We start from the raw sequence: 57,671 nt of genomic DNA on the forward strand, positions 1-57,671 counted from the left end.
AGTTTTTTGTTTCTTTCCATTGCGTGCATTTTCTACATCAGTACGCTCATATGGAGAATACCCTAAATGGTTATCCATCTCAGCTGCAAGCATGCTTTCAATAGTACCTCCAAGAAGGTCTTTTAATGCGTCTTGAATGTCCTCAGCAGATTGAATGTCATACTCCCTAATTAAATCAGCAATAATATTCTTTTTTCCCTCTGTTAATCTTTCTTTTCTCTTACCCATAACAAAACAGCCTCCTATGATATTTATATTTTATCATAGAAAGCTGCTATATTTTGTAATTTACAGACTTTTTTTCACAGACTCAAATTTATTTTGTAACCATATTATTTTTTATTTTCTCTGCTTAAATTAAAACTTGTTCTGCTTCCCCATACTTTTCTTCCATAATTAATCTATCTGACTCTAAAAGAAAGTTACTAAATTTTTTTTGGTTATTATATTTAACTCCAGCCATAATACCTAATATTAATATAGAATCATTTAATTAATAAGTTTTATTGGTGGTACACCAGCACTAGTTTCATAAACCTTACCACTATTTATATCCACAAAATACCATGCTAATGTTGCTATGTGTGTCTTCATATCAACAAGTAGTTGTATATGATATCCATACATACCTTCAAAATTCTCCAATAATAATTCTTCATCACTCCGAGTACACAATGTTCTTTTAAATTGGCATCTTCTTTTAAATTGGGATTTTTTTTAAAATAAACATCTATTGCAAGATTTCGTGCTTGTTCTACAGCAAGCGGCTTTTTAACCTTTTCTTCTTGAATTCTCTTTTGTTCTTTTCCATAATTAATTTTTGAATTATCTATTTTAGCCTTTAACTCTACTGCTTGTTTATTACTACTATCAATTGTATTTATTTCATTTAATGCTTTATAGGCATCATTAAATTTATTTTCACTTAAATACTTTTCTAATACAGCAATTTTACTTTTTATCATTTCATTTTTACAAAATGTTATTTTTTCACTAGCCCTTTTCTTTATCTTTTCTGCTTTTGCATCTACTTTATTTAATTCCTTAATTGCCTTATCATACTCCTTTTTCTCAATTAATTTATTAGCATTCTCATAAATTTCATTTTGTGTCTTATATAAATTTAATAATTCTAGCTTTTTTGTTAGTTCCTCATTATTTTTTATTTTCTCTGCTTGAATTAAAACTTGTTCTGCTTCCCCATACTTTTCTTCCATAATTAATCTATCCGACTCTAAAAGAAAGTTACTAAATTTTTTTGGTTATTATATTTAACTCCAGCTATAATACCTAATATTACTATGACTATAATACCACTTGTGATAATTATTCTTTTCTTGTTCAACTTTAAACAGCTCCTTCTACACCTAATGTAGATTACATATCATGTGATGGATAATAAATTGAAAATATCTTTAATTTATTATCTTCTATCTTAAATTTAACTTCATTTCTTAAATATTCACCATCTATTGGCCATTGCAAATCAAAAATAATCTTTAATACTCCATTTTCTTCTTTTCTTTCAACAACTTTTATGTATTTATTCAGTCTTGAGGGATTTAATTGAGCATATATACTAACATACTGTTTTCCATTTATTTCAGTATATTTTTCTTCATTACATGTTGAAAATAATGTGGTTGCAACTAACGCCCCAGTTGCCATCAACACTTTAAGTCTCTCAATTTTCATGTTATTACCTGCATTTTAAATATTTGAGATTTAAGTTAATCATATCATGTTCTAATATTTTTTTGAATATGATATGATAATTATTGCAAACTCCCATAAAAATTCCAGAAAAAAACTTTACTTTCAATCAATTTAGCTATTAGATTTCCAAGTTATCTAAATTAATAACAATCTCGATCCCACAATAGCTCAGTCCCAACCAAACTATGCACACAATTGTTAATTAAAATAATATCATGCTACTTTATCTATCGTTTTTATATATGCAATATACCACCAGGTAACCAGCCCGTATAATTAAACTTTGATTATACTTTTATGAAATCTCTCTGCTACATTTTTTTCTAATAAACACAATAACTTATAATGAAGTTACTACAGAATATCCATTATGCAGTAGGCTTACTTTTTACTTCTTTTACCACAGAAATCTTTTTAGTAACATTAATTCCCCATAGGTATGTATCATTTTTATAATGAAATATTACTGTATCTTTATTCTGGGCTTTACTAAATTTAGTTCCCAATGCAAAAATAAATGCTCCTGATGCAGCGACGCAAATCTTAATCCGTGTTATGTTGAGATTCTTTTGAATTTCAGCTATATCAGATAAAGTTTTATTTGTATAATCATTATCCTCAAGAACGTTCTGTGAGTCAGCTTCTTTAATGGGCTGCGTTAGCTGTATCAATAAAAGTATTTTTCCACTCTTCGTTGAATCATTTTTTTCTTCATGTGATATAAATGTTAACTGGCTTGGCTCATTTTTTAACAAATGAAAATCATCATCAACAGGATTATCACGTCTTTTATGGAAAAACAATTCAAAATCCGTCGGTGGCAACATCGTGCGGGTTCAGGTCCCGCCTTCGGCACCATTTATATATCTATGTTTAAAGCACTTAGAATTAATTTTCCTAAATGCTTTTTTCTTGGTTTTGTCCTCCAAAAAAACAAAATATATTAGGACTTTTAAGGATATATTAAACTATAAGCTTTAAAAATTTATATAATAATGTTTTACAAAAATAAAACTTCTTAAGTTTTTAATTCTTAAGAAGTTTTTTACTAATATATCACTTTATCAATTTCTACAATTTTAAACCACTTGCAAAAATATTGGACTAATCTCATTAGGGTTACTACGGTACATAGAGAGGTTGTGTTTTTTTAGTTCTGATATTACGTTCATGAATGATTTTAACTAAATTACCTACTATTTTGTCCTTAAATTCTGTTGAATTATTTCCTAAACTTGATGACACATTTATAATTTTAACTGCACACGTTTCTAAATCATTTAGTGAATTTAAGGGTATTATGATTCCATCTTCTTTATGCATAGTACTTCCTATAGGTATCTTTGATATCTTTATATTATCTATTGAAACATACTCACTTTTAAGCAGATCTATTTCCTTTAAAATCTCAATGGCTTCTCCTAATATCTTTCTTTGTTCTTCATTTAGATCTTCTTTGCTCAAAAGCTCTTCTTCTATAATAACTGAATCCTCCATAAATAAATTATCTTCAGCTATATACTTTCTATATTTCTCTATATCTTTTTTAATTCTCTGAGATACATTAATTATTTCTGTATCTTTGCTTTTACAAAGTACGTCATATAATTCTTTATTATTTTGAATGTCTTCATTACCTATAAACCTTACATTTTTATGTTTATATTTATTTATAATATAATTACTGACTTTGACTAGTACAGTATTCCATTTTATCTCCGAATAACTATTATCATTATAAGTTCTTCTAAGTTGCTTTTCAAATGTTTCTAATACCTCTTTTTCTCTACTAATTTCAATAATCTTTTTTATATCTTCTCTGTAAGCATCTCTACTCACATACGCTCTTTCTCTATTAAGACCTTTTTTTAATTTAGAAGATATGTTTTTTATGTTATATGAAAATACTAAATTTCTATCCTCACTTATTTTCATTCCATTTATATAAATGTCAGCATTACTACTTTCTTTTTTTAAAATGTCACCATACTGAGTTTTCTCAATAATATTGCCTCTTTTACCATTATAAATTAAAAATTCTTTCTTAGCCTGCTCTATATATTCCTTTTTACATTTTTTAAGAGTAACCTCTGTGCCTTTAAAACATTTCTCATTATTTTCATATACATATACGTGTAATGTTTTAACATCTATTTTGTTACTCTTCTCTTGCATATGAAATTCAAATAAATATTTAGCTGTCCTAATGCTAACTTGAATACCATTATTATTAAGTACACTTAATGCATCTTTTAATCCTACGCCAAATTTTCCTATTACATTATTTTTAGTGTCCTTATTACCTCCCATCATAATAAAATTTTTCATTTCTAATCCTTTTCCAAAGTCTCTAATTATATATTCATCATCACTTTTATCTATTATTTCAATTTTACCATCATTTTGTTCATCTAATGCATTTGCAATTATTTCTCTTATGGCATAATAAATGTCCCAATCATTTAAATAATTTTCACCAATATTTAGATCAATAATATCTACTTGCTGTTTGTCCACATATATACCTCAAAAAATGCTTTCTAATACAATTATATTTCCTGTTACGCTAAATATTCTCTTACCTTAAAGTTTGCCTATATAGACTATATTTCATCTTTATTTAAATTAATTAAAGGACTTTTGTTCTTAATTAAACAAAAGCCCTTGTTTAAATTCTTATCCTAATTTATCATATATCTCGTAATCACTATAATATTCTGGATTGTTATAGATTTTTTCAAAACTATTTTTATACATTTTTGCTACAGTTCTGCTTTTAATTACAATCACATGCTCTAAATTATACTTTGCATTTTTACTCCAATTGTATGATCCATCTATAACTTTTTTATTATCTATAATACAGTATTTATTGTGCATTAAATTACTATAACTTTTATTTCCTCTTTTTGGTATAACTACTGTTTTCAGTTTATTGCACACATCTATTAATTTATAAATGCTTTTATTATTTTCCTTTGCTTCACTAATTATTACTTTAATATTTATTCCTCTTCTCTTAAGATCTCTTAATTCATCCATTAAAATTTCCGATGTAAACCACGCAACCGCTATGCAAATTTCTTCTTTTGTTTCCCGTATATTTTTTATTATTATTTCTTCTATATTTTCATCAAAAAATGTTACAATTATCTTTTCATTATTTTTTTCAGGAAGTACTATAATTTTTTCTTTTAATGCTACATTCTCTTCTTTTAACTTCTCAATTTCTTTTCTTAATAATTGTATGGTACTTTCTTCACTACTATTTTTTCTTAATGATAATTTAGACCTTAGCCAAGTTACTAGTCCCATTATCCACCTTCAAATTTAATGATATATTATATTTTATTTAGTGGACCAAATTTTATAACTTAAAGATATTTAAAAAAGCCATAGATTTAGGTTCGCTGGTTGTTGTCTTCTTTGTCACTCAACTTCCTAATAAATTCATCTCAGTCCTCATCATCAGCCACATCTTTTGCTTTCCTTAATACTACTCTAACTATTGGTGATACCATAATGTATTCTGTAAGATCAAGTGATATTGTATTTTTACCTTCTCCTGCTAAATCAAACATTTTATGTTTTTCATCCATTATCTACACCTTCTTACACAACATTATTTTCATATATACAATAACATAATTGTATATAAGTCAATTTCCTGTATCAAAAATGTATAATCGAAATACACCTTTTAAAGCTCCCAAAAACAAAATCTACCGTTGCTCTGCACCATATATGCTACAGAGCAACGGTAGATTCCATTAAAATAACTTTATGAGAATTTAACTTCTATAACTCCATCTCATTAAGCACATCTCTAAGCTTCTTCAATTCCTCTACAGTAAGTGTTACCCCTTTCCCCATCTTCTTATGTTCTACATCCCAATCTCTTAAATCATACTTTGGTTCTTTATCATTCCAACTAATTAAATTAAGCTCCTTCTTCCAGCCTTTTGATGATTCTGAAAGAACACCGCTTGTTTCTTTAATTTCAAATTTTATATCTGCCATAAATTTTCTTCCTCTCTTTATACATTTTCAATGAAGTTTTCAAAACTATCAGTTTCTCTAAAGATAGTATCATTCCCTAGAGCCTCAAAATGTTTATATCCACATTGAATCTTTCTATACTCTCTTTCTCTTAACTCTTCTGCTAAAATATTACCTTTAGTTTCTACTACGAAGTATAACTTCTCAATATTATCTTTTTCTATTAATACAGCCCAGTCTGGATTATAACTTCCTAGTGGAGTTTCTACTTTAAACCAATCTGGTAACTTTACATACATTTTTACACTATCATTATTTTCGAACTTTTTAGCAAACTCAGCCTCTACATCAGAATCATAAATTATATAGTCATAAACAGATTTTTTACTACCAATCATATTCTTTGATAAGTATCCACTTAGCTCTTGAGTTTCAAATAACTCTTGAGCATAAAACTCATCATCACCTATTTTTTCATACTTAATACCATCAACTATCATTAACCTCATTTTTCTTTTTATTATACTTGCTACTTCATCCATAAACTTCTGAGGATTCTTCTTAAAATCATCTAACCTTCCTGATTTCTTAAGCATCTCTACTAATGTTCTTCTAGTTAGGTTTGTTTGATTTTGTAAGAAAGTAATTATGTCAGGTAATACAAAATTAGGCTCTTCTATATCAATACTATATCTATTATTTTCTTCTGTTAGCATTCCAGCTTTAGTTATATCTACTCCTGCTTTTGAATAAACTAACTTAGCCTTACTAATATTAAGAGTGTTTTTTATTTCTTCTAAACACTTTGTTATAAGCTCATTAGAATCAAAATGTACTGAATATGTTGTCTTATATTTTATTCTGTCCCATAATTCCTTAAATTCTGGACTTAAATATCTCATTTTATTTAAGTTTGCAGGCTTCTTATCTTCTGCATTCTTTACATTTAAATTACCCGCTAACTTTTTAAGGTTAGCAACTATTTGAGTTTCTATTACTTTAAATTCTTCTGGTATATCTACCTTTTGCTCTTTTAGTGCTGTCCTTAGTGTATCTGTTATTTTACCTTTATCATCTATATATTTATATTCTTTTAAATGATTAAATATCTTTTCTGAACCATCTTGCTCCAAATAAGCAGACTCTCCATTTTGGATAATAATAATATTAGCAAAACTATGCTTTTCAACAATACCAAATCTAATGCCTTCATCTTCTTCATATTCATTTTGCAGCTTTCTAGCAAAATCCTCATAACTTTCATTAGCCATTACAGTTAAAGTATTTACACCAAAACCATATACTCTTTCGCCATCTTGATTAACTGCTAGCCTAAGCCCTCTACCTATTTCTTGTCTCTTTTTTGATTCTGATTTAGTCTCATTTAAAGTGCATATTTGAAATACATTTGGGTTATCCCACCCCTCTTTTAAAGCTGAGTGAGAGAATATAAACTTTAATTTTGTATCAAAACTTAATAACTTTTCTTTATCTTTCATTATTAAGCTATATGCATCCTCATCAGCAGCTGTTGCCCCATTAGTATCTTTTAATGCTCCTTTTTTATCCTGAGCAAAATATCCATTATGAACTAGTTCAGCATCTGTTTCTACATCCACATCATTAAATAATGTTTTATACTTAGGATTTACTATAGCTTTTTTATATTCTTCTTCAAACCAAATTGCATACTTTCCTTTTTGTGGATTACCATCTTTATCTATAAATCTATAATTTGCAACTTTATCTATAAAAAATAGACTAAGTACCTTAATTCCTTGTTTTTTTAATCTAAGCTCTTTATTTAAATGCTCTTCAATAGTTTTTCTAATTTGAGTTCTCTTGATTATATCATCATCAATTTCACCACGAATTTCCCCTAATCTTATAGGCTCATGGCCTACAAAAGAAACATATTCATCTCCTTCTTTAGCATTTATCTCTGTAATTTGATAACCTTGATATACATCTCTTCTTCCTGATAATTCGTATAAATCATCTTCTACCTTATATTCTTTTGCAACTCTAACTATTGTTCCTTTTTTAGCATCCCATTTATCAATTTCAATTTTTGCTTTAATTGGAGACTTTTTATTATTTACACTTATAAGCTTTATATATGCTGCATTATTATGGTCTTTTGAAATAACACTAGCAACTTCTATTTGCTTTACTAATTGTCTTTCGTAAGCATCAACAGCATCAAGTCTAAACATTAAATTATGTTTATCTTTATGTGTAGCAGAGTATCCAATAGTGCATAAAGGATTTAATGAATTGATAGCCTCCATAGATTTTTCAGTACTTGCCGCACTTTGAGGCTCATCAATTATAACTATTGGATTAGTTTCTTTTATAAATTCCAACGGCTTAACTCCATTGGTTTTTTCATGATCCATATTTATAATATTAGTATCCTTATTAAAGGATTGAATTGTCATTACCATTATTCTTATATTATCACTTGTAGCAAAATCTCTAATAATATCTAACTTTTTAGATTGATATTCATAAGCTTTGAATATTACATTATCATAAAGACCTTTAAAATGCTCTGTCATAATATCTATAGATTTAACAACACCTTCCTTAATAGCAACAGATGGAACTACAATTATAAACTTTGTAAATCCATACTTTGCATTAAGTTCAAATATTGTTCTTAAATATACATAAGTCTTACCTGTACCTGTTTCCATTTCTATAGTAAATTTGTAATCATTTTTACCTAAATCAGCTAACGTTGAAGGTATTAATCCATTTTTAAGCTGAATTTCTCTTACATTTTTTAAGATATCCTCTTCATCCAGCTCTAATTTATTACCTATACCTAAATCAGTTATAAGCTTACCTTCAGTACCAGCTTTATCAGTTAAAGCCGATACTGTAAAGTTTGACTGTGCTGGAGTTTGTCCATTAAAAATATTTACTATGGAAGAGATACTTTCTTTCTGATAGTCTAAATCTGAATTGAATTTTAACTTCATTAAGTTCCCCTCCTATATGCTCATTATTTCACTTATATTATTTCTCTTTAATATTTCAATAGTATTTGTTTTTACTGAATCAGTTTTAAATCCATTATCTTTAAATACTACTCTAGTTGTTTCAGGATTTAATTCATTCTTTAAATCCACAATACCATTAACAACATCTAAAGTAATTTCATCATCTAAACAAATAATTAAAGCTCCAAATCCAATACTAAATACTTTCTTTCCACTAACTTCTCTCACTTCAATAGGATATGTTAAATCAATACCATACTTTAGCATAATTTCATAAACTACATCTTCTTCTGTTCTTCCTGGAACAAAGTTATCCACTATATCCTCTAAAGTCATTTCAACATTATCATATTGAGGATTCCATGGTTTAATATTAGAAGAATCTAACTTAAGAACCTTAAAACCAATATCTAAATCCTCAATGCCTTCTTTATCCTTGTTTTCTGAAACTATCTTATCTCCTGATCTTTTAATACGTTCCTTTCCAATTTCGCATATGTTTTTATATCCATCACTATATGCTACTGATTTTTCATTTGTTTTTTCTGGAATCTGAACCATTATAAATTTGTTTAATTTCTTATTATCCATATTAAACTGCATAATAGCTTGTGCTGTTGTAGCCGACCCTGAAAAGAAATCTAAAATAATAGAATTATCATCTGAATATAATTCTATTATTCTTTTTATTAAATCCACTGATTTTGGATAATCAAAATATGCTTTGTTATCAAAAAGTTCTTTTAATTTTTGTTTTGCATCTTGTGAATGCCCAACTTCGGAATATTTCCATATGGTCATTGGAGTAACACTATCTTTAACCTCAGATAAAAACCTTTTTAATCTCGGAACATTATTTCCATCTTCTCCAAACCAAATTCTATTATCTTTTAAGAATTCTTCATATCTCTCTCTTGTAAGCAACCAGCAACGTCCATCTGGTGGCATTATTCTTCTTCCCCCTGGAGTTACAATCTCATAAACTTTTTCTTGTATTGCAGGTCCAACTGAAAAATTATCTGATTGCCAAGGTCCTCGAACATCGTTATCTGGATTTTTATATCTTGCTAATCCCTCATTCCCTCGTGGTAACCCATTGCTAACTAAGGCACTTAGATTCTTTGCATAAGCTATAATAAAATCATGATTCTCTGAAAAATGTTTCTTTAAATTAACAGGTGCAAAAGCCCTTTCCCATATTACATTAGCTACAAAGTTTTCTTCTCCATAAATTTCATGACATATTTTTTTTAAATTATCAACTTCACAGTCATCTATACTTATAAATATAGCACCATCTTCTCTTAATAGATTTTTTGCCAACCTCAATCTAGGATACATCATATTTAACCAATTAGTATGATACCTTCCGCCAGCCTCTGAATTGGTGGATGTTTTATTTCCCTCTTCATCAACTTGTCCTGTTATAGCTAAATAATTTGAAAGATTATCTTTATAATCATCTTTATATACAAAATCATTCCCTGTGTTATATGGAGGGTCTATATATATCATTTTTATTTTATTTTGATAACTCTTTTGAAGTAATTTTAGAACTTCTAAGTTATCCCCTTCAATATATAGATTTTCTGTTGTATCCCAATTTTTACTCTCTTCTTTACATGGTCTTAGTGTTCCCCTAGATGGAGTTTGCGCCATTCTTATAGCCTGTGATTTCCCATGCCATTCAAATCTATATTTTTCTTCTTTATTCTCAATGTAATTACCTAAAACCTCCTGTAATCTTTCAAAATCTACTTTATCCTCACAGAACACCTCTGGGAATATTTCTTTTAGTTTTGATACATTTTCTTTAACTATATCTAAACTGTATGCATTTATTTTTTCCATTATGTTTTCCTCCTAACATTATGAGTAGAGTCTTATTTATGCTTTTAATTTTTCAATTAAATTATTTCTTTTTGATTCTATTCTCTTTATCTTTATATTTATATCTACTCTTTTATTAAAATGCTGCTCTTTTTTTAACTCTGCCCTTAACTTTTCAATCTGACTATTTAAACTTTCTATTTCAGTATTTAAAACATTTACTTCTTCTATATCTTTATTTTTTAAATTATCAAAATCACCTGTAATAGATGATACATTAAAAATTTTAACTTTCTCTACAAAGCTATAATAAAATTTATATATGTTTATAAAAGAAAAATCTCTTATGTTTAATGAATCTAAGAATTTTTCTTCATTTTCATTTAAGTTTGAAAAATTTATCCATGAACTATAGATATAATCTTCAACCATATTCTTGCTAATATCAACTTTATTAATCCTTTTACTAGCTGCATTTAGAAGTATACTCTCATCTTTAGCAAATATTAAAACCAAAGGATATGGTATGGTGTTCTGTATAATTTCCGCTATTCTCTTATACTTTTTATCCTCATTTAATAATACCTCAATAACAGCTATTTCTTCATAATCTAACTCATCTGTTTTGTACCCTTTTATATTTAAGTTTTCTTCTTTAAATGAATATTTCCAAACTATCTTCTTAATGTGATTGGTAAATATCTCCTTATCAGAACTATTCATGTTGGCATTTTCATAAAACAACTTTTTAAATATAGTATTACCAACCTCACAAGCTGCTGGTATATTCATTTTTTCATATAGTTTACTTACCATAGTCCCCCCTATTTAATAATTAAAAATGATACTAACTCAAAATCTTCAATACCTTTAAATAAGCTCTTCTGTATAGTTGTTCCACCTTTACTAAATAAAGAGGCAACTCCTTTTTCTTCTTTCTTTCCAATTATATTATCAATAGCATCTTCTAAAAGACTAGAATATTTCTTCATATCTCTTCCATCATTAGTTTCACTATTAAAAGCTTTAACTATTTGTGTTAATACTTCTTTTTTACCTAAACATAATTTTCTATAAAAATCAAGTATCTTCTTTGTATGAATGTAATTATATCTAACAGTTCCATCCTCATAAACATAAACCATATAATAAGGATATAAAGAATTATTCTCCTCTGGCTTTGCATTATGATTCACTTGTTTTAATGTAAATATAACCCCTGGTTTTATTTGCTCTTTTAATTCTTCCTCATTAATAGTAGAAATTGCATACATACCTAATGGAGCTTTTTCTAACTCTACTTCATGAGCCTTCATATATTCCATTAAGTCCATTTTAAAATCATTCATTGTAAGGTCTGTAATAGAGATTCCCCCTGAAATATCCTCTAAATCTACAACCTCATCTTGTAGCTGCTTTAATTGTTTCTTTCTATACTCTAAGTCATTCATTTTAGTTTTTCCACTATTATCAATAATATTTTCTTCTCCTGTGGCTGAAATATCTAAAAGCATCATCCTACCTGTAACTCTAGCCTCAAGGTTTATATATTCATCTAGTTCCATATTAGGCCAAAAGTTAACTAGTTGTATAACGTCATTTCTTGAACCTAATCTATCTATTCTACCAAATCTCTGTATTATTCTAACTGGATTCCAGTGTATATCATAATTTATTAAGTAATCACAATCCTGTAAATTCTGTCCTTCTGATATACAATCTGTGGCTATTAATACATCTATTTCTTCTTTCATATCTGGAAAAATCTTTTCTCTTTCCTTTGATTTAGGTGAGAAATTTGTGAGTACTGCATTTAAATCCTTTTTATTTACTCCTAAAAGAGTACATTTATTATCACCAGCACCTGTAACTAAAGCTGTATCCAACTTAAACTCATCTTTAATCCATGGAGCTAAACTTTCATAAAGATAATTTGCTGTATCTGCAAAAGCTGAGAATATAATCATCTTTTTATTTCCTTCATTTAAAGGATTATTAATCTTATTTATTATCATTTCTTTTAAACTATTTAATTTAGCATCCCTATTTTTAACTACCTTGGCCGCCTCTAGAATAAGTTCTTCTAACTTCTTTTTATCATCTTCTAAATCCTGTTTCCATTTAATTAAATCCATATCTTGAATAAGAACTTTAACTTTATTTCCTATTAATGAATCCTCTAATCTATCATCATCAATTTCAATATCAGCTATATTTAATGATATATCAAAATCCATTTGTTTTCTTTGGATTTTTTCTAAAGTATAATCTATTTGCTTTAAAAGTTTAGCTATAGTAATACCAAAAGAGTTAATTGAACTCTCCATTCTTTTTAATATATTTACCCTCATTAAGCTAATCAAACTTTGTTCTCTATCCACCTGTCTAAATACAGATTGTCCACCTTTTACAGAAGTATCGTATTTTCTATCATATTCAGCTCTTTTTTCTGGCAATACATATTTTAATGGAGCATATGTACTTAGATTAAGATTTCTAATAACTTTATTTATATGCTCTAAACTAGGGAACTCATTCATTTCATCAATATTTGATTTAATATTAATAGGTTTTAATCTTTTGGGGAATTTTCCAATTTCAGCTACATCATAATACTTTTCAATGTGTTTTCTTGACCTTGCTATTGTTACTGTATCAAGCAGCTTAAAATAATCCATATTCATCATTTCCATAAAAGTATCTAATGTTCTTTCATTTTCTTCCAACTCTGTCCATTTATTAAATACAAGCTGTGCTTTTCTTAGGGTTAACTCAACATTAGTTATTCCCTCTGATTCAAATGCATTATCTCTTCCCTCTGTAATAAAGTTGATTTGATTCTTAAGATCATTCATCCTATTATTTACTGGTGTAGCTGATAGCATCAATATTTTTGTTTCAGCTCCACTTTTAATAACATCATTTAATAACTTAGAATATCTTGTCACCTTTTCATTTCTAGCATTATTATTTCTAAAGTTATGTGATTCATCTATAACTACTAAATCATAATTACTCCAATTTATAGTCTCTAAGTTAATCTCACCTGAATAACCTGATTCTCTACTTAAATCAGTATGATTTAATACATCATAATTAAATCTATCCTTTAATAAGATATTTCTTTTATCATTTAAAGTATAGATTGTCCAGTTTTCTCTTAATTTTTTAGGTGCTAATACTAGTACTCTATAATTTCTAAGCTCATAATATTTTATAACTGCTAATGCTGAAAATGTTTTTCCAAGTCCTACAGAATCAGCAATTATACATCCACTATGTTTTTCAATCTTATCTATGGCTCCTATAACTCCATCCTTTTGGAACTTATATAACTTATTCCAAACCTCAGTTTCTTTAAATCCTATTTTAGTTTTAACTATATTCTCTTCTGTTATCTCACCTAAATAGTCTTTAAATATATTATATAAAGTTACAAAGTATATAAACTCAGGGGTATTTTCTTTATATATAAGTTGCATCTTCTCTAAAACCTTTGTTTTTACATCTTCAACTAAACTATCATCTTCCCATATATTATTGAACATTGTAAGGAATTGACTAGTATACTCTTTTCCATACATACATGTATTCATGTCCATTCTATTAGATGGCGAAAAACCTAAGCCATCTGTTGTAAAATCAACTGTTCCATTTATCGATATATTGTCATCTTTGTTTTCTATATATATAAGTCTTTGTTGTGCTGGATTTGGCTTTTTAAGTGATTTCAATTCAACCTTATTCTTAATCCATTCAGCACATTCTTTTGCTACACTAGCTTGATTCATCTCATTTCTCATTTTAATTTCAAATTCATTACCTGATATCTTATTTTCAGATGTTCTGTCAATAAAATATTCCCTAACTAATTCTTTATCTTTCTTTACAAATGTTGGTTCAGTAAATAAAAACCTTAGCTTGTCAATCTTATTTAGTTCTCTACTCAATTCCTTGTAGGAAAAAATTGTAAAATAGGCTGATATTATTGATAATTTTGAATGAGTTTTTATACTTTTTTTAAGTTCTTCTCCTACTTTGCCAAATTGTTTATTATCCAATATTTTAGGTTGCTGCATCCTAGATCACCTCGTGTGTAAGTTTATCATCGAAAACATTTACAATCTAATGTTTTTTATTGCCAAAAATAGCAATGCACTATAATTATAATACTAATTATTACTATTTTCCATTAGATTAGACAAAATAATTATTTGTTGATCATATCTTGCAGAACATATAAAACATAGGAAGGACATACTATTTCCAAAGCAGCCTTTTCCTTCTGTTCGTATCTCCTTCCTAAGGAGCATTAGGTTCCTTACTTTTCTGTGGCCGTACTCTTTGGTAGGCGTAAAGAACCTTCCTAGTATTCCTCTAGGGTCCATCCAACTTCGCCAAACACGCCGTTTCAAAAAACTTAAACAAGCCATTAAGGCTGGTCTAAATTCTAGAAACTTATCCGATGACTATCATCCGTAATACTTTCTTTTTGTATAAGTAGAATACACTGTAATTATATAGATTCACCAATTTAACTGTGCATAACGGCTGCTATGTCCCTGGATAAGTTCTTCTAATCTTCAGCTGGAAAAAGTATTCCTTAAAAGCAAATTCCATCTGAAGACAAGAATCACTTGATGTTTAGCTAAATTGGATTAGAATAATCCTAAATGGAGGCTCCCTCCAAACCTCCCATAAGTATTCCTTTCCTGTCATTGTAAAAAGGTACAAACCCAACAGGCATTTTATATCCTTAACGCCTGCTGGTTTTGTACCTTTTTCTATTACCGTAAGTTTTCTAAATACCAAGTGCTAGTACAAGCCATTACAAGCTTTCTTGAATCCTAAAAGCTAGCGAGGCTTGTACTAGCACCATATGTTCCAACTACCATTATTAATATTTCAGTTATAGCTAACACTAAATAATGCTATTAAAAATTATTATCATATTTTGTATATGTTACTACTACTGCTATTACTATATATCCTATTTCTTCATTTCATATTCCTTATGCATTCCTCTGTGGCCACACTTTTAGCTTACTTTAAGCCCGGTCGCTTGCCCTGGTATTCCTCTTAAGAATAAAATACACTCCCTATCCTCTTTTTCTAATCTAAAAAAGTTCCTTATTTACAGGCTCCTATCTGAAATTAATATTGACTAGCTTCTATAAACTCCAACTACCACCACCGTCTACACAAGCTGTTCCCTATTAATTTGGATACCAGCTTGTCCATGCGATAAATTCTACTAGAAATTTCAATGTTTATTGAAACTGTAGATAAATATTTAATTTTTCTATATATAAAAGATGAATTAGGCCTACCTCATTTTGGTTACCTGGTAATAATATTTATTCTACTTTATCAAATAATATAGGCTAGATTAATAAATCATGATACTATACATATTCAATACAGATAATGTCTCAAGGATTTTTATTATTGCCTGTAATAAATATCCACCAGCTTAGCTCAACATCATAAACTTAAGAACATTTCAAGTATTACTACCAATAGTTTTTATTGAATAAAACATAACTAATTATTTGAAAACCAAAAAAGAGCATAAAAATCCTATTTTAATTTAAGAAGATTTTTTTGCTCTTTTAGAGACTATTTTTTTGGTTGTTCTGATATTTGTTAGAAAAATTATGTTTTCTGTCTTGGCTTTTAAGATTTCTTATAGGAACAATATATTTTTCTATTGCTCTCTGTAACTGGATAAGTTTTTTCTCTCTAAGCTTATCATTTGGTTCAATTAACAGTTTTATAAATTTTTCTTTAAACAGTCCTATGGCTATATTTTCATTGACCCTAATAGGATACTTATGCTTATTTATTTCTTTTTCTATATTTTTATTTGACGAATGTAAAACATCCTGTATCATATTATAAACAACTATTTGTGACCAAAAGTCTTGATATACATATAATGTTGCCTTCCCTGTAACACTTTCTAACTTCATTTTATTTTTTAAAGTATGATATTTTTTTTCAATTTCCCATCTCTTAAAATATAGATTCTCTATTTCTTTTCCTCTGAATTCAATTGGTAGATTTGTCATTAATGCAAGTTCACTTCCAGAGGGCAATTTTGATAAAATAATTCTTGTGGAAGTATACTTCTTTGCTCTTAATTCTTCTACAATTTCTGGATGATTCTTTTTTATTTTTGTTAGTCTGGGATTTGTATGAACAAGCCTCACAGTTTCATCTTCTGTAATCATAAGTTTTCGTTCGTTTTTATAATCATTACTAGATAATCTAAATAAATATTGAACTCCATTTTCCTCTAAAAAGTGAATCAGTTCTATTGATGGATATCCACGGTCAAATATAACAATAAAGTTGGTGTCCGGTATTATCTTTCTTATGGCATAAATATTTTTCTTTGCCAGTTCGCTTTCACTAGTTTTAATAGAATCTATTTGCAAGTCTAAAAAGAAATGATTGAATACATCAAAAATACTACTTACTAAAGCTCTTACTTCACCCTTGTTATGATTATTACCGCATTCACCAAAAAACACTCTGTTTTCATCAGAGTTTGGAACTTCTGCTTTACTTCCATCAATGGCAAATACTAGATACTTGTTCCATAGTATTGGTTCAGTGGAGTAATAAAAATTCTGAAGATATTCTTTGTTCAAAAACGAAAAAACTTCGTAATTTAGTTTTTTACGTTGCTGTAAATATCCTTGTTTTGAAATACTCATATGATATTCTCCTTTTTGAGTAAAATATTGATGAAGTTCCATTGATGTGGTTAAGCCTTTTTTAGAAAGTGTACATAAGATAATATCTGCAAGTGGCATCTTTCTTTTTCTAGTAAAACTGTTTTGCTTATCTAGATGAGCATATGTTTTCATAGTATCTGAATTAATAGAGTTAAACATTTTCTTAAATCTACTAACATAGCTATTAGACATACAAGCACCCCTAATTTTATTTTAATACATATATATAAACAAGAAAACCTGTTAAATAAAAATATTAAATCAAGTTTCCTTAAGTTTATGATGTTAAGCTTAGCTGGTGGTTTTTCTTAAGCCCTATAAGGGCACTTTACCAGCATTGTGCCTTAAGGCACCTATAAAAATCTCGCCAGCCGCAATTTAACTGTTACCTGCCACCCTTAAAAGGGTCAACATATTCTTTAATACTTATTTGGTCGGCGATCATGTCTTCATTTTGCTGATTTTTTATATATTCTTCTATTGCATTCTTATTTTTTCCTACTGTATCCACATAGAAGCCTCTACACCAAAAATGTCTATTTCCATACTTATACTTTAAATTTGCAAATTTCTCAAATATCATTAGGCTACTTTTTCCTTTTAAAAAACCTACAAATCCTGACACACTCATTTTAGGTGGTATTGATACTAGCATATGTATATGATCTTTACATGCATTGGCTTCTATTATTTCTACTCCCTTCCATTCACATAACGTTCTCAGTATTTTTCCTATTTCTTTTTTCTTTTCTCCATATATTTCTTTTCTTCTATATTTAGGTGCAAATACTATATGATATTTACATCTCCACCTGGTATGTGCTAAACTATTATTGTCCATTTTGGGCAATACCTCCTTTGATTTTAGATTGGCTGACGAAACCATATCTATTCTATCAAGGCGAGGTATTTTTTTTCAACGCTTAAGCTTTTCTGAACACACCTGCATAGCAGGTGGTTTTATTTATAGACAACAAAAATATCTATTTATTCTATAATAAATAGCAATATTCCTCACTTATCAATTAAGACTAACTATTTTCTAATATCCTAAATTCAGTTCATTATCAAGTAGTTTAATTTTACATTTTATAACAATTCATTCTATCCCATGCTATATTCACAATTTGAAATTGGTACCCCTAAATGGTCTTTTGCTACACATATTCCATCTTTTACAATGTAACATTCAACGTAATGTTCCCCTTTAAAATCGCTTGTTTCTTTTTGGGTAGAATTATTTGTCTTTAAAATCTGCCCCCTTATGCAATCTTTTTCTATAGCTATTTCACCTTCATTTTTTACTTTCCAATATATATCGTAAGACTCATTAGCTAATTTTTTATCTATTCTGTCTATAAAAAATTCAAGTTTCTTCTTTATACCTAAATACTTGTTATTATTAAGTATTAAACTCAAAAATGTTGGCCTAAATCCATTTTGAGTAACTTTGCAATCAATCTTTAAACTATATCGTATATCCTCTTGGAATAAATCTTCTATGAACTCCTCAGTATGCCTATAGCTCTTTTCAAAATATGAAGAAAAAGCATTTCTACTTTCATTTGTTTGTATTTGTTTTTTCGGAAATTGTACGCCAAATACTTCTATAAGTTTTTTATTAACATTAGTTGATTCTTCTGTTAAGTCTTTAATTTTTTTATAAGCTTTATCAGCTTTAGTAATAAATTTACCATTCTCACAATTATCAACATGTTGATTACTTCCTAAAGCAAACCAATATGATTGTTCTTTATTTAAACCCTTAAGATAGCTAAATAGTTCTTTAGTCATTTCCAAATAATCATCAAATTCTATATTTTTATATTCAGTTTTTTCATTAAGAAAATTATAAGTTAATGTATCTATTAATAATCCACCAAATTTAAAACCTTGTTTATTCTTCCAGCTCCTTAACATGTTTGCTATATATTTGAAATTATTATCCGTATCCTCTGCTGCCTTTTTGCTTTCAGCTATTTCGGGTAATGGGTCAGTGTATCTCCAACTTCCCCCATCGTGTGTATCTGGATATTTAAATCTGTCATCAGATTGCTTAAATCCTGGTACTAATTCTACTGTATAGGCATTAAAATTAATCACAACAACCTGACCATCTCCACTTATATCTGTCTTAGGATATCTAACTTTAAGTACTTCTTTCACGTCTTGAAGTAAGGCTGTTTGTCCATTATTTTTATAAGAATTAAATCTTTTATACACTTCATTAGGTAAATCAAAAATGATATCTAAGTCACTAACCTCTTTTATTGATGTTCCTCTTCCTACCGAGCCTACAATATACATATGTGATATAGTGTCACCTTCTAAACCATAATAATAATTGTTTAACTTTTTAGCTATTTCTGCTACTGTAGTTTCCATTTCACTTATATTATTAGTTTCTAAATTATTGATAAATGTTTGAAAATCATCCTTTAATCCCATGGCTTCTCCTTTTCCACTATTTACTTTTCCTTGGCAATTTAGGTAAATAACTATCTATTTCATCATCAGAGTAAGTATTATCTTGACGTTTTTTTAAATCATCACTTGCTTCTTCAACAGCCTTTTCAACCGGATCTAAAGTACATTTTGCTATTTTAATTTTTCTTTTAATTATTTCATCTCTTTTTTCACTCAACTCATCTTCATTATACTTATCAACCTTAATATCACACAATACAGATACTAAGTCTTCCCTGAGTTCTAATAATTCAACAGCAGATTTTTTATGTTGTTTTTGCAATGATTTCAAATCATAACTTTTATAATAAGTTGTAATAAATAATGAAATTCCTGAGATTATAGCTGTAATTATTTTTAACCATTTGTTATCTACAAAAATTACTGCAAATATTCCTGATGATGTAATCGCTGATAAAGTTATTCTAATAAACTCTAAAAATTTGTATTTTCTTAAATATATATCAGCTTGCTTTTCTTGAATTTTATGTGTCCATACTACACTTGCGAAGACTTGTCTTAATTGGCTCTCTAAAACCTCTATATTATTTATTTTAATTACCTCCTTTGCTTAATTAAAATTTAGATAGTTTTTTATTACATTTATTAAATTTGAATTTTTAAATAATATACTAAAATATTATCTTTAATCATTATGATTATTCAAGGAATTTGAATCATACCTATATTCTATTCCCTATATAAGCTTATAGACTTTTTTGCTACATTAATAATTTAAACTTCATATTATAAACATAACCTGTCCAATTATAGACATTATTTACCCTATTAATAAACATTTATTACATCATAATTTTACATTATAATTATAACATACCACAATTATACATATAAGTAACATATATTATAAAATTCAATAATTTTTTCATCCGTACTTGTACTTGCCTTAATGGCATGTTCAAAGTGGACCAGCCGTGGCTAGTCCAAGGGCTTGATACACTAGCAAGGGTGGACCTGCCTTGTGGCCTTGACTTTAAGGACATGTCATTAATAATGCTTATACTTGCAGCAAAATGCTAGAAGCATGTCCACCCTTGCGGTGAGCGGATATTCTTTAACAAGAAATAAAATAATCCCTGGCGTAACAAAAGACCCCAGAGGAATACCTAAAACGCTTGTCTGTTTTGCTAAACAATAAAGTGAAACTTAGTTCAAGTGACGAACTCCTCAATTGAACTTTAGTTGAACGAATCCAGGAGCTTAGCGCCACTTACTTACACATAAGTGTGTGAGTTTAGTGGCGGTTAGCTATCGGACAAATTTGACGCCTGTACATGTCCTTTTAAAGCTTGTACTTGCGTTAAATTTCCCTTGTTTAGCGAAGTAGGCAAGCGAACTGTCTCTTACAATTATAAATAACCCTTAACATATTTATATACAATAGCAATTATACCTTCTTCCCGCACTACTGCGGGTACCTTAACAAAGGGCTAGTTAAAACCGTGCAGCTCTTAAACTTAAAAAGGCTTGGAAATAAGGGAAAGACTTCTTAAATCTTAGAGCTGCTAGGGAGGGACCTGTCCTTTTTAGGGTGCAGGTTAAAGTGCCCAAAGTATATATAACAGTAATATAACTATATACTTAATACTTTATCCATTACTATTAGGCTTATAATAAATACTATTTAATTGCATTAATTCTTACAGGTGCAGCGGTATAAAATAAACTTACTATAGTATAACCCCCTTCTTATCATTTTCGTTGAACTAGCTTATTTCTGCTGCTGCAGAGGAATACTTAAAATTAGCAGATATAAGCTTGTACAAGGCTACCTATTTGGTACCTTACCTAAAAAGGAGGGGATTGTTATTTTATTTATTTCTACAGATATATACTAATCTGTTTCTGTTAAACCTTCCCCTCGTTTTTAGGTATTACGCCCTAGCGGATTAGGGGCTTTGGACTAGTTTACTGACTGCCTGTGATTGGATAACTAGCAGTGAGTAAGGTTGTCCAAAGCTTCATTTATCCTAGAGTTAGCACTAAATAATATAGTGTTGAAAATATAGACTGGTACCTTTGATAATATGGACGTATCATGGTAAATATGGTATAATTTCCATAAAATAATTAATTAGATTTGAATAGCCTAGTATTATTTTTATTTATTAATATAAATTCTAAATGTAAAGGAGATATTTCATGAAACCTTCATTATTTGAGTGTACTAGAAAAAATGAACTTGTTGATGTATGGAATGATTTTTGCAATGAGTTAATGCATACAAATAGATTTTTTACAAATTTTCAGTCTAAAAATATTCAGACAACCATTTGTTTTAATTTAATACTTAGTGCTATTGATTACATGGTTAATAATTGCGAATATTATGTAGATAGAAAAAATATTCTACATAGAGCTAGACTATTTAACTATGGCAAAGAATATTCTACAAATGAAGTAGCCATCAATATGAGTAATGGAATCATAGGATTTCATCCAAATGATATGAAGTCCCCTCCTTATGATAAGACAAAACAAGGTAGAATTAATCCTGAAGGAATATCATATCTTTATACATGTGATTGCGTTGAAACATGTATTGCTGAATTAAAACCATATATTAATTCTTATATTAGTATTATTGATATTAAGCCTAAAAAACGTCTAAAAGTATTTAGCGTTGATTCTATAGACTATAAAAAAGCTGGCCTTGAAGGCAATATATTTATAGATTTTCTAAAAACTAAATTTATACAACCATATAAAACAGAAGAAGGTCTAGAGTACATTCCTACTCAGTTTATTGCTGAATATATTAAAAATAAAGAATGTGATGGAATAAAACATCCAAGTTCTGTATCACATATTGGAAATAATGTGATAATATTTGATGAAAATAAAGTAGAGTTTGGAAAAACTACAGACTTATATCATATTAATGAAATAACATATAAAAAAACTGAAGTTAAATCTAATATATCTATAAATAAAGGTATATGAAAACTAATTTTAATAAGAACACCGTAAAATTCACTGAATAATATGATGTTTTTATGTCATAATCCAAAAGAAGAAATACTCCCACAATTATCCTTTATCTCCTATTAACTATAATCTTTTTAAGTTAAATCTTCATATCTTTTTTAGGTATTACACCATAGCGTATAGTTAGAGACTTTGGACTAGTTTACTGACTGCCTACGAGCTATGACTTTCTGTATTGAATATATAAAGTTGCCAAAAGCTTCATTTATCATAAAGTTAACAATACTCTTTCTCATAATAAATTTATATAATAAAATTGTTAGTTCATAATTAAGAATATTGTGACGTAACTATTCAAATTGAAAATGCGCATAATGTTCTTTGATAATTAACTCAAATCGTAAAAAAATGATAAGAAATTGTTTTGATACATTATAGTATTAAACTTACAACATTTTCTCATAGTATACATATGTAAGGAGGAAATATATCATGGAATTTATTGCTTTGGATTCACAATACGTATTAAGTGAATTACCTTTGTTTAGAAATAATACTTTACCTGATAAGTTGTATCATTATACTTCTATATATGCGCTAAAAAATATTTTAGAAACAAATAGTTTATGGGTAACTAATAGTAAATTTTTGAATGATTCAACAGAGATTAAATATGGATATAATTTGATTTGTAAAATTGCAGAAGAATTAAAAAAAGAGAAAAAATTATCAGATGATTTTTATATGTTAATTATAGATAATTTAAACTATTTGATTGATAGTAAGTTAAATGGTATTTATGTATTTTCTTTAGCTAAAGAAAAAGATTCTCTTTTATTATGGTCTAATTATTCAAATTTTGAAGGGTATAATTTAGGAATTAATGTTAAAGACTTTTTGCAACAAGTAGAAAAATATGGAGAAATATCAGGAGCCAAAAAAAGTTTTAACGTATCTATGGATACTGAAATATATATGCGTACAGTTACATTAAAAGAAGATTTGATACAAACAGATAAATATTTTAATGATAAAAATGAATTTTTCATGTCATATAATGAGGTTATATATGATAAAGAAAAGCAAATTGAATATATAAAGTATATATTAACTAATGTTAATACTTATTATATGAAACATTACGATGAAAAATATTTAAAAAAACTACAAAGGTTTACTGGTAGTTTATTAATGGAATTATATAATGTACTGCTTTTTTTTAAAGAACCTGCCTTTAAACAAGAAGAAGAATATAGGATTATATTTATAAAAAATAATTCTAGTAAAGAATTTAAAAATCATAGAATTTTAAATGGTTCATTTATACCATATATAGAATTGAGATTTAAAGAATCAAATTTCCCTTTAGATAGTTTAAGTATAGGGCCTAGAAATAATTCTGATATTGCACTTATAGGCCTAAAATCATTTTTGCACAAAAACAATTTTAATATTAATAAAATTAATCTTTATAATTCAAAAATTCCATTAAGGTACTAGTTAATTTAAATATAAACTTTTTACAAAAACATATATTTAATATTTTTCATCCAAATTAAGGATGTAACAGTATAATTAAGTAAATATTTACGCCATGATGGTTTTTAAATATGTTATATTTAATTATAAGGTGGTATAAAAATGGTAGAAATTGATTTTCAAAGAAAAAAAACGACTGTCCCAATTAATATAGTATTGTCGGGAATCAATGAGTTTTATAATGATTTAAAATCAGATGAAAATGCTCGTTATCTGTCTTGGGAGCATTGCTATAAAGCTTTTCAAGAAGCTTATAATAGGGCTGCATTAACTGTTAATGATATGGACTACCTTTCCTTACATTTAGCCTTTTATCTTGCTTCATGGGGGATGTTAAGAGGTTCAAGTTTCTTACTTCAAAAGGATTATAGAGTTCATTTAGATATAATCAAAGAATTGTACAAACCTTGTTATAACAATCTTTGGGGTATTGACTGCATTGAACTACAGAAACAACAAAATCTTCAAATATTAATGAAGTTAATAGAAAATCTTAAAAATATTTATAATCAAAAGCGAAGTAATATTAAAGAAGTTCATACAAGTATTTCAAATATACTGGTAACGAAAGTGTTGTTAGGCACTTTAGGATGTGTTCCAGCATATGATCAATACTTTAAAAATGGGATAGGAAAGTACAATATAACAGTACAATTATTTGGCGAAACTTCCATAATAGGTTTGGCAAAGTATTATGAAGAGAACAAAACTGAACTTGAAAATATAAGAAAAATTATATCAAAATCTCGACAGATAGGATATCCTCAAATGAAGATACTTGATATGGCCTTTTGGAAGTTGGGTTTTGAAAAAAATAATTGATTTTTTTAAATAAAAAATTATATTTTGTAGAATCTGAAGTATTATGATAACAATTAAGTAACTTTATAATTTAAATCGTGACTCAATCTTCATATTAGATGACACAATCATAAAATTGAATAATTTTTTAAAGCACCATATTATTCAATGAACTGACCCCTGTCAAGTAGACAGTGGAAATAATTAAAAATTTGATATTCAAAAGTGTCAATCATTCGATTGGCACTTTTTTATGCAGCACCACTAGAAAGATATGTCCTGTACTCAAACGGAGACATACAGTGTAGCCGTTTCTGATACCGTTTTGTATTGTAATAATCTATGTAATCCTCAATTGCTGTTTTTAGTTCTTCGTAAGTTTCAAATTTATGGAGATAGTACATCTCCGATTTGAAGATTCCCCAGAATCCTTCCATTTGTCCATTATCTATACATCGAGATACTCTAAACATACTCTATGTCATGACTGTTTTATCCAGTTTTGGTTGTATATTAGAAATAGCCATCACTATGGAATATGGGTTTTGCATTAGGATGCGCCTTGATAGCAAGGTCAAATGTCTCAAATATTAGGGCATTGTTATTGGAATATCCAAGAGCAAACGAAACAATGCTCCTGTCTCCAAGGTCGAGGATTGCGCTAAGATAATCCTTATCACCATTTCCATACTTTAATTCTGTTACATCTGTAAGCTATTTTTCTTCTGTATATTCAGCCTTAAAATCACGGTTCAGAATATTCTCAGCAGTAATCTCGGGAGTCGATTTAATGTAGTTGTATTTCTTTTTACGACATACCGATTCAAGGCGTTTGTTTTTAGCTTCTAAAAGCTTGTATTGAGCTTTCAGAAGCTAAAGCTCGGTCAGTTGATCTTGGAGTTTGTGCTTTCCACGGTTATCTGCAAGTGAATCAACTTCGGATTCCTCGTACTTTACAGTCCAACTACGCACTTGCTGGTATGATACCTGACATTTTTCAGCAGTTTCATTATAGTTTTTTTATGTTCAATGCAATATTTAACGATTTCTATTCTTTCATTAAAAGTGGTTGATCGTCCCTTTGTCATGATGGATTCTCCTCCTGTTCTGGAAGATTTAATCTTCTGATGACTATTATACTTTAAAATCCAATTCCGCAAAATTACTCTTGGACGTATTGCGTATTTTTTACAGATCGCTTCTTGTGACCCTTTACTAGATAAATAATTTTGAATAGCAGATAGTTTTAATTCTTCCGAATAAGAAGAATTACTGCTTACAGTTATCAATCCATCAATACCCATCGATTGATAATTATGGATTAAGCCACGTACTGATGTTAGAGCAACCTGGTATTTCCTTGGCAATTCACTTACACTTTTTTTGTGGCTCAAATAATCTTCAATAGCTTTGTATTTTTCTTCAAATGATATTTTCGCTTTTCTACCCATAAAATATACTCCTCCTCGTGATAAACAGTTTTTATTATTTAAACTGTCTATCACAAGTGGAGCATATCCCAAACCTGAATTCTACGGTTTTTTGTGTCGCACTTCAAAGATATTACAAAAAGGAAGGTGGGGGTTGATACCCATTTGCATATCATTATCCTCTCCACTAAACCTATTATTTCTATGAAACCTCCTAGCAGCTTTAAAATCACAAACTTTAAAAGCCTACTAAATTTTCCTTTAATAATTATGTTATAATTGATTCACAATAGGAAATAAATACAAATTAAGCCATAAATGTTCGGAGGTGTTATCTTGAACAAAGTATTTGAAATAAAATACTTTATTTTTGAAGACGATAAAGAAGATTTCAGTATCATGAGTCTTGAAGAATTTGAAAGAGAATTTACAAATATATACGGGATGTTCACTGTAATATTTGATGGAAATAAATTCATTTCATATTTAGATGAAGAAAATGAATGCCCATTAGAGGCTCGAAGAGTGTTTTCAGAATTAATAAATGCATACTTTGATGGTCTTATTTATATTGTTAGCCATTTAGAAGAATATTCTTTCTTTTATCTTAAATATATTGAAAACAGTACAACTTGGCTAAAATTTTCAGTTAAAGAAACAGAAATCTTGGTAAGCGAAATAGAGATAAACTGGAATCAAGAAATGAACAATGGATTAAAAAATATTGTAACAACCCATTCAGAGTTATTCAATACTCCCATACAGGAAACTTGGGGAGATGTAAGGTTAAAAAAAGAAATATTTAAGGCTGAGGTTACTGATAAATTATTTTCATTTATTAGCGAGATTAAGTCTACAAATCAAAATATATTAAAAAGTAAAATTTTTAGTGAACAGATTAGATACTTATATAACAGCGGGTTAGATATTATATCTAACTGATATTGCACAATATTCTCATATTACAAAAGAAAGGAATGTTCTCAACACTCCTTTCCATCCCGTTCCCTATTGCATTATCTTCCTCCAAGTCCTCTCCCCTACAATTCCATCCATCACAAGTCCCTTATCCCTCTGAAACCTTTTAACCGCTTCTAAAGTACCGTATCCAAAATATCCATCCGCTCCACAACTTCCAACACTATAACCTTTTTCTATAAGCTTCTTTTGAATAAGTCTTACATTATTATCCTTTACACTAGGATTCATTATAAGTAAATACCCAGGATAACTTGTACAATCTTTTGGTGCAGCTCCTGATCTTACTTCTCTTCTTATTCTATCCAAAGGAAAATTCTTACCAGGACAATCTGTGGCATTAAGCTCTCTGTGACCATAGATTTCAGTTATATTGTATTTATTACATATGCAGCGAATTAATTCTATAAGTGCATTATACTGAATATCTGGCATAGTTTCAAAGTTATAACTTCCTTCTACACAAATACCTATAGATATTGCATTATAATTTATACAATGAGCATCTAAAGCCTTTTCACCCCTTCCTTTATAGATAACTCCATTTTTTCGTACTAAGTAATGATACCCACAGCCGGACCAACCATTATTTAAATGCCAGTTATGAATATCTTCTATGCTGCAGCTTACTGCTTCTGCATGATGAAGAATAACCTTTCTAGGAGAGTTACAATAAGTCAAACCATTAAATTTTAAATCTGTGTTTATAATATTCATATTTCTTCCCCTCGATATTTAAAAAGCTCCCACTGCCTTCCTGCTTATTTTAAATATTGACTTGTTTTTAGTTTGTTTTCATCTAAACGTAATACTGTGCCTGAGCCATATACATACTTTCGTATTGGCTTCCCTTCTCTTTTATTAATTCATCGTGAGTTCCATATTGAATAATCTCACCATTATGGAATATGGCTATTTTATCGCATAACTTACAGCTTGATAATCTATGTGATATATATATAGCTGTTTTTTTCCCTATTAAATCCCTAAATCTACTATATATCTCAAACTCAGCAATAGGATCTAACGCTGCTGTTGGTTCGTCTAAAACTACTATTGGTGCATCCTTATAAATTGCTCTTGAAATAGCTATCTTTTGAGACTGACCTCCTGAGAACTCTATACCATCTTCCTCGAAGGTTTTATATATACTAGTGTTTATTCCTTTTGGTAGATTCAATATATCCTTTTCAAGTCCTGCCTCTCTAAGAGTTCTTTCAATATCCTCATCTTTTGAACTTTCATAATCATTAAGAGCTATATTTTCTTTTATACTAAATGCCATAAGCTTAAAATCTTGAAATACTACAGACAATAGCTTCATATATTCCTTATAATCATACTCTTTTATGTTTACACCATTTAATAAAATTTCCCCTTCTGTAGGTTCATAAAGTCTTGTAAGTAATTTTATAAAAGTAGTTTTTCCTGCTCCGTTTAGTCCTACCACTGATAGTTTTTCTCCGTCTTTAATGGCAATAGATACATTTTTCAGGGTATATTCTTTGTTCCGTGGATATTTAAAGGATATATTTTTGAATTCTATATTAAATTCACTTATATTCCCAGTCTTCTTAGTTCCCTCTATATTTTTAGATTTAATTTGCTCAAATTCCATATATGGCTCTAATAATTTGCACATCTGCCTTAAAGAAATAATGGCAGTACTAAAATCAGATATTGTGATACTAAAATTAATAGCTGAGGATGCATACATTGTAAATGAACCTATGCCTACAGATTTTGTAAACACCTTATAAGTCATATACGCATAAATAACTGCCATCTGAATTTGAAGATTTATCTTATTAAATCCATTATATTTCCATACAATTTTAAACATCTTACTAAATTCATTTAATGAATCCTTATTATATTCTTCATATTTTTTCATAATTAAAGGACTTATATTGTATAATCTTATATCTTTACCACTAGAAAAATCTTTAATTACTTCATCAAAATATTGACCAATTCTATTTAGTGGAATTAATACTTTATATATTCCGAAACGTGCTTCCTGAGATTTTTTATACATAAAAGAATTTGCCACTACTATACAAAGTGTAAATAAAACAATATATAAATTTAAAGTTGCAATTACTGTCATAAGCCCTATTATAGTTATAATATGTGTGAATATTTTCGTTGTTTCACTTATCATTCTCTCTATAACATTTTGATTATTAATAAGATATATAGCTTTTTCCTTCAAATCTAAGACTTCAGGGTCCTCTATTTTTTCAAAGTCCATATTCATTATTTTTTTTCCAGTTAATAAGTTAAACTCATTGGAAATTTCTATATTTTTTATATCTAGTATAGTATCCAACCATCTATTAAATAAATTCAATATGAAATTTCCAACTACAATCATGAATGCCAGTGGTATAATTATCTCTACTCTCTTTTGATTAGTTAATTCATCTATAATAAATTTAGGCATTATTATATTAACAAAAGGGGGTAACGCCTTAAATATGCAGGATATAATTAGGACAGGAATATATGACTTTGAAATTCTGTAAGTTAACTTTAGAAAATGTACAGCAGTACTAAAATCTTTTTTTAATCCTAAAATCTTTTCTTTGTTCATGCTATATCCCCTCTGATGCTAAGTTTACATCTTTATAATAAGATGCTTGTACATTAAACATCTCTGCATATTTTCCATTTTTATTTAAAAGTTCATTATGCGTTCCATATTCCTTTATTTCTCCATCCTCAAAAAAAGCTATAACGTCACAAAACTGTGTACTCGCTAATCTATGAGATATAAAAAGTGCTGTTTTACTACCGATCATGTCATTAAAGCTTTTATAAATATTGTATTCTGCAATAGGATCTAAGGCTGCTGTAGGTTCATCTAAAATTACAATAGGTCCATCTTTGTACAATCCTCTTGCAAGTGCTAGCTTCTGATTTTCTCCTCCTGAAAGTTCTATACCAGTGGAATCTAATATTTTAAGTAAGGATGTATCTATTCCCTTTTCTAAAGAATGGATTTTTTCTTTCATTCCAGCCCTATAAATACTCTCAACTACCTTTTCCCTATCTATTTTATCTGTATCCTTAAGAGCTATATTTTCAGCTATAGAAAAGGCAAACATTTTTATTTCTTGGAATACTACTGAAAATAACTTATAATACTCATCCTTAGAAAACTTTGAAATTTTTATCCCATTTAGTAATATTTCACCCTCTGTAGGCTCATATAATCTAGTTAGCAACTTAACAAAAGTGGTTTTTCCTGCTCCATTAACTCCTACTATAGCTAATCTCTGACCCTTATTTATTTTTAAGGAAAGATTTTTATAAATATATCTTTCACTACTTGGATATTTAAAGGATACATTTTTAAATTCTATTTCGTAATTCTCTTCTTTAGGGATATCCACGTAATTGGAATTTTCTATTTTTAAATCAGTTTCCAAGAAGTTTCTATAGTCGTTTATATATAAATTCTGAGCATTTATATGAGCTATATCCTCCAAGATCTTTTGCATCCAAGCTGCAAATCCCCCAATTATAGCAAAGTACAGGGTGAAATTTCCTATACTCATGTGATCATATAATACCTTGTAAATTAAGTAAGCATATATTCCGCCCTCTCTAATGAGGAGAAGAAAAGCATCCACTAACATTACCTTAAAATCTTTATATTTAATATCCTTCTGAATTTTAACTAGCTCCATGTTAATGTATTGAAATTTGTTAGCTATACGTTTACTTAAATCAAAAATTCTTACATCCTTACCATAAGCAAAATTAGACATAATATCATAAATATAATCGCTTTTTCTTTTTAATTCTGAAATATCATCTTTTTTTCTATACTCATATTTCTTCACTCTAATAGTCAAATAGTAAATAGTAACTACATTAGCTATCAAATATAATAGAATCCATGGACTTAAGTTAACTACAATAGTTATATATCCGAGGAATGTAATGCCTGCACCAAATAATCCAAAAAGCTTACGAAGCACTCCTTCAATACCAACAAGAGTACCACTTACAGCTCTGTATGCAGTTTCTATATCATTTAAGGTTTTAGTGTCTTCAGTATATTTAAAATCCATATTCATACACTTTTCATTCATAAGATTACTAAATCTAAATCCTATATCTGTTAATCTAGGAGCATAAGCCCCCTCTAAATATGCATTAAAATAATTTAATGCAGCAGATATAATAACATAACTTAATAATATAGTAATTAACTGTTCCCCCCTATTAGCTCCCATTAATTCATCCAGTAAAAACTTCAGTGCAAATATATTTATAAATGGAACTATAGCTGTTACTATTGTATACAATTCAAAGTAAAAAAATAATTTTTTGTCCCATTTCCAAACCTTCTTAACTAAAAACTCAATATTAGCCGTAACACTTCTCTTACTATTTTTCATTAATTTTCTTCCTCTCTATATATTTAAAAATATTCTTTTTTCCATAACAAAACAGCCTCCTATGATATTTATATTTTATCATAGAAAGCTGTTATATTTTGTAATTTATATATTTTTTAACAAATAGTACCATTGAATCTGAGAATAGTAAACATCGCATTTACTTATGGTATGGTTCTCCGTATCAGCGGTAAGTGAGGTTTTGAACATATTACCTTCCCTAATTTTATATAACTTTTTCTTCATAAATATAGCCATCCCTTTCTTTGTTTTAACATAATCTTTACGTGTATTTTACTCCTGTGTGATTTTTCCTTCCCATCTGTTGAACCATAGAATTGATAAAATTAGAACAATGGAAGTCAAAATGATCATAGAAATAATCCCAGAAATAATAGATGAACTTGAAAAATTAAAATAGTTTTCTAAAAATCTGACACTGCATTCCCAAGGAATGATTGGCCAAATTTTATCACCAATGGCAGTTTGAAAGTAACCTGCTAGAATTGTACCTGCTATTCCTAGTAACACAGAAACACTAGAACCAAATCGAAAAGCAACTGATAAATGTAATGAGTATAAAAACAAGTTACTGAATAAGAATATTGGAAATATACCAATATATGAATTCAATGGAGCTACATTAGTATCTAAAAATAAATTGACGCCAATATAAAAACATAATTCATACAGTATTAAATTGATAGCTGAAAGAAATAATATAAAAAATAATTTCCCTAGATATATGCTTATTCGAGATTCCACTAGGCCCAAAGTATTTTGCATACCGTTTATGTTTCTATCTAATTGAGTAAAAGCAGATACAACAATACCTACAAAAGTTGGATAACATATTTGTAATATAATGAAAAATACTCTCACGTCAGTAATGATACGGTATCCAGAAATAGTGTAATAATATAAAAATAAAAATGTAATCACTATAGGCAGTAACAAATGCAATAAAAGAAGAGGAGTCCGTTTTAGTTTGATAAAATTAGAGCTGAACTCTCTCAAAATTGTCATTTACGATACACCTGCTTTCTATACCAACCTGAAAACAAGATGGTAAGGGCAACTACAGTAAATAGGGAAATTAACACTAATAATGAACTTTGTCCTAGACTTAAAATACATCTTGAGCCAGATTCAACTAATAATCCATTTGGTAAAACTCCAAATAATGTAATCATAAACCTCCCAGTCCAGCTATATGGGAAAATCCAAAATAAAGGAGTCAATGCAAAGAATAATCCGCCAAATGCACTAGCAAATAAACTTAATATCAGAGAACCAATAAACCCAACTTTTTCATCTAAAAATAAGCATAAAGGGATCTGCCATAATAAAGAAATCCACAATAAAATGTATCCTAAAATATAGTATCCAATATACCCAATTGCTACTGAAAACCCTGACAATATAAATTCAGAGATAATAGTGATAAATGACAGCAACAATGACATTACTAAAAGATTAAGTGCTATCAAAATTGTTTTAGAAATAAATGTTTTCTTTAGATCAATAGGTAAACTATAAAGAGTTCTGTATTTATGTTTTTTTTCTTTGTTATTCACTTGATGACATAAAAACATAATTGACAATGATGCAATAGGCATACTCCAATTACAAACGATGGAACTTGAAAAGCCTCCCAAACCAATACCAACAAACATGAAAACCATAGATACCAAAATTAAGACTAATGGTATCAATATGGTGAGTTTTCTGAATAGTGAGTGCCTAAATTTTAGATTTTCTGCTTTTAAATATGCTTGTAACATCAGGATTCACGCTCCTTTCTGATAATATCCATAAACAATTGCTCCAAATTTTCATTTGCATCAATTTTATCTTGGTGTAGGAGTGTTCCATTGTATATAATTCCAATATCATCAGCAACTTGTTGTACTTCGCTTAAAATATGGCTAGATATAATAACAGAAATTCCTGAGTCTGCTAAAGTTCGAATCATTTTTCTTAATTCTTCAATTCCAAAAGGGTCTAATCCATTTGTAGGCTCATCTAAAACAAGCAGCTTTGGATTATTTAGTAGTGCTAATGCAATCCCCAACCTTTGCTTCATTCCTAACGAGAAATCTGAGGCTTTTTTATTTTTTGCATCCATTAAGTCCATTTTTTGTAAAACTTCACTACATTTTTTCAGTGAAATGCCTAAAAGAGTTGCACGCACTTTTAAATTTTCAAATGCTGTTAAGTTCTCATATAGTGGAGGTGATTCGATCAATGAACCAATATTTAATAAATCTTTTCGCGTCCAATAGTGGTTATTGAATAATATTTCACCTGATGTCGGTCTAATAATTCCAGTAATCATCTTTAATAAGGTAGATTTACCGGCACCATTAGGTCCTAATAGACCATAGACAGAATTTTTTCTTACAGACATAGATAAATCTTTTACTGCATAGGTCTTTTTAAATTTTTTAGAAACACTATGTGTTTTTATGATATACTCCTGCATTATTATTTCCTTCTTTCTTTTTGTATTTAACAGAGGGCATTCCATAGAATACAATTTATGTTAATTATTACACCTACGGTTTTGCCATAATTATGGTAACAACTAATTATAAGGATTTTATAAGGAAACGGAAATATACTATTGGAATTAAAAAAAGTAAGTCACTAGAATACGTTCCAGTGACTTACTTTTTTTTATTGATGCATGCGTAAGTAGTCAATTAGTGCTTATTTAATGTTTGTAATATTAGCTGGTGTCTAGTGAAATTTGATTGTTACCAATGCACCAGAATCATAGTTTTGTAGTTTAATCTGTCCTGCATGTATTTTTACTACTTGCAAAGCAAACCATAGACCAAGGCCATTGTGCTCACTTTTAGCACGAGCTGTATCATCCCTCCAAAGGCGTTCAGTTGCATGTTGTAATGCTGCCTTACTGAAACCAGGACCTTCATCACGCACAATAATTTTCCATCCATCATTTATTATTTTACCTTCTAAATAGACATTTCTCCCTGCCTGGGTATGTTGAATAGCATTTTGTACTATGTTTCCCAAAGCACGAAGCAAACGATCTTTCTGAATATTTGTGATACCTTCTAACTTATTTTGTTTTTGCAAATAAACTTTCTTATTTTCTGCAATAGCAATAGTATTTTGATATAACTCATCAAGTATATCGGATAAGCTGATTTTTTCAAATTCTTCATCCATACCTATAGAAGTTTCCAGCAAACTTGCTACATACTGTTTTGCTCGATTACTGCTTGACATAATTGTTTTCACCATTCTTCGGCTATCATCAGATAGCTCTTCATCTAACAAAAGTTCAGCGTTACCACCTATCAGAGTAAGTGGAGTTTTTAAGTCATGTGCAAGTGCTTCTATTTCTGACTGACGTTCTTGCTTTGCAGCCCACTGTAAAGATAAAGAGTTATACAATGCTTTTCGCATATGTTCCATAGCATCAAGTGCCTGATCATACTCACGTATGCCAGCATAAGGAATTGCAAACTCCAACTCTTGTGCAGCTACTTTTTCACTTACTTCACCAAATAGTTTCAGTTTAGTAGCAAGGCGATGGCGAAGCCACAAAGTATTAAACAGCACGCAAAGAATCCATGCAATACACAGTGTAGCCAACCATAGATATTCAAAAGGAGGCAACATACTTCGCAAAGTAGGATTTACAAACTCTCTCCTGTAATTCCAAGAAATCACTATGGTACTTCCATCTGAGTAAGTATATTGTGAAATATGTATGTCATTTATATTTTTTCTTAAAGAAACAGCCAATGTTTCCAATTCTTTTCCTTCTACATTGCTCTCTAGTATCTCACCACTTTTATCAAACAAAGCGTACTTTGCTAGAAAATTATCATCAGGTGAAACAAAATTTTTGGGTTTTCCAGCTAACATTTTCTCCACTTGTTGGTTAGATACTGATCCATGATAAATAATTCCATTTTTTTGTAGTAGTTGTAGGGTGATAAACCATATTATGCAGCATAACAACATACTTCCCAGCATAACTATAGCAAAACGTAAAAGTACAAATGAAAGACTTATAGAATGTTGTCTTTTCGCCATTTGTAGCCTACCCCCCAAACAGTTTCAATAGGATTAAGATCATAAACCTTTAGTTTAGCACGAATATTTTTTATATGTTCTACAATAGCTGAAGCATCCCCATCGGCATCAAAACCAAAAACAGCCTCATATAATTGTTCTTTGGTAAATACTTGTCCTGTATGCAAAGCCAAGTGTTCACTTATAGCGTATTCACCTTTAGTAAAGAGAAGCGTATCTTCACCTACAATAGCCATTTTTTCTTGCATGTTAAACCTAACACCACCTCTACTAAGTGTGTGTGTAGGCTGACGAACTTCTCGACGTAGGTGAGCATTTACTCGTGCTCGTAATTCTGCAATACTGAAAGGCTTCTTAATATAATCATCAGCGCCTAATCCAAATCCTTGTACAAGAGCTGCATCCTCTGATTTTGCGGTTAAGAAAAGAATTGGGCAATCCGCTTCAGAACGTATACGGCTACAAAGCGAAAAACCATCTTCACCTGGCATCATTACATCTAGTAATAGAAGATCGTATTGTTGACATCTACTAGACTGTATTGTAGTAGCATCTACTTCAGTATCTACTTGATGGCAATCTTTTTCTAAAGCAGTACGTACTAAATCTAGCATATCAAGATCATCATCAATAACTAATAATTTAGCCATACTATATCCTCCTAAGTTAAAAATATATTAATTTGATTGTATTTATTATTAATAGGGAGTTGTTTGTCTTATATTAGCTGCCCTACAAATTCCTATTTACCTTTCACTTTAAATTTATTACTTAACTCATTATAACATAACTTGTAAATATTTCATTGCTTATGGTACGGTTCAATAAGAATTACCCAATGATAAATACTTTTCAGTTAATGTTATAAATCCTTGTTCTTTAAGGTATTTATTAGATAGTGTTCTTGCTAAAATAGGGCTATTAGATATTCTGCAATAGCCTTTTCTTGTATGCCTGAATCTATCTCCTTTATAACCCATCAATCCTTAATCGTTCTACAACACTTTGTCTATCTGTAAAGCGATAGACAAAATAGGGAACCAAAACACCTAGAACAAATAATATCGGGAAGATGATTACCAGTGGCCAGAAATTAAACTTGAAGTTTAAAAACCAAATCTGATCACATAGTGGGCGCACAATAAACAGTGAACTTCCAAGGCTTAGCAAGACAGAAATTACCGCAGTAAATGTCACATAATAGCATCCCTCCAGGCATAGCATTGCCACAAGCTGCCTTCTAGTCATGCCTATACTTTGCAGTATGGCCAGTTCTCTTCGACGAATTAGGATACTGGTTAAAATGGTATTGATAAAATTCAAAATACCAATGATTCCAATAATGAATGCAATTGTTCCACCAATTGATACGATAGTATTCTTAATATCCGTAACACCTGCTAAGGTAGTGAGTTTGGATTTATAACTCATTGTTGGCTCAACACTATTCGTATACTGTTTTAGAAAGTACTCCATGTCAGTTTCTTTATCTTGCGCAGCATCAAAAACATAGCTCATGGCATAGGTATTGCCAGTAAATTTTTTATAAACATCCCCTGGAAGAAAGAAGCAGGAGTCCACCCAGTCATAGGTATTTGCCTCGTTTGCGATGACATGGCCAAGTACAGTTACTTCATGAATATTACCGTTATAATTCAATTTGACTTTATCTCCAATACCATGATTCATACTGTTCATATCCATATGACCGCGGGAATCTACCCAAACACCCTCTAGAATGTACTTCCCTGTTGCAAGTTTCTCTGTATCTATTTCACCATCCACTAATTTCAGACGGGAAAATGGGAATTCATCCATCCCATATATATGTGTAGAAAATGAACCGTCCTGTTTTTGGTTGGCTGTTTGCTTGGTGGTTTTGCTTGTGTATTTGGCTTTACAGCCATATTGGCGACCACCTGTTTTAAATCCATCATGTTTTTCTACAGCGCTAATAAAACTTTCGCTAAGCTCACTTTTTGCATTGACTTGGTACTGAAAAAATAGGTTGGCCTGACCGATGCGAAAATCCGAAGCATTGGCATTTTTAAGAGCATTCTCTGGATCAACGCTCTGTGAGAAATTGAAAACCGTATTGGTCAGTACGATGCTCAGCGAAAGGCTTAGAATCACCAGCACAGTACGTTTCTTATTTCGCCCAAAATTAGCCCATGCCATTCTTTTTTGTGGAGTTCCATTTCGAACTTTTTTCTTTCCTTCCTTACCACCGCTCAAATTGGCATCCGTATAGCGAACTGCTTCAATAGGAGATACTTTTGCCGCCATTTTTGCCGGCTTTCGGGTACTGATAAACACGGTAATTAGTGCGAATATGGCGGCCACTGCAAAGATGAAAGGATTAGGGGATACAATCACCGCCTCCCCCTTAAAGCTGGATTGCGCCATCAACGCCGGCAGCAGTGCCTTACCCACAAAAAAGCCACCACAAAGCCCCAATGGAATGCCAATCAGTGAAAGCATCCATGCCTGTCGCAGGATGATAGCATAAAGTTGCCGTCTTGTGGTGCCGATAGTTTTCAGCAATCCATAAAAGTGCATATCGCGCAAAACGGAAATCTGAAAGATGTTATAGATAATCAGATATCCTGTGAATACAAATAACAGCAAGGCACAGGACAGTGCAGCAGCCGTTCCAACCCCCATTGTTGTACTTTTTGACAAATATCGGGGATTAATTCCTGTATTTATATAGTTCTGTGCATTTGAATCCATAGAAAATCCGCTGTCTGCCACTACCTTCTTCAGGTCTTCTTCAATGTTTTCTGTGCCTGCAAATTTTATAATTCCAGAAATGGTTCCGGTTTCTGCTCGATCCTGGCGGTAGGTGCTTCTCAATTCATCCAAATGAGCATTAACATAAGCTTGAGAGGCGATAATCGTCCCAGTCTGCACACCTGGGTAACTCTTCCACCAACCGGCCAACACGAAATCACGTGCAACTTTTTTATTGTGGGCGGTGAAGTCTAATTTTATATGAGCGCCCAGTTTTTGTGGAACACCAAGCATCTCTAGTGTCGTGGTATCGGTGATTATCTCGTTTTCTGCTTGCGGCTTATGTCCACTGGTCGGCTCAACAAACGCATATTTCAAACCAAGATCATCATAATACCAAAACTCTGTATGCCGCTTGATAAGGGCATCATTATCCACGCTGTCGGCAAGTTTGCGACAATAGGCGATTTCCTTTATCAGAGAATGGTTGCTTATGGTGCGATACTCTGATTCGGTCATATAATTCACACGAGCTTGTCCGTCACCTCCGGACATAATCATATCGGCGAGCTGCATACTTTTCATCATGCCAGATCCCATTGTAAGTAGACTGGTAAATAAAAGTGCGGTCAGTGCAATTGCAAACACAGCGATGATGTTGCGTGTTCTGGCAGCGTGAAAGTTCTTCACTGCCAATTTGCGGATTATCTTTCTGTTTCCTACTCGAATCATCTCGCATCACCACCTGAAATTTTTCCATCCTCAATACGGATAATACGGTCTGCAAGCTGTGCCAGTTCCTCATTATGAGTAATCATGACAATGGTCTGATTGAATTTTTTCCCAGTAACTTTTAAAAGCCCTATCACATCCTGACTGGTCTTGCTATCCAAATTACCGGTGGGCTCATCGGCGAGTACGATAGCCGGTTTTGTGGCCAATGCCCTTGCAATAGCTACCCGTTGCTGCTGTCCACCAGAAAGTTGGTTCGGAAAGTTCTGCAATTTACTTTCAAGTCCCAGGGTCTGAATAATCTGCTTTATATAGCTTTTGTCCGGCTTGTTACCGTCTAACTCTATAGGCAGGACAATGTTTTCATAGATATTCAGCATAGGCACAAGGTTAAAACTCTGGAATATAAAACCAATTTTGCGGCGGCGGAAAATTGTCAGTTCTTCCTCTTTCAGCTTGAAAATTTCCTTACCATCTACCATCACACTTCCACTAGTGGGACAATCAAGTCCGCCTAGCATGTGAAGGAGCGTGGATTTTCCACTGCCCGATGTTCCGATTACTGCAACAAATTCCCCGTTTTCTACTGAAAGATTCACACCATCCAGTGCATGGACAGCCATTTCACCGCTGCCGTAATATTTTTTTAAGTTTGTTGTTTTTAATATGGTCATCATAGCGTCCTCCCAAAAATCTGTATCAAATTCTTTTGCTATACAAACAGAATAACAGAACATTCTTTCCACATTCTTTCTGAAATCTATCAGTTTTGAAAGATCTACCTTTTCTCGGTGGGTAGAAAAATGGAAAAGGTGGAACCTCGTCCCTTTGCTCCAGAGACCTTGATATACCCTCCTCCGCCAGAGATAATTTCCCGTGCCAGAAATAAGCCAAGCCCCACGCCCTCATATCCACTGACCTTAGCAGAACGGTAAAAACGGGTAAATATTTTTTCCTGCTCATCCTCCGCTATGCCAATACCTTGATCTGTGATATCAATCCGAAAAAACAACTCATAGGATATGGCATAAACTTTGATGGTGCTTTGTCTAGGGGAATATTTCACTGCATTATCAAGGACATTATACACCGCTTCAACTGTCCATTTAGGATCGTAATAGGCTGAGCCATCGCTCAATTCAGTATCAATGGTAATCTCTTTTTCTTCTGCTTTGGGCCGGATTTGGGTAATAACAGCATCAAGCAGCTCTCTCATAGTGTTTCTTTGCGGATTGATAGCAATAATCCCGCTTTCCAAACGGGAAGCTTTCACAAGGGCCACCATAAGGAAATCCAGTTTTTCAGCCTGATTAGACAACTCTTTTACACATACGGCACTGTCTGACCTCAGTTTATGCTCCGAAAGAATCTGTGAGTAAAGCAGAATGTTCGCAACAGGCGTTTTGGTTTGATGAGATATGTCTGAGATTAGGCGCTGGATATTTTCCTTTTCTGCAGCCAGATTTTTAGAAGACACAGCACAGGCGGATAAAAAGCGAGCCATTTTCGCTTCCACAGCGGATAGAACAGATTCGTCAAAAGTATTTTCGATAAAATCCCCGTCTATAGCACTATCCAGCATAGCAGTCAAAGAATCCATAAGCCGCCGCATTCTTCTGCGATATAGACAGATGACGGAAATTATGGCGGCCATTGAAGTGACTAAGACAATTCCCATTATTAAAAACCACTTGTCCATTACACCACCGCCCAAGTATAGCCAATGCCGTACACTGTTTTAATATATACAGGCGAAGAGGGGTTGTCTTCCAATTTATCACGCAAACGCTTAACTGTAACCGAAAGGGCATTTTCGTCTACATATACGGCGCCATCAGTCCAGATGGCATCCACCAATTTCGCTCTTGTCAGGGTATGACCCCTATTTTCAACCAAAATACGGAGCAGCTTTTGTTCAGTTTTACTCAATTCAATGGGAATGCTATTTTTAAAAAACTCCATTCTTGCAAAGGAGAATTGAAATCCATTAATCAATATTGGATCGACAATAACAGGTGCAGAGCTTCGAAGCCTGGCACCCACTCTTGCCCTCAGTATCATAAGACTGAAGGGCTTAGTGATATAATCGTCCGCCCCCAGTTCAAGGCCTGTGACCACATCTGTTTCCAGATCATTGGCGGTAAGAATTATCACCGGAACAGCAGAGTGCCTGCGTAACTCTTGCAAGAAATCTAGTCCATTGCCATCCGGTAGATTGATGTCTAGAATGATAAGGTCAAAGGCCGTGTTTTCAATCTCTTGCCCTGCAGAATGCAGATCCTGCGCTTGTACAAAGGTAAATTCATTGTCTTTTAAAGCCAGCGCTATGCCGTTCGCTAAGGACAAATCATCTTCAACAATCAATATTCGTTTCATTTACGGTTGTTCCCCCTTGGCTAATTATCTTTAACTTCTTATTTTAGCCTCTCTCATACTTTGGAGGCAAATTTCTCTTGTGTTTATTATACTCATTCTTCAACTTAATTTTCTTATCTACTTCTTTATCCCCACAGCTGCCATTTTCTATATACTTATTAACTTGCTCATAGGAAAAGCCTAATTTTTCCTCATCGGATTTTCCACTTAGCCCATCACTTGGAGTTTTATGAACCAATTCATAAGGTAAGCCTAAAGAGTCTCCCACTGCTACAACCTCTTCAGTAGTTAAATCTCCTATAGGATTAAAGTCAAAGGCGTTATCACCCCATTTTGTTGTATATCCTACAAAACCTTCTGATTTATTTCCTGTACCACATACCCTATAGCTCATATTAGTGCCAATTGCATACAAAGTAGTCATTCTAATTCTTGGAGGAATATTGATTTTAGCATCAATAGATAAATTTTCATCTCCAATACCATCTAATAATCCATTATAAGCTTTTTCTATATTAACTATCTTATAATTAATTTCTAAAATATCTACAACCCTTAAGCTATCAGCTATATCCTTTTGCTCACCATTTGGCATTAAAACTCCAAATACTCTTTCTTTTCCTAAGGCTTCAGCTAATAACTTAGCTGCTACCAAGCTGTCCTTCCCACCGCTAATTCCAATAATAGCTCCCTTGGCATTAGGCTGAGCTTTAAAATATTCTTTAATCCAATTTATAATATTTTCACATTCCTTTTTTGCATTAAAATCTTTTCTCAATTTTTATACCTCCCGTCAAAATATCCAAATTAATTTCCTGCCTTATTTTAAAATGTTACTAGAAGCTGCCATGCAACCTATTTCTTATTTCTGATAATGAATAGTCTTTTATCAACTTACCATCCTTAAATACAATTTCTAGTAGATTATCCTTATATTCTGCTTGCTCTTTTATAGTTAATTCATCTTTATATAAAATGTCTTGTCCTTCTCTATATACATAACACATTCCCTTTTGTGACTTTTTAAAATTATCTTTATCTGTTTTAGGGGCTTTGAATATAAACTTTTCTTCACCATCTATTACTGCATGAGTAGCTTTTAGGGCAAATCCAAAAGTATCTCTAGTGTTATATTGGTAGGTATATGAGCCTATACCAAACACACAGTTATTTACTGCAAAGCCCTTTTGCTCCAAGCCTCTACAAATCTGTTCACATCTTTCTACAGTTATACTATCTCCATAAATTGTCCCTATTTTACTATTTAGAACCTTATATCCTTTTGAATTGATTTCTCCCCCGAATATATCCCAAAGCAGCTCAACAGTTCCCTTATATTCCTCACTATCTTTTGCTGCATCCTTATCTCCGCAAATTATTTTTACTGGATCTCCACTATCCCCTCTAATAACAATTTTGCCATCTCTATTTAATATATCTTCTTTCAATGTTGGAAGTATATTTGTTATAACATTCCAATAATCATAGGTGTCAGATACTATGCTCAAAACTCCACTTGGAAACACTTCAGTGATTAATCTCTTATAGGCTGAAAGCTCATCTTCGCCGTAACTACACATTACACTGTGTTCTGTAGAAGGTGTTCCTAGTCCAACTATTTCCTCTTCTATATTGCAATTATAATATTTTTCTAAATAGCTAATGGCAGGTATTGTTGCCGTTCCTAAGAATGAAAGTAGGTGTGCTGCACCACTAAGTTCTGCACTTTCCACAGAGCTAAAGCCCCTCATGCTAAAGTCTCCACAAGCTTTTCTTACATCACCATTTTCTACAGTAAGATTAAAATATTTTTCTACTATTTCTCTGTATCTATATGCAATAGTGGCACTTGTCATTGGTTGCCATATATTACAACTCATAAAGGTTTCTAAATAATTCACCAACCAAGCAAAATCAGCATGTGTATTGGTAATCTCAATCATTGGTGTTTTAATATTTACTCTTAAACCTTCTGCTACAGCTTTAATTTGTATTGGCAAATATCCTAAGTCATGCAAAGCTTCAATATGCTTTGTATCTGCTGCAATATTTCCCATAGTTTTAGATATAATTCTTTTATATTCAGAAACTACAGCTTCCTTATCCCTTTGGAAAAAGTTTTCATTAAAGTATTCAATTAAATATTTCTTTATAAAAGGTTGTAGTCCAAACATAACAACTTTATTCATATTTTCTTTTCTAGACATTCTTGGAGTCCAGTAACTTACTAATTTAGTCATTCCCTGTGCATAGCACATATGATGGATTGTTTTATAAAAATCTGTAAGCAATAATGGATTTATCATTATAAGCCCCCCTAAATTTCCTGCACCTTAATTTTTTCATGATCCTTACTTAAAATACTATTGGTTGTATATACCTTAGTTATTAAATCACCGGTTAATAATTCACCTTGAAAAACTGTATTTTCACAATGGGTAACTACTAGGTATATTTCCGCTGCCCCCATTTCCTTTAACTTAGAAGCTGTAAGCATAAAAGTACCACCCTTTGAACATAAATCATCTACTATAATGGCCTTGAAACTTTTACTTTCTATATTCCCATTAATCTCTAGCTTCTTAATAAAACCTGTTTTAAAATCTCGCTCTTTGTTTGCAGTGAGAATCTTTTCATAGTCTATTTGTTTTCCATATCTCTTAGCTGCACCTGCATCGGGATAAACTAAATATATCTCTTTTTCTTCATCAATTAATTCTTTTAAAAGCTTCTCCACTAGCATTTTTGACATATTTACTACCTTAACCCTATCCAATAATGCAGTGCATACATCTGAATGTGGCTCATAAATTGTTACACTTTCAAATTGTAAACTATTAATTAGTTTGCACAGATACTTTAAAGTAAAAACCGCTATTCCCTCAGTTCTGTCCATTCTACTATAAGGCATATATGGAATTATTAAATTACATTTTACTTTTAATTCATCTAAATGACTTTTCAAAAATATTAAGTGAGTTATATCTTCATCGTTATCAAAATAAACTTTAATCTCATTATCATCACTTCTTAACTTTAAATTTTCACTATGAATCAAAGATTCACCATTAGGAAATTTCTTAATCTCAACTCTTTCATTATTAAAATAAATCATTTTGTAGCCTCCTCGCCTTTAAAAATTATGCTCCCAATCTTCATTAAATTTAAATACCTTAGCTGGCCTAAAGGGTTTTCCTTCTATTTTTTCATCAGTTTCTATAATCATTTCTCCCATCTTTCTCCTGAAATTTAAAATTTCTCTTCCCATTATTGCTTCATATACATTCTGCAATTCTTTTACAGTAAATACTCTTGGCAAAAGGTTAAAGGCAATTGGTGTATATTCTACTTTATTTCTTAATCTATCTATGCCATAATCTAATATCTTATAATGATCAAAAGCCAATTCCTCTGTAGAATTATTTAATAATCTATAAGATGTTTCCTTTCTTCTAAAGATGTCTCTTCCAATTTTCTCTGTTACTTCATAATTCATTATTATTTTTTCATCAATAGATTTAAGTGATAAAAGATGTTTGTTTTCTGTATATTGTTCTTTCTTTTCGGAGCTAATAAGAGTCTTATCTATCCAAAACCATCCACTTTCCTTTTGGGAATCTACTTCTTTAAATCTTATTCTGCCCTTTTCTACTAAAGCAATATTCCCTACACTGATAACCCTTGTTCTTTTATCTCTGTAAACATCTCCAAAAGTATAAAGCTGCTCTGTATAAACATTATCTATTCCTGTCTTCTCCTTAAGTTTTCTTATAGCACTAACTTCTAAATCTTCTTCTATATCAACAAACCCGCCTGGTAGTGCCCATTTTCCTATATAAGGGTAATCATCTCTTTTAACTAAAATAACCTGCAATCCTTTTTTTGGCACCTTCCTAAGATTATCTTCTTTTATATCATCAGTTGTAACTATTATAATATCATTTGTAACACTTGGTCTTTTATAATCATTCTCATCATAACTTTTTAAAAACTCTTCTTCCTTATCTATAAAATGCTTATCCATGTTGTTTTTCACCTCAACTTAGTTTCGATTAGATAATATCAAATTGATATTATGTTATTATAATACAACTTATTCCACCATATGTCAATAATATTTTCAAATTCAAGTTTATATTATATTTTTCTATATAAAAAAAGCACTCCATCCCACCAAGAATAGTTGTGCTTTTTCATAATTAAAGTCTTTTAATTAAATTCAATAAATCCACCTAATGATCCTATATGATCTAAATGCATATGAGTTATTAATATATGAACTTGTTTAACTCCAGCCATTAAGCTTTTCTCTAAAATTTTCTTAAATACAGTTTCCCCACAATCAATTAATAATAGTGTTTCATTGTCCTTAATGTATGCTGATGTATTAGCTTCAATAGAATGATATCCTTCAACTATTACCGTATCTTGATTCATTAAACATTCAAGATAATTTATTTTTACATCTTTTATTAATGATATATTATTTTCAGCTATATTAGCTATCAACTCTAACTCTTCCTTATTTGCTTTAAACCCAATACACTCATTATAAGTTGCTAAAGTTGTATGAATATTACCTCCATCATATTTAATACATGCAATTTCTTTATAAATTTTTGAAGTAATATTGCTAATGTTATTAATAATATTGTCGGAATGCTTTAAAGCTATAATATATCCACCTTTATTCTCTTCAATATTAGGTTTTAAACCTTCTACCTTAATCTTTAATGTATCTCTAAATTCGGAATATATTTTATCTTGCTTCTCTAAAAACTCAACATACTTCAATTAATTACTCCTCACTATATAGTCATTTCCTTATTAATATATTTATTCAAACCTTTCATATTCAATACCATATATGTACCTTATCGCCACTTTGTTCAACACCTAAAACTATGAACCTCATTTATTTATGATACAATTCTTTGTATCAACTACAAATGAGGTTTTTACCATTATAGTGTTACTTATAGAAAAAATCTCAAAAAAATAGTAGCCCCAGGTCGAATTGGATAGCTACTAATTTTTTTATTATAAATATTATAGTGGTACCAGTTGCCTAAACAACTAGAATTGTATATAAGTAGAGTGTTGACGCACTCTACTTTTTTTATTTTTGAATTTTTACTTTATTAAATTATAAAATCCAATCGCGTCCTTATAAATTGAAAAGGTTCTAAAATCAGGATTTTTTCAATGTACTATCCACGAAGCCATTTAAATCCTCCTTTTATCAATATATAAAAAATACCTGTTCAATAAATTGGAATTTGCCGTGTTCATAATTATGCTCATAATCTGGATTATCAGTTTGGTACTGATGTGTGTGGATATTGGACTGCAATTCGGTTTTCTGGATTCACATCTACAGTATACAATACAAGTAAAAAAATCCATTCAAGAGGCTTCATAAGAAAGTAAATTGTATCAGCTAAATATCTAGAATGTATATGTTTTGAAATTGGATATCCTGTGCTGTCGTAAATAGCCCTAACTACTTTGTGAAATATAGGAGTTTTCTCTTCTAACACTTGTTCGAAGGCATTAGCGATACAGAGTTGTCTATTTACTACGACACAATGTCCATGACGCATTCCAGTCCTGATCGGTTTTACTACCTTTCTATGGCCACCCGCGGCTACTGTACATAGATAATGCTCATCATATTGTATGTTTTGAGGAGCTATTTTTTGAGACATTGTCCAGTCAGCAGTTTCAGTCCAAGCTTTAATTATGCTATTTGGCTCTTGGCCAAATAACAATAGAATAGCAATTATGATTCCAAGTAGTGGAATTACCAAGATAAGAGCCACCCAAGGAAGATTTGTAGCTTTATTCAGTATACTTGATAGTTTTTTATATTTTGTCGTGGTTATTCCGCTTTGTAAAAGAGTATTTTTCTGATAAACTAATATATAAATGGCTTTAACGAATATGATTATGCAATTTGCAGGTAAAAGAATAAAGAAAAAATCACTAATTGTCTGAATACACCATAACAAACATATTCCTATTCCTAAATATATAGCAGAAATTCCTATAACGGATACTATGGGTGATTGTCTATCTGCTGAAATAAATCTAATTAAAATGTATCCCATAAAAGCAATTAGTAAAATAGTACCTATTGTCAAAAAAGCGTCCGGCGAAATCATGCTATGCCTTTCAGAATTACGTAACTGAACGTCCCAGTTCACAAAAACAACATCACGTAATCCTGCATATAAAAATACATATAGTATGCCTATACACATCGCAATAACTTCTATCACTTTATAAGAATTCTTTTCTTTCTTCATTACTAGATACTGTATTAAAGCGAAAATGTTCCATACCGTCAACACAAACGGAATAGCTATAACAATCAAAGCTATAATTTGTTCCATAATAAATTCACCCGATTTCCATAATATAAATTTCCTGTAGATGTATCAATTCACCTACATATGCGAATGTTCATTGTCCCACTGATAAATTACTATTTATAATGCTTAACCTTAAGTTTAAGCTACCCTATAAAATTATTATCAATCATGACATACCTGACAACCAAAACAAGTCAATAATACATTATGAATTTCACAAACAAGGTATTTGTCTATATCTTTACGCTCTTCTTCAAAGCATTCCATCCATTCTTGGACTGCTTCTTTATCGATATCTTCAACCTGCATTTTCTGCAACAGCTTTCTAAATCCTTCCATACTATTAGCTACCATATCATAATTTGGATTATAACTTAGTTTATTCCATCCATTCTTCAGTAATACATCATCTATCACATGAAACAAAAATTGCTTTTGCTCCTTAAATGCATCTATATCCCATGGCATCTCACATATATCAAATCCAACAGTACCGATTCCTACCGATGCTTGATCTTTTTCTAATAAAAATATAATTAAATTCTTTTCATAATTTTTAACTGCTAACCTGGAACCGCTTAAACCTAATACATTAATAAAAACACTGGTTAACCCATTGCTCATACCTAATACTTCTGGATCTTTTTTATAATAAATTGTATTTGCCAAAGTTTATACCTCCTGCCTATTTTAGAAAAGCTAATTTATCAAAAACTTTCATTACATATGAATTTCCCTCTTTTTGCTTTGGATAAAAAACAAAAGTTTCCCAAAAATCTAAATTTATAATAAACTGATATATTCCAATTGATAAATCCTGTAAATATTCATCTTGCATGGCCAAATTCATATCAATGGATCCTTCTACAACTTTGTTTTTACACAAGAGTCTTAATACTTCTATTAATTTATTTATATCATGATGATTTGCGCCATACTTTACAAGGGAAATTGTATCACTTCCTACAACTTCATGTACTTCCCAACCGTTATTAGCTTTTTTAATTACCTTGTACATGTTTCGTACCTCACCTACAAATTACTACTTTCCTTAATCAATTTAAAAATGATGCGACATAAGTAATTATTCTTTATTTTTTAGTTCTAAAAATATAGGGGCTATATTTAGTAAAATAGATATAATTGTGAGAAACCATAATGCATTTTCCATTGTAGGTATAACATCTAATAAAGCCGACCAATCCTCTCCTTTTACCCACTTGGATACAGCACTGTATTCTGCACAAAGTGTCAATGCTGTAAATGACAATCCAATTGCCATAGCAAGTTTATAGTCTTTTCCTGTTTTATACATATAAAGATTTATAAAAGTTGCTACTATAGCAATAACTCCCAATATTATCCACATAATTATACCTCCATTATTATTTTTTAGTTACACATAATTTTACAATTGCGAATTAACTTAACGATAAATTACTATTTATCAAATTCCAGATTTAATAAAAGATATTAGTTCCTCAACATTATCAAAATCATCATAATCTCCATTTATTCCTTCTCTATGATATACTACCCCTTTTTTTTCATTTCTCTCTAAACAATCAAGAAGATCCTCGATTCCATACCTCTTAATAAATAAAGTAAATCCATAAGGCTTTATTTTGTTTAATAACCCCTTATGACATTCTTCCTTACATAAATAACAAGCAATTATATCTTTTTTAATAGAACATTTACGATTTTCACACCACTCTTTATCTGGACATTCACCTGAATTGCAACCAGAACATTTTGTATTTTCTTTACACAGACAACAAGCAAGTCCACAACGTGCAATTCCTAATTCTCTTTTCATTTTAACACCTCTTAAAATTACTATTTATCTTTCACTAAAAAATTACTTATCTTTTTATTATAAATATTATTGTAAAACTATTAAATTAAAATTTCATATATTTCTTCTTCAAGGATTCTTCCATCTGAAGTTTCAACTTTTTTATACTCTGTTACCAATTTACCTCCATAAAAAAGTGGTATCTTTTTACTTGAAATATTTCTTCTGTCAACAGGATAACATAGTTTTTTAACGCCTAAACTTTGGGCATAATCTATTACTCCGCCAATCGCCTCTCTACCATAATGATTTCCATGATAAGAAATTTTAATCCAGATGCCTAGTTCAGGAGATTCATTTTTCAAGTTATGTAACGAAACAATTCCAATAAATTCACCACTTGATTTGAGAGTAATTGCATAAACATAATCGGTATTGTTTTCTCGACCTTCTATAAATCCTTTCACAATCTTATATATTTCATCGATATTTTTTACCACTTGTGGCTCCATATAGGTAACTATCTGTTCATTAAAATTTTCAAATATTTCTTTTATATGCACCTCTGATACGGGAACTAATATCAAGTTGCTTGTTTCAATATTTATTAATGTATTCATACACTATCTTCTCCTTTTAAATCTGCAATTCAAATTATTACTATTTATCAAACTGTATGTTATGGAGGTTATGGTTTTCTTGCAAGTTGTACGTCTATTGTATCGTATACAGTAATAATACCGCCATTATCATTAATCGCTTCTCTTATTTCATTAAAGAATTTCATTCTTGTTGTTTCTTCCATAGCAATGTGGTCTGAATAGGTACCTAATAATAATGTATATTCATCAGCTGTAAAGGTTCTTGTTCTATGATAAAGCTTATAACTTATATCTATAAATCCATATTTATAAGCTATATCCGCTATATTTTTAGCATTTTCCTCGCTATATTCATCTCTAACTAATGAACCTGGCATATACTTTGCATATATATTTTCAAATGCAATATGTATATTATTATTTTTCTTGTCTTTGTATGGGTGATTCGCAAATCGTGCAAAAACGCCACCGCTTTTTAGCATATCAAATACTTTAGTATATCCTATATCTTCAGGAATCCAATGAAAAGCTGTTGCTGAAAAGATCAGATCAAATGAATTAGGAGGACACTCAAAATCTTGAAATGCCAAATTTTTAACATTAAATTTATCATAATTTTTAAATTTATGTTTTGAAAATTCCGCTAACTGGTCACCTAACTCAATTGCAGTTAAACTACAACCTGTTTCAAGTATTGGCAATGTTGCTTGTCCGGTTCCTATTCCAACCTCAAGCACATTGCTTGATGAATTTATTTCTTTTACATGAAAAATATCATCATATAGTTCTTTAACATAAGCAGGACGCCACTTGTCGTATTCAATGTAAACAGAGTTAAATGTGGTTTCTAAACCTTTAATTATTGACATTTTTTATCCCTCCCATTATATAAATAATTTCCTCTACAAATTAATTAAACTGGATTACTGAATAAATGATATTTTTTTAGGTAACTCGCCTATTTTTTTATAATCTACATAGATATGATATATTATATGTATAGCTAAATAATGAAATTTCATTTCATAAATATAAAATGCATTCTTACACTCCTTTGTTATTTTAATTCGGCCTTCATCGACAGCCTTACCCCATTTTCCTCTTCATTAAGCACACTTTTCTCAATAGAGCTTAATCCATCATATAAAAGACAGCCTTCCTTCTTATTTGGTAGATTCCAATTTGCTCCTGAATATTCATATATTAAATAGCCATTACTTTCTTCTTTATATCTGGCATAACCTTGCAAATCCTAAACTCATTTATATCCTCCATAAATTGAAATTTCATCTTTACAACCTATTATCGTATAAATTACCAGTATTTCATTTCTGACGGAATGTATTTGTCATATTTTCCTGCTTTATCATACCCATTCCACCCATATGGCATATACTTTTCATATAACCCTGGTTCCGTAAAAAAGGAATAGAATTCTCTTTTATCAAAATCAATATAAAAAATTGGTGTGGCAGCATAATGTACATCTATATCACCATATAATTCTTTATATATTATATAGTATTCTTTTAATTCTTCCTTACTTACTTTAAAATCCACAACTCTGGCTAGAAAACTAACAATGTTTTTTTCTGATAATATTGAAAAACCATATCTAATATCATCTTCATATTCAGGTATTTCATGCTCTTTCCCTATGAAAGCGTTTTTTAAAATTTCCTCATTCAAAATCCATATTTCTTTATCTGTGACATAGTATTGTAGAAAATTATTGAATTTTATCAAAACAACTACCGTATCTACTCCATCCGGTTCTAGCATCATTTTTATCACCTCTAAAAATATAAGTTCTAATCATATATTATAAATAAATTATTCTTAGATAATCTCACTTATAAATTCCCATTTATCTTACACTAAAAAATTACTTATCTTTTTATTATAACATATTTTGTAAATACGCCATTACTTATGATACAATTTTTTCATGCACAAAAATAGTCTTAACCAAGTAATATTAATGGCTAAGACTATAAAACTCATTTTATTCTTATATTTATTTTTACTAGCACTATTAACATTCATAGTGTTACTTATTGATAAAATGTTAAAAAAATAGTAGCTCCTACCCGCAATTGGACGCTACTATTTTTACAAACTGGAAATTTAGTGATACCAGTTGCCTAAGCAACAAATTTATCCATATCCTCTTCTTTTAAATATGTATATTGTCTCTCTAAATTATATCTTTTAGTACTATAAAAACCTATTACAAATTGGAATTTATCAAATATCTTCTGAATCAATTACTTTATAGCCCTTCTCAATCAATGCTTTAGCAAATAGTCCGTTGCCTTTAATTAATTTTCCATTAAAGTTTCCATCATATATTTTATTAACTCCACAAGTAGGACTTCTTGATTGTAGAATTGCTAAATCAATATTTTCATCTTTTATCTTCTCTAATGCCAATTCAACACCTTTTTCATATTCTCTATGAACATTTCTACCATTACATTCGGTAACACATCCATCTACTATTTCAGCAGAAGCCCTTGGAATACTCATTCCTACTAACATTTCAGGACAAATCTCAATTATTTCTTTATCCTTTAGAAATTCTACAACTTTGGCATTTAAATTGTTCCCACCATTATATTTACAATTACATCCTGTAATGCAGGCACTAACCAATACTTTCATCTTCATCACCTTTCCAAATTACTGATTTAACTTTTTTCTGTATATTAATAATTGAAATTCTAAGCTATGGCATTATAAAATTTACTTTGTAGGTTTTCTTCTCCTAATTCATCCATTTTAGCTTCTATTTCTTCTAAGTTCATTTCTTTCACCCAACCTCACTAATAAATTGAAATTTGTCTTTATGCTTAAAGAGTTTTAGTAAAATAATAGCGTTTTCCTGTGACAGGATAGTTTTCTAATACAAATACTTCCTTGTACCCATGCTTTTTATAAAATTCAGGTGCTTGAAAACTAAAGGTATCTAAAAATGAATACTGGCAACCTCGCTCTTTCGCTGTTTGTTCTGCCTTATTTAAAATATTACGTCCAATACTATGACCCCTTAATTCTTCACTTACCCATAGAAATTTTATAAACAACCAATTACCATGTGTATTTCCAATTAGTCCAGCAACTTTTTTGCCTGTTTCATCTTGTAAATAAACGCCTAAATCCTTTGGATTCTTATCTTCAATTCTTGCTAAATTATATTCTAATAAACCTTGAAAAATAATATCTTCATCTTGTTTTTTAATTTCATCAGTAATCTCAATTTTCATTTTAATTCTATACCTCCGTTGTTGACATCCAAACATAGATAAATTACTATTTAGCTATGTATTATACTCATAATCTTATTGAAAAACTGGAATTAACCTCTTTTACTGATTTCATCTATTATTAATGATTTTGAAATATACATCGCTTTTATTATGTTCTTAAAGCGAGTGTGATGAGAGGTTCCCTCCGCAAATTTTAGCTGTGCTTTTTCACATTTGCTGATAATTGAAGATACGGGGCGTAGTGCCTCTATCAATTCTTCTTTTGTATATTTGTCCATAACATTTTCATCTGTTATTAATGATTTTGAAATATACATTGCTTTTATCCTGTTCTTAAGGAGGGTGTGATGAGAGGTTCCCTCCGCAAATTTTAGTTGCATTTTTTCACATTTACTGATAGTTGAAGATACAACTTGTAGCGCTTCTACCAATTCTTCTCTTGTATATTTGTCCATAGCATTTCACCTCAAATTTACTATTTATCTTACACTAAAAAATTACTTTTTTATTATAACATATTTTGTAAATGCACTATTACTTATGATACGTTTTAATGTTACTATTTCAAGGTGATTTGTTCTTAATAGCACTATTAACATTAATAGTGTTACTTATAGAAAAAATCTCAAAAAATAGTAGCCCCGTGTGCAAATGGTTAGCTACTAATTTTTTTATTATAAATATTATAAATTGGAATTTGTGTTACCTTAATACTTCTATTTCAAATCCATATTCACGCAATATAAGGTCATCATCGATTCTTTCTTCATAAATTCCACCTACCTGTCTAAATCCGTTTTTTAAATATAAATTTATAGCTGGTTTATTGATATCCACAACAAAAAGCCTTAAATATTTAGCATGCTTCTGCTTAGTGAGTGTAATAGCATGATTAAGCATTATACTGCCAATTCCTCGTCTTGAATAATCAACATTAACTCCAAAGCGGTCAAGATATAATGCCTTGTCATGGGCATTTTCCCATTTCACATAACTTTCTCCAGCATTTGATTCACATAATGCAAACGCTGCAACTATATCATCATGCTCCTCCACCAATAAATAAAGACGATTATTTTCAATATCATCGCTAAAAAACTCGCAGGGATAGATTTCGTCCCAAATTGGTATGTTGTTTCTGTTCATATTATCAATAATATTTCCATACATAGCTTTGAGTTTTGATAAATCGTTACTATTAGCCAATCTCAAATCCATATCACTTCACCTCAAAATTACTATTTAACAATAATATATATCTTTGTTTTCCCATCCTAAATTATTTTTAATAAATATTGCCTCCAATTCAATGTTTACATATTCTCCCCAGTAACGCATAACCGCTTTATTTTGTTCTATTGATATCCAAGATAAGGCTACCATATAATTTCTAGCATCAAAAGAACTCTTATTATAATTGAGTTCACAGAAATTCTGAACATAGTTATCAAATGTTGGAATTTCAGCAAGTATTTCTTTTATCAAATCTCTAGTTATTTCTTGTTTATCATTCAAGTAAATTTCTAATTCGTCATTGAAAAGGATATCCAAATATATTATCTCATCTATAGTTTCTATTTTTTCAAATTTGGCTAAAATATCTTCCTTTATGAATCGATTCCGTTTAAAATAGTTTTCTTCTTTGCTCTTTGTTCCGCTTTTAGTTATTTTTAAATTGATGTTATCATCCAACTGTGAATATCCTCCTTTGAATGAAACTTTAATTATTGTCTGTCGCTAATTTATCAAAGACTTTCATGATATATGAATTTCTCTCTTTTTGCTTTGTATAAAGAACAAAAGTTTTCCAAAAATCTAAATTTGAATTTGTTAAGCTATAGGGTATACTCATAATAAAAATCTTAGCTAAATGCAAGAGCTGTCAATTCCATCAAAAATAAATTTTTCTTGATCTTCATCATAAAAAAAATGAACTTCAAGTCCTAAATAATCATCAATAGTCATTCGTTTTGAATTTGGGTGAAATCCCAAAAAACGTGTCATAACACTGAGATAATCAAAATCCTCAAAATAAATATCTCCAATATACCACTCACCAGTCATTTCACAATTTCGAGGAAACATATCAATGCTATCATTACAAACATTTTCATCGTTCACATAATCAGTTATTTCACTAACTATATTTTTTAAAATTTCATCATTATGCTTTTCAAATAATGCTTTAAGTGATAAATCTCCGAATATCATTCGTGGTTGTAGCTTATTTTCATAAGTCACATGCACATTATTTGTATTAAGATTTGGTAAAAAAATCTGTTTTAACTCTAAACCCATAGTATTTATCTTCTGTTATATAAATAATCTCCAATCCAAATTAGAAATAGGTTTGTGGTATTGGAATTTCACAATCACTTTTTATTAGGTCTTCTTTTAATAAGCAACAATTTTTCCATATCTGCAAGTAAGGAAGTATCTGTTAATTCAAACATCATCCATTTTCCGTCATGGTAGGTCTTTGTTTCATCATAGATTTTTTGCACTTCAAGGGAATAATTTTGTTTATCTGCCTCAAATTTTGTCCGCTCATTTTTTCCCAAAATAACCATAAAGCCTAAGCAATTTTCTTTCGCATATAATGCACAAAGCGTTTTTCCACCTCTACGATATTTGTATTCATATTTCCATGCTTTGCCTCCATTATTCCATAAATGTTCCATGTCATATTTTTTCTCGATCATATCACATAATGCTGCCCAAACTTCAAATAATGGTTTCCCAATTAAAGCAATCAAATCCTCGCTTGTAGGTGCTTTATCCAACATATTTTAGTCTCCTTTTTATATAGTTAGAATTTTGAATAATGCGGTGTTTTTGAAAGATATTCGTTTTTTCAATTGTTAAGCTAAATAATAATGGTGCGAATTAGTTCAACTCTATACTTCAATCATTTTGTATTGTTTTCTACTGCTGCTACTGCTTCAATTTCCACCAATTGATTTGCATATCCTAATACTGTAACTCCAGATAAGGTGCTTGGAACATCATGATTACCAAACTTTTTTCTTATTGTTTCCCATGCAGTTACCAAATCTGACTGATTGTGAGATGCTACAAGAACTCTGGTATATACTACGTCTTCCAAAGTAGCCCCACAGTCCTTCAGTGCTTCCTTCAAATTCTCTACACAAAGTTTTGCCTGAAGCTCATAATCACTCATACTGGGTACTTCTCCGTTTTTATTAATAGGACATGACCCCGCCAAAAATAATAAGTCCATTCCTGAAGGTATACGTCCAGCATAAGCATAATCTACTGGAGCTAAATTTGTAGAATGAATTAATGATATTTTTTTATTCACTTTGATTCTCTCCTTTTCTTATAATACCTACAAGAAGAATTACAAATTCATTTTTTAAATGAATTTTATCTTCAATATCATTTTAAAGCTTCTACATTTTTTAAGAAAGATAATAATCATTTCTATATCATCTTTTACACAAAAGCTACCACACATTACAAGAGTGGTAGCTTTAACCTACTTATCTTTTTTATATACAATTTTCTTAATACTACTATCTGAAAGAAAGAATTCTTCAGCCAGATTGCTAATTGATTGCCCACCTATATATTGGTTTAGAATCTTTGCATTTCTGGCTTTTATATAATCTCGACTTTTAGATTTTTCACCCCATCTTTTTCTCTTTTCAGGGAGGGAAGGGATGTATACATATTCACCTTGAATATACTTTTGAATTTCTTTAACCAAATCATCTGGTAATATTCTATCAATTCTTACATATTTCATAAAGCTCACTTCCTTAAACTTATTGTTTAATTAAGGAAACAAAGCCTGTATATGTATGAATTTATTTATCAAA

Annotated in this window: 59 protein-coding genes; 4 read left to right on the plus strand and 55 right to left on the minus strand. The window is 30.2% G+C overall.

From position 1 onward, the window contains the following. The 16 genes from T514_RS0115350 to T514_RS26695 all read right to left on the minus strand — a co-directional run. Positions 1 to 228, minus strand: a 228-nt coding sequence (locus T514_RS0115350) for a transposase (RefSeq protein WP_027625581.1), incomplete at its 3' end; no start/stop codon positions are given. A 362-nt stretch (positions 229 to 590) separates the two neighbouring features. After that, positions 591 to 1,217: a hypothetical protein gene (locus T514_RS0115365; RefSeq protein ID WP_027625582.1), complete on the minus strand. Its 627-nt coding sequence runs from the start codon at positions 1,215 to 1,217 to the stop codon at positions 591 to 593. 160 nt (positions 1,218 to 1,377) lie between these two features. Then, on the minus strand, positions 1,378 to 1,695 hold the full coding sequence (locus T514_RS0115375) for a hypothetical protein (RefSeq protein WP_027625583.1): 318 nt from the start codon (positions 1,693 to 1,695) through the stop codon (positions 1,378 to 1,380). A 389-nt stretch (positions 1,696 to 2,084) separates the two neighbouring features. Next, complete coding sequence (locus tag T514_RS0115380; protein WP_027625584.1) at positions 2,085 to 2,543, minus strand: SAVED domain-containing protein; 459 nt, start codon at positions 2,541 to 2,543, stop codon at positions 2,085 to 2,087. A 295-nt stretch (positions 2,544 to 2,838) separates the two neighbouring features. Then, positions 2,839 to 4,233: an ATP-binding protein gene (locus T514_RS24700; protein WP_051542069.1), complete on the minus strand. Its 1,395-nt coding sequence runs from the start codon at positions 4,231 to 4,233 to the stop codon at positions 2,839 to 2,841. Between the two features lie 159 nt (positions 4,234 to 4,392). Further along, a complete protein-coding gene (locus T514_RS24705) occupies positions 4,393 to 5,031 on the minus strand; it encodes a phospholipase D-like domain-containing protein (RefSeq protein ID WP_051542070.1) in 639 nt (212 codons plus the stop codon). 140 nt (positions 5,032 to 5,171) lie between these two features. Further along, positions 5,172 to 5,315, minus strand: coding sequence for a hypothetical protein (locus tag T514_RS26200; RefSeq protein ID WP_207640945.1), 144 nt, complete (start codon positions 5,313 to 5,315; stop codon positions 5,172 to 5,174). A 199-nt stretch (positions 5,316 to 5,514) separates the two neighbouring features. Next, positions 5,515 to 5,736, minus strand: a complete 222-nt coding sequence (locus tag T514_RS0115400; protein WP_027625585.1) for a YdbC family protein — start codon at positions 5,734 to 5,736, stop codon at positions 5,515 to 5,517. A gap of 17 nt (positions 5,737 to 5,753) precedes the next feature. Then, positions 5,754 to 8,702, minus strand: a complete 2,949-nt coding sequence (locus T514_RS0115405; RefSeq protein ID WP_027625586.1) for a type III restriction-modification system endonuclease — start codon at positions 8,700 to 8,702, stop codon at positions 5,754 to 5,756. Between the two features lie 12 nt (positions 8,703 to 8,714). Continuing rightward, positions 8,715 to 10,574, minus strand: a complete 1,860-nt coding sequence (locus T514_RS0115410) for a site-specific DNA-methyltransferase (protein ID WP_027625587.1) — start codon at positions 10,572 to 10,574, stop codon at positions 8,715 to 8,717. A 36-nt stretch (positions 10,575 to 10,610) separates the two neighbouring features. Further along, positions 10,611 to 11,369: a DUF4391 domain-containing protein gene (locus tag T514_RS0115415; RefSeq protein ID WP_027625588.1), complete on the minus strand. Its 759-nt coding sequence runs from the start codon at positions 11,367 to 11,369 to the stop codon at positions 10,611 to 10,613. 8 nt (positions 11,370 to 11,377) lie between these two features. Next, a complete protein-coding gene (locus T514_RS0115420; RefSeq protein ID WP_027625589.1) occupies positions 11,378 to 14,632 on the minus strand; it encodes a helicase-related protein in 3,255 nt (1,084 codons plus the stop codon). A 1,533-nt stretch (positions 14,633 to 16,165) separates the two neighbouring features. After that, complete coding sequence (locus T514_RS0115425; protein ID WP_027625590.1) at positions 16,166 to 17,488, minus strand: IS4 family transposase; 1,323 nt, start codon at positions 17,486 to 17,488, stop codon at positions 16,166 to 16,168. Between the two features lie 193 nt (positions 17,489 to 17,681). Next, positions 17,682 to 18,137 (minus strand): IS200/IS605 family transposase, encoded by a 456-nt coding sequence (gene tnpA / locus T514_RS0115430; RefSeq protein ID WP_027625591.1) that lies wholly within the window; start codon positions 18,135 to 18,137, stop codon positions 17,682 to 17,684. Positions 18,138 to 18,400: 263 nt separating this feature from the next. Further along, positions 18,401 to 19,744, minus strand: coding sequence for a nucleotide-binding domain-containing protein (locus tag T514_RS0115435; RefSeq protein WP_027625592.1), 1,344 nt, complete (start codon positions 19,742 to 19,744; stop codon positions 18,401 to 18,403). Between the two features lie 16 nt (positions 19,745 to 19,760). Next, complete coding sequence (locus T514_RS26695; RefSeq protein ID WP_156939961.1) at positions 19,761 to 20,321, minus strand: SLATT domain-containing protein; 561 nt, start codon at positions 20,319 to 20,321, stop codon at positions 19,761 to 19,763. A 1,604-nt stretch (positions 20,322 to 21,925) separates the two neighbouring features. Between T514_RS26695 and T514_RS0115445 the strand changes: the two genes are divergently transcribed. From T514_RS0115445 to T514_RS0115455, 3 genes are all read left to right on the plus strand, one after another. Then, positions 21,926 to 22,726: an RES family NAD+ phosphorylase gene (locus tag T514_RS0115445; RefSeq protein ID WP_027625594.1), complete on the plus strand. Its 801-nt coding sequence runs from the start codon at positions 21,926 to 21,928 to the stop codon at positions 22,724 to 22,726. 477 nt (positions 22,727 to 23,203) lie between these two features. After that, positions 23,204 to 24,211: a DUF2971 domain-containing protein gene (locus T514_RS0115450; RefSeq protein WP_027625595.1), complete on the plus strand. Its 1,008-nt coding sequence runs from the start codon at positions 23,204 to 23,206 to the stop codon at positions 24,209 to 24,211. A gap of 141 nt (positions 24,212 to 24,352) precedes the next feature. Continuing rightward, the gene (locus T514_RS0115455; protein ID WP_051542071.1) at positions 24,353 to 25,072 is read left to right on the plus strand and encodes a hypothetical protein; all 720 of its coding nucleotides are present in this window, start codon (positions 24,353 to 24,355) and stop codon (positions 25,070 to 25,072) included. A 230-nt stretch (positions 25,073 to 25,302) separates the two neighbouring features. Here T514_RS0115455 and T514_RS27700 read toward each other — a convergent pair whose 3' ends face one another. The 3 genes from T514_RS27700 to T514_RS26705 all read right to left on the minus strand — a co-directional run bounded on the left by T514_RS27700 (position 25,303) and on the right by T514_RS26705 (position 26,502). Next, positions 25,303 to 25,524, minus strand: a complete 222-nt coding sequence (locus T514_RS27700; RefSeq protein ID WP_084284625.1) for an IS3 family transposase — start codon at positions 25,522 to 25,524, stop codon at positions 25,303 to 25,305. A 400-nt stretch (positions 25,525 to 25,924) separates the two neighbouring features. Further along, positions 25,925 to 26,023 carry a hypothetical protein gene (locus T514_RS27705; RefSeq protein ID WP_423219362.1) on the minus strand — a complete coding sequence of 33 codons (99 nt, stop codon included), beginning with the start codon at positions 26,021 to 26,023 and terminating at the stop codon, positions 25,925 to 25,927. Continuing rightward, the gene (locus tag T514_RS26705; RefSeq protein WP_051542072.1) at positions 26,005 to 26,502 is read right to left on the minus strand and encodes a helix-turn-helix domain-containing protein; all 498 of its coding nucleotides are present in this window, start codon (positions 26,500 to 26,502) and stop codon (positions 26,005 to 26,007) included. Before T514_RS26705 ends, T514_RS27705 begins: the two co-directional genes overlap by 19 nt. Before the next feature lie 315 nt (positions 26,503 to 26,817). Between T514_RS26705 and T514_RS0115465 the strand changes: the two genes are divergently transcribed. Beyond that, positions 26,818 to 27,423, plus strand: coding sequence for a hypothetical protein (locus T514_RS0115465; protein ID WP_027625597.1), 606 nt, complete (start codon positions 26,818 to 26,820; stop codon positions 27,421 to 27,423). Between the two features lie 66 nt (positions 27,424 to 27,489). Here the strand turns inward: T514_RS0115465 and T514_RS0115470 are convergent, their stop codons facing one another. From T514_RS0115470 to T514_RS0115655, 36 genes are all read right to left on the minus strand, one after another. Further along, positions 27,490 to 28,176: a peptidoglycan recognition protein family protein gene (locus tag T514_RS0115470; RefSeq protein ID WP_027625598.1), complete on the minus strand. Its 687-nt coding sequence runs from the start codon at positions 28,174 to 28,176 to the stop codon at positions 27,490 to 27,492. Between the two features lie 82 nt (positions 28,177 to 28,258). Then, positions 28,259 to 30,055, minus strand: coding sequence for an ABC transporter ATP-binding protein (locus tag T514_RS0115475; protein ID WP_027625599.1), 1,797 nt, complete (start codon positions 30,053 to 30,055; stop codon positions 28,259 to 28,261). A 1-nt stretch (position 30,056) separates the two neighbouring features. After that, complete coding sequence (locus tag T514_RS0115480; RefSeq protein ID WP_027625600.1) at positions 30,057 to 31,871, minus strand: ABC transporter ATP-binding protein; 1,815 nt, start codon at positions 31,869 to 31,871, stop codon at positions 30,057 to 30,059. A 294-nt stretch (positions 31,872 to 32,165) separates the two neighbouring features. Further along, complete coding sequence (locus T514_RS0115485; protein WP_027625601.1) at positions 32,166 to 32,897, minus strand: lantibiotic immunity ABC transporter MutG family permease subunit; 732 nt, start codon at positions 32,895 to 32,897, stop codon at positions 32,166 to 32,168. Beyond that, a complete protein-coding gene (locus T514_RS0115490; protein ID WP_027625602.1) occupies positions 32,894 to 33,655 on the minus strand; it encodes a lantibiotic immunity ABC transporter MutE/EpiE family permease subunit in 762 nt (253 codons plus the stop codon). The genes T514_RS0115485 and T514_RS0115490 overlap by 4 nt, the downstream gene beginning before the upstream one ends. Then, positions 33,655 to 34,356 carry a lantibiotic protection ABC transporter ATP-binding protein gene (locus tag T514_RS0115495; RefSeq protein ID WP_027625603.1) on the minus strand — a complete coding sequence of 234 codons (702 nt, stop codon included), beginning with the start codon at positions 34,354 to 34,356 and terminating at the stop codon, positions 33,655 to 33,657. Before T514_RS0115495 ends, T514_RS0115490 begins: the two co-directional genes overlap by 1 nt. A 257-nt stretch (positions 34,357 to 34,613) precedes the next feature. Beyond that, positions 34,614 to 35,945 carry a HAMP domain-containing sensor histidine kinase gene (locus T514_RS0115500; RefSeq protein ID WP_027625604.1) on the minus strand — a complete coding sequence of 444 codons (1,332 nt, stop codon included), beginning with the start codon at positions 35,943 to 35,945 and terminating at the stop codon, positions 34,614 to 34,616. Beyond that, complete coding sequence (locus T514_RS0115505) at positions 35,921 to 36,595, minus strand: response regulator transcription factor (protein WP_027625605.1); 675 nt, start codon at positions 36,593 to 36,595, stop codon at positions 35,921 to 35,923. Before T514_RS0115505 ends, T514_RS0115500 begins: the two co-directional genes overlap by 25 nt. Before the next feature lie 319 nt (positions 36,596 to 36,914). Then, on the minus strand, positions 36,915 to 39,410 hold the full coding sequence (locus T514_RS0115515; RefSeq protein ID WP_027625606.1) for an ABC transporter permease: 2,496 nt from the start codon (positions 39,408 to 39,410) through the stop codon (positions 36,915 to 36,917). Beyond that, the gene (locus T514_RS0115520; RefSeq protein ID WP_027625607.1) at positions 39,407 to 40,084 is read right to left on the minus strand and encodes an ABC transporter ATP-binding protein; all 678 of its coding nucleotides are present in this window, start codon (positions 40,082 to 40,084) and stop codon (positions 39,407 to 39,409) included. The genes T514_RS0115515 and T514_RS0115520 overlap by 4 nt, the downstream gene beginning before the upstream one ends. Positions 40,085 to 40,188: 104 nt before the next feature. Continuing rightward, entirely contained in the window at positions 40,189 to 41,109 is a 921-nt protein-coding gene (locus tag T514_RS0115525; RefSeq protein WP_027625608.1) for a sensor histidine kinase, read from the minus strand. After that, positions 41,109 to 41,786, minus strand: a complete 678-nt coding sequence (locus tag T514_RS0115530) for a response regulator transcription factor (RefSeq protein ID WP_027625609.1) — start codon at positions 41,784 to 41,786, stop codon at positions 41,109 to 41,111. Before T514_RS0115530 ends, T514_RS0115525 begins: the two co-directional genes overlap by 1 nt. Positions 41,787 to 41,829: 43 nt before the next feature. Then, the gene (gene nadE / locus T514_RS0115535) at positions 41,830 to 42,564 is read right to left on the minus strand and encodes an NAD(+) synthase (protein ID WP_027625610.1); all 735 of its coding nucleotides are present in this window, start codon (positions 42,562 to 42,564) and stop codon (positions 41,830 to 41,832) included. 58 nt (positions 42,565 to 42,622) lie between these two features. Beyond that, the gene (locus tag T514_RS0115540) at positions 42,623 to 44,092 is read right to left on the minus strand and encodes a nicotinate phosphoribosyltransferase (protein ID WP_027625611.1); all 1,470 of its coding nucleotides are present in this window, start codon (positions 44,090 to 44,092) and stop codon (positions 42,623 to 42,625) included. A gap of 11 nt (positions 44,093 to 44,103) precedes the next feature. Then, on the minus strand, positions 44,104 to 44,901 hold the full coding sequence (locus tag T514_RS0115545) for a ribose-phosphate pyrophosphokinase (RefSeq protein WP_027625612.1): 798 nt from the start codon (positions 44,899 to 44,901) through the stop codon (positions 44,104 to 44,106). Between the two features lie 18 nt (positions 44,902 to 44,919). Further along, on the minus strand, positions 44,920 to 45,810 hold the full coding sequence (locus T514_RS0115550) for an NUDIX hydrolase (protein WP_027625613.1): 891 nt from the start codon (positions 45,808 to 45,810) through the stop codon (positions 44,920 to 44,922). A gap of 185 nt (positions 45,811 to 45,995) precedes the next feature. Next, a complete protein-coding gene (locus tag T514_RS27355; protein ID WP_027625614.1) occupies positions 45,996 to 46,580 on the minus strand; it encodes an MBL fold metallo-hydrolase in 585 nt (194 codons plus the stop codon). A gap of 521 nt (positions 46,581 to 47,101) precedes the next feature. Beyond that, a complete protein-coding gene (locus T514_RS0115560; RefSeq protein WP_034869339.1) occupies positions 47,102 to 48,181 on the minus strand; it encodes a DUF6688 domain-containing protein in 1,080 nt (359 codons plus the stop codon). A 141-nt stretch (positions 48,182 to 48,322) separates the two neighbouring features. Then, positions 48,323 to 48,829 carry a hypothetical protein gene (locus T514_RS0115565; protein ID WP_027625616.1) on the minus strand — a complete coding sequence of 169 codons (507 nt, stop codon included), beginning with the start codon at positions 48,827 to 48,829 and terminating at the stop codon, positions 48,323 to 48,325. A 16-nt stretch (positions 48,830 to 48,845) separates the two neighbouring features. Further along, a complete protein-coding gene (locus tag T514_RS0115570) occupies positions 48,846 to 49,178 on the minus strand; it encodes a hypothetical protein (RefSeq protein WP_027625617.1) in 333 nt (110 codons plus the stop codon). 66 nt (positions 49,179 to 49,244) lie between these two features. Continuing rightward, positions 49,245 to 49,529: a hypothetical protein gene (locus T514_RS0115575; protein ID WP_027625618.1), complete on the minus strand. Its 285-nt coding sequence runs from the start codon at positions 49,527 to 49,529 to the stop codon at positions 49,245 to 49,247. A gap of 78 nt (positions 49,530 to 49,607) precedes the next feature. Further along, positions 49,608 to 49,979 (minus strand): hypothetical protein, encoded by a 372-nt coding sequence (locus T514_RS0115580; RefSeq protein WP_027625619.1) that lies wholly within the window; start codon positions 49,977 to 49,979, stop codon positions 49,608 to 49,610. Positions 49,980 to 50,059: 80 nt separating this feature from the next. Further along, positions 50,060 to 50,578 (minus strand): GNAT family N-acetyltransferase, encoded by a 519-nt coding sequence (locus T514_RS24720; RefSeq protein ID WP_051542073.1) that lies wholly within the window; start codon positions 50,576 to 50,578, stop codon positions 50,060 to 50,062. Positions 50,579 to 50,646: 68 nt separating this feature from the next. Next, on the minus strand, positions 50,647 to 51,429 hold the full coding sequence (locus T514_RS0115590; RefSeq protein WP_027625620.1) for a class I SAM-dependent methyltransferase: 783 nt from the start codon (positions 51,427 to 51,429) through the stop codon (positions 50,647 to 50,649). A 188-nt stretch (positions 51,430 to 51,617) separates the two neighbouring features. After that, positions 51,618 to 51,809 carry a hypothetical protein gene (locus tag T514_RS0115595; protein ID WP_027625621.1) on the minus strand — a complete coding sequence of 64 codons (192 nt, stop codon included), beginning with the start codon at positions 51,807 to 51,809 and terminating at the stop codon, positions 51,618 to 51,620. Positions 51,810 to 51,874: 65 nt separating this feature from the next. Continuing rightward, positions 51,875 to 52,345 carry a hypothetical protein gene (locus T514_RS0115600; RefSeq protein WP_027625622.1) on the minus strand — a complete coding sequence of 157 codons (471 nt, stop codon included), beginning with the start codon at positions 52,343 to 52,345 and terminating at the stop codon, positions 51,875 to 51,877. Positions 52,346 to 52,704: 359 nt separating this feature from the next. Next, positions 52,705 to 52,827, minus strand: a complete 123-nt coding sequence (locus T514_RS27575) for a hypothetical protein (RefSeq protein WP_278246528.1) — start codon at positions 52,825 to 52,827, stop codon at positions 52,705 to 52,707. After that, positions 52,808 to 53,224 carry a 2-thiouracil desulfurase family protein gene (locus T514_RS0115610; protein WP_027625623.1) on the minus strand — a complete coding sequence of 139 codons (417 nt, stop codon included), beginning with the start codon at positions 53,222 to 53,224 and terminating at the stop codon, positions 52,808 to 52,810. The genes T514_RS27575 and T514_RS0115610 overlap by 20 nt, the downstream gene beginning before the upstream one ends. A gap of 188 nt (positions 53,225 to 53,412) precedes the next feature. Continuing rightward, the gene (locus T514_RS0115620; RefSeq protein ID WP_027625624.1) at positions 53,413 to 53,826 is read right to left on the minus strand and encodes a GNAT family N-acetyltransferase; all 414 of its coding nucleotides are present in this window, start codon (positions 53,824 to 53,826) and stop codon (positions 53,413 to 53,415) included. Between the two features lie 92 nt (positions 53,827 to 53,918). Next, on the minus strand, positions 53,919 to 54,284 hold the full coding sequence (locus T514_RS0115625) for a hypothetical protein (RefSeq protein ID WP_027625625.1): 366 nt from the start codon (positions 54,282 to 54,284) through the stop codon (positions 53,919 to 53,921). Between the two features lie 247 nt (positions 54,285 to 54,531). Then, positions 54,532 to 55,047 (minus strand): GNAT family N-acetyltransferase, encoded by a 516-nt coding sequence (locus T514_RS0115630; protein WP_027625626.1) that lies wholly within the window; start codon positions 55,045 to 55,047, stop codon positions 54,532 to 54,534. A 24-nt stretch (positions 55,048 to 55,071) separates the two neighbouring features. Further along, the gene (locus T514_RS0115635) at positions 55,072 to 55,521 is read right to left on the minus strand and encodes a hypothetical protein (protein WP_027625627.1); all 450 of its coding nucleotides are present in this window, start codon (positions 55,519 to 55,521) and stop codon (positions 55,072 to 55,074) included. A 174-nt stretch (positions 55,522 to 55,695) separates the two neighbouring features. Beyond that, the gene (locus T514_RS0115640; protein WP_242850613.1) at positions 55,696 to 56,040 is read right to left on the minus strand and encodes a hypothetical protein; all 345 of its coding nucleotides are present in this window, start codon (positions 56,038 to 56,040) and stop codon (positions 55,696 to 55,698) included. A 161-nt stretch (positions 56,041 to 56,201) separates the two neighbouring features. Beyond that, the gene (locus T514_RS0115645; RefSeq protein ID WP_027625629.1) at positions 56,202 to 56,615 is read right to left on the minus strand and encodes a DUF3788 domain-containing protein; all 414 of its coding nucleotides are present in this window, start codon (positions 56,613 to 56,615) and stop codon (positions 56,202 to 56,204) included. A gap of 122 nt (positions 56,616 to 56,737) precedes the next feature. After that, the gene (locus T514_RS0115650; RefSeq protein ID WP_027625630.1) at positions 56,738 to 57,151 is read right to left on the minus strand and encodes a RidA family protein; all 414 of its coding nucleotides are present in this window, start codon (positions 57,149 to 57,151) and stop codon (positions 56,738 to 56,740) included. A 177-nt stretch (positions 57,152 to 57,328) separates the two neighbouring features. Beyond that, positions 57,329 to 57,598, minus strand: a complete 270-nt coding sequence (locus tag T514_RS0115655) for a CD3324 family protein (RefSeq protein WP_027625631.1) — start codon at positions 57,596 to 57,598, stop codon at positions 57,329 to 57,331. Between the last annotated feature and the right edge of the window lie 73 nt (positions 57,599 to 57,671).

This window comes from Clostridium lundense DSM 17049 (genome assembly GCF_000619945.1).
Taxonomy (GTDB): domain Bacteria; phylum Bacillota; class Clostridia; order Clostridiales; family Clostridiaceae; genus Clostridium_AO; species Clostridium_AO lundense.

Excerpts from the sequence above, each read along its gene's own strand:
- T514_RS24720 (WP_051542073.1), bottom strand. The coding sequence starts at position 50,578 with ATGAATACATTAATAAATATTGAAACAAGCAACTTGATATTAGTTCCC.
- T514_RS0115380 (WP_027625584.1), bottom strand. The coding sequence starts at position 2,543 with ATGTTGCCACCGACGGATTTTGAATTGTTTTTCCATAAAAGACGTGAT.
- T514_RS0115470 (WP_027625598.1), bottom strand. The coding sequence starts at position 28,176 with ATGAATATTATAAACACAGATTTAAAATTTAATGGTTTGACTTATTGT.
- T514_RS0115445 (WP_027625594.1), top strand. The coding sequence starts at position 21,926 with ATGAAACCTTCATTATTTGAGTGTACTAGAAAAAATGAACTTGTTGAT.
- T514_RS0115600 (WP_027625622.1), bottom strand. The coding sequence starts at position 52,345 with ATGATGCTAGAACCGGATGGAGTAGATACGGTAGTTGTTTTGATAAAA.
- T514_RS0115425 (WP_027625590.1), bottom strand. The coding sequence starts at position 17,488 with ATGTCTAATAGCTATGTTAGTAGATTTAAGAAAATGTTTAACTCTATT.
- T514_RS26200 (WP_207640945.1), bottom strand. The coding sequence starts at position 5,315 with ATGGATGAAAAACATAAAATGTTTGATTTAGCAGGAGAAGGTAAAAAT.
- T514_RS0115570 (WP_027625617.1), bottom strand. The coding sequence starts at position 49,178 with ATGTACAAGGTAATTAAAAAAGCTAATAACGGTTGGGAAGTACATGAA.
- T514_RS0115490 (WP_027625602.1), bottom strand. The coding sequence starts at position 33,655 with ATGTTACAAGCATATTTAAAAGCAGAAAATCTAAAATTTAGGCACTCA.
- T514_RS0115625 (WP_027625625.1), bottom strand. The coding sequence starts at position 54,284 with ATGGACAAATATACAAGAGAAGAATTGGTAGAAGCGCTACAAGTTGTA.
- T514_RS0115435 (WP_027625592.1), bottom strand. The coding sequence starts at position 19,744 with ATGGGATTAAAGGATGATTTTCAAACATTTATCAATAATTTAGAAACT.
- T514_RS0115630 (WP_027625626.1), bottom strand. The coding sequence starts at position 55,047 with ATGGATTTGAGATTGGCTAATAGTAACGATTTATCAAAACTCAAAGCT.
- T514_RS0115515 (WP_027625606.1), bottom strand. The coding sequence starts at position 39,410 with ATGATTCGAGTAGGAAACAGAAAGATAATCCGCAAATTGGCAGTGAAG.
- T514_RS0115410 (WP_027625587.1), bottom strand. The coding sequence starts at position 10,574 with ATGGAAAAAATAAATGCATACAGTTTAGATATAGTTAAAGAAAATGTA.
- T514_RS0115365 (WP_027625582.1), bottom strand. The coding sequence starts at position 1,217 with ATGGAAGAAAAGTATGGGGAAGCAGAACAAGTTTTAATTCAAGCAGAG.
- T514_RS0115415 (WP_027625588.1), bottom strand. The coding sequence starts at position 11,369 with ATGGTAAGTAAACTATATGAAAAAATGAATATACCAGCAGCTTGTGAG.
- T514_RS0115525 (WP_027625608.1), bottom strand. The coding sequence starts at position 41,109 with ATGGACAAGTGGTTTTTAATAATGGGAATTGTCTTAGTCACTTCAATG.
- T514_RS0115590 (WP_027625620.1), bottom strand. The coding sequence starts at position 51,429 with ATGTCAATAATTAAAGGTTTAGAAACCACATTTAACTCTGTTTACATT.
- T514_RS0115645 (WP_027625629.1), bottom strand. The coding sequence starts at position 56,615 with ATGTTGGATAAAGCACCTACAAGCGAGGATTTGATTGCTTTAATTGGG.
- T514_RS0115505 (WP_027625605.1), bottom strand. The coding sequence starts at position 36,595 with ATGGCTAAATTATTAGTTATTGATGATGATCTTGATATGCTAGATTTA.
- T514_RS0115420 (WP_027625589.1), bottom strand. The coding sequence starts at position 14,632 with ATGCAGCAACCTAAAATATTGGATAATAAACAATTTGGCAAAGTAGGA.
- T514_RS0115455 (WP_051542071.1), top strand. The coding sequence starts at position 24,353 with ATGGTAGAAATTGATTTTCAAAGAAAAAAAACGACTGTCCCAATTAAT.
- T514_RS0115550 (WP_027625613.1), bottom strand. The coding sequence starts at position 45,810 with ATGGATAAGCATTTTATAGATAAGGAAGAAGAGTTTTTAAAAAGTTAT.
- T514_RS0115640 (WP_242850613.1), bottom strand. The coding sequence starts at position 56,040 with ATGATATTCGGAGATTTATCACTTAAAGCATTATTTGAAAAGCATAAT.
- T514_RS0115580 (WP_027625619.1), bottom strand. The coding sequence starts at position 49,979 with ATGAAAAGAGAATTAGGAATTGCACGTTGTGGACTTGCTTGTTGTCTG.
- T514_RS0115545 (WP_027625612.1), bottom strand. The coding sequence starts at position 44,901 with ATGATTTATTTTAATAATGAAAGAGTTGAGATTAAGAAATTTCCTAAT.
- T514_RS0115400 (WP_027625585.1), bottom strand. The coding sequence starts at position 5,736 with ATGGCAGATATAAAATTTGAAATTAAAGAAACAAGCGGTGTTCTTTCA.
- T514_RS0115495 (WP_027625603.1), bottom strand. The coding sequence starts at position 34,356 with ATGCAGGAGTATATCATAAAAACACATAGTGTTTCTAAAAAATTTAAA.
- T514_RS0115610 (WP_027625623.1), bottom strand. The coding sequence starts at position 53,224 with ATGAAAGTATTGGTTAGTGCCTGCATTACAGGATGTAATTGTAAATAT.
- T514_RS0115575 (WP_027625618.1), bottom strand. The coding sequence starts at position 49,529 with ATGTGGATAATATTGGGAGTTATTGCTATAGTAGCAACTTTTATAAAT.
- T514_RS0115480 (WP_027625600.1), bottom strand. The coding sequence starts at position 31,871 with ATGAAAAATAGTAAGAGAAGTGTTACGGCTAATATTGAGTTTTTAGTT.
- T514_RS0115500 (WP_027625604.1), bottom strand. The coding sequence starts at position 35,945 with ATGGCGAAAAGACAACATTCTATAAGTCTTTCATTTGTACTTTTACGT.
- T514_RS0115530 (WP_027625609.1), bottom strand. The coding sequence starts at position 41,786 with ATGAAACGAATATTGATTGTTGAAGATGATTTGTCCTTAGCGAACGGC.
- T514_RS27700 (WP_084284625.1), bottom strand. The coding sequence starts at position 25,524 with ATGTTTAGAGTATCTCGATGTATAGATAATGGACAAATGGAAGGATTC.
- T514_RS0115560 (WP_034869339.1), bottom strand. The coding sequence starts at position 48,181 with ATGGAACAAATTATAGCTTTGATTGTTATAGCTATTCCGTTTGTGTTG.
- T514_RS0115405 (WP_027625586.1), bottom strand. The coding sequence starts at position 8,702 with ATGAAGTTAAAATTCAATTCAGATTTAGACTATCAGAAAGAAAGTATC.
- T514_RS26705 (WP_051542072.1), bottom strand. The coding sequence starts at position 26,502 with ATGGGTAGAAAAGCGAAAATATCATTTGAAGAAAAATACAAAGCTATT.
- T514_RS0115375 (WP_027625583.1), bottom strand. The coding sequence starts at position 1,695 with ATGAAAATTGAGAGACTTAAAGTGTTGATGGCAACTGGGGCGTTAGTT.
- T514_RS0115655 (WP_027625631.1), bottom strand. The coding sequence starts at position 57,598 with ATGAAATATGTAAGAATTGATAGAATATTACCAGATGATTTGGTTAAA.
- T514_RS0115450 (WP_027625595.1), top strand. The coding sequence starts at position 23,204 with ATGGAATTTATTGCTTTGGATTCACAATACGTATTAAGTGAATTACCT.
- T514_RS0115520 (WP_027625607.1), bottom strand. The coding sequence starts at position 40,084 with ATGACCATATTAAAAACAACAAACTTAAAAAAATATTACGGCAGCGGT.
- T514_RS0115540 (WP_027625611.1), bottom strand. The coding sequence starts at position 44,092 with ATGATAAATCCATTATTGCTTACAGATTTTTATAAAACAATCCATCAT.
- T514_RS0115475 (WP_027625599.1), bottom strand. The coding sequence starts at position 30,055 with ATGAACAAAGAAAAGATTTTAGGATTAAAAAAAGATTTTAGTACTGCT.
- tnpA (WP_027625591.1), bottom strand. The coding sequence starts at position 18,137 with ATGGACAATAATAGTTTAGCACATACCAGGTGGAGATGTAAATATCAT.
- T514_RS24705 (WP_051542070.1), bottom strand. The coding sequence starts at position 5,031 with ATGGGACTAGTAACTTGGCTAAGGTCTAAATTATCATTAAGAAAAAAT.
- T514_RS0115485 (WP_027625601.1), bottom strand. The coding sequence starts at position 32,897 with ATGACAATTTTGAGAGAGTTCAGCTCTAATTTTATCAAACTAAAACGG.
- T514_RS0115620 (WP_027625624.1), bottom strand. The coding sequence starts at position 53,826 with ATGAAAATTGAGATTACTGATGAAATTAAAAAACAAGATGAAGATATT.